Origin of the sequence: Polaribacter vadi, from assembly GCF_018861005.1 — a bacterium.
GTDB lineage: Bacteria > Bacteroidota > Bacteroidia > Flavobacteriales > Flavobacteriaceae > Polaribacter > Polaribacter vadi_A.
In genome coordinates, this window is sequence record NZ_JAHKQL010000022.1 from 39,307 (window position 1) to 96,977 (window position 57,671).

58 protein-coding genes (1 of these 58 running past the window's edge) are annotated in these 57,671 nt (G+C 28.0%); 17 read left to right on the forward strand and 41 right to left on the reverse strand.

Annotated features, from left to right (window positions below; translation table 11 throughout):
• Nucleotides 1–68: 68 nt before the first annotated feature.
• The 4 genes from secA to KO506_RS10945 form a co-directional block, all read right to left on the reverse strand.
• Nucleotides 69–3,407 carry a preprotein translocase subunit SecA gene (secA, locus tag KO506_RS10930; RefSeq protein ID WP_215994949.1) on the reverse strand — a complete coding sequence of 1,113 codons (3,339 nt, stop codon included), beginning with the start codon at nucleotides 3,405–3,407 and terminating at the stop codon, nucleotides 69–71.
• A gap of 143 nt (nucleotides 3,408–3,550) precedes the next feature.
• Nucleotides 3,551–3,772: a DUF2795 domain-containing protein gene (locus KO506_RS10935; protein ID WP_015479930.1), complete on the reverse strand. Its 222-nt coding sequence runs from the start codon at nucleotides 3,770–3,772 to the stop codon at nucleotides 3,551–3,553.
• A 172-nt stretch (nucleotides 3,773–3,944) separates the two neighbouring features.
• A complete protein-coding gene (locus KO506_RS10940) occupies nucleotides 3,945–4,517 on the reverse strand; it encodes a cob(I)yrinic acid a,c-diamide adenosyltransferase (RefSeq protein WP_215994950.1) in 573 nt (190 codons plus the stop codon).
• 60 nt (nucleotides 4,518–4,577) lie between these two features.
• Nucleotides 4,578–5,069 (reverse strand): hypothetical protein, encoded by a 492-nt coding sequence (locus tag KO506_RS10945; protein WP_215994951.1) that lies wholly within the window; start codon nucleotides 5,067–5,069, stop codon nucleotides 4,578–4,580.
• Nucleotides 5,070–5,152: 83 nt separating this feature from the next.
• Here KO506_RS10945 and KO506_RS10950 point away from each other — a divergent pair, with 83 nt between their 5' ends.
• Nucleotides 5,153–5,662, forward strand: coding sequence for a DinB family protein (locus KO506_RS10950; RefSeq protein ID WP_215994952.1), 510 nt, complete (start codon nucleotides 5,153–5,155; stop codon nucleotides 5,660–5,662).
• Nucleotides 5,663–5,685: 23 nt separating this feature from the next.
• The gene (locus KO506_RS10955) at nucleotides 5,686–5,910 is read left to right on the forward strand and encodes a hypothetical protein (protein ID WP_215994953.1); all 225 of its coding nucleotides are present in this window, start codon (nucleotides 5,686–5,688) and stop codon (nucleotides 5,908–5,910) included.
• Between the two features lie 65 nt (nucleotides 5,911–5,975).
• On the opposite strand, the gene KO506_RS10960 is transcribed toward KO506_RS10955, so the two are convergent.
• The 3 genes from KO506_RS10960 to KO506_RS10970 all read right to left on the reverse strand — a co-directional run bounded on the left by KO506_RS10960 (nucleotide 5,976) and on the right by KO506_RS10970 (nucleotide 9,524).
• Nucleotides 5,976–6,335 (reverse strand): hypothetical protein, encoded by a 360-nt coding sequence (locus KO506_RS10960; protein WP_215994954.1) that lies wholly within the window; start codon nucleotides 6,333–6,335, stop codon nucleotides 5,976–5,978.
• Between the two features lie 184 nt (nucleotides 6,336–6,519).
• Nucleotides 6,520–7,245, reverse strand: a complete 726-nt coding sequence (locus KO506_RS10965) for a DNA/RNA non-specific endonuclease (protein WP_215994955.1) — start codon at nucleotides 7,243–7,245, stop codon at nucleotides 6,520–6,522.
• Between the two features lie 71 nt (nucleotides 7,246–7,316).
• The gene (locus tag KO506_RS10970) at nucleotides 7,317–9,524 is read right to left on the reverse strand and encodes an endonuclease MutS2 (RefSeq protein ID WP_215994956.1); all 2,208 of its coding nucleotides are present in this window, start codon (nucleotides 9,522–9,524) and stop codon (nucleotides 7,317–7,319) included.
• Nucleotides 9,525–9,587: 63 nt separating this feature from the next.
• Between KO506_RS10970 and KO506_RS10975 the strand changes: the two genes are divergently transcribed.
• Nucleotides 9,588–10,253, forward strand: a complete 666-nt coding sequence (locus tag KO506_RS10975) for a uracil-DNA glycosylase (RefSeq protein WP_215994957.1) — start codon at nucleotides 9,588–9,590, stop codon at nucleotides 10,251–10,253.
• Here KO506_RS10975 and KO506_RS10980 read toward each other — a convergent pair.
• The 11 genes from KO506_RS10980 to KO506_RS11030 all read right to left on the reverse strand — a co-directional run bounded on the left by KO506_RS10980 (nucleotide 10,237) and on the right by KO506_RS11030 (nucleotide 18,160).
• The gene (locus tag KO506_RS10980) at nucleotides 10,237–11,250 is read right to left on the reverse strand and encodes a glycosyltransferase family protein (RefSeq protein WP_215994958.1); all 1,014 of its coding nucleotides are present in this window, start codon (nucleotides 11,248–11,250) and stop codon (nucleotides 10,237–10,239) included. The genes KO506_RS10975 and KO506_RS10980 overlap by 17 nt on opposite strands.
• A gap of 12 nt (nucleotides 11,251–11,262) precedes the next feature.
• Complete coding sequence (locus KO506_RS10985) at nucleotides 11,263–12,132, reverse strand: UDP-2,3-diacylglucosamine diphosphatase (RefSeq protein ID WP_215994959.1); 870 nt, start codon at nucleotides 12,130–12,132, stop codon at nucleotides 11,263–11,265.
• Between the two features lie 295 nt (nucleotides 12,133–12,427).
• A complete protein-coding gene (locus tag KO506_RS10990; protein ID WP_215994960.1) occupies nucleotides 12,428–12,568 on the reverse strand; it encodes a hypothetical protein in 141 nt (46 codons plus the stop codon).
• A gap of 18 nt (nucleotides 12,569–12,586) precedes the next feature.
• The gene (locus KO506_RS10995; RefSeq protein WP_215994961.1) at nucleotides 12,587–13,447 is read right to left on the reverse strand and encodes a substrate-binding domain-containing protein; all 861 of its coding nucleotides are present in this window, start codon (nucleotides 13,445–13,447) and stop codon (nucleotides 12,587–12,589) included.
• Nucleotides 13,448–14,317 carry a nucleoside phosphorylase gene (locus KO506_RS11000; protein ID WP_215994962.1) on the reverse strand — a complete coding sequence of 290 codons (870 nt, stop codon included), beginning with the start codon at nucleotides 14,315–14,317 and terminating at the stop codon, nucleotides 13,448–13,450.
• On the reverse strand, nucleotides 14,318–15,262 hold the full coding sequence (locus KO506_RS11005) for a DUF1835 domain-containing protein (protein ID WP_215994963.1): 945 nt from the start codon (nucleotides 15,260–15,262) through the stop codon (nucleotides 14,318–14,320).
• A 52-nt stretch (nucleotides 15,263–15,314) separates the two neighbouring features.
• The gene (locus tag KO506_RS11010) at nucleotides 15,315–15,638 is read right to left on the reverse strand and encodes a translation initiation factor (RefSeq protein ID WP_215994964.1); all 324 of its coding nucleotides are present in this window, start codon (nucleotides 15,636–15,638) and stop codon (nucleotides 15,315–15,317) included.
• Complete coding sequence (locus KO506_RS11015; protein ID WP_215994965.1) at nucleotides 15,638–16,585, reverse strand: isopenicillin N synthase family dioxygenase; 948 nt, start codon at nucleotides 16,583–16,585, stop codon at nucleotides 15,638–15,640. The genes KO506_RS11010 and KO506_RS11015 overlap by 1 nt, the downstream gene beginning before the upstream one ends.
• Nucleotides 16,586–16,713: 128 nt before the next feature.
• A complete protein-coding gene (locus tag KO506_RS11020) occupies nucleotides 16,714–17,436 on the reverse strand; it encodes a DUF6048 family protein (protein WP_215994966.1) in 723 nt (240 codons plus the stop codon).
• Nucleotides 17,417–17,866 (reverse strand): DUF6452 family protein, encoded by a 450-nt coding sequence (locus tag KO506_RS11025; protein WP_215994967.1) that lies wholly within the window; start codon nucleotides 17,864–17,866, stop codon nucleotides 17,417–17,419. The genes KO506_RS11020 and KO506_RS11025 overlap by 20 nt, the downstream gene beginning before the upstream one ends.
• Before the next feature lie 3 nt (nucleotides 17,867–17,869).
• The gene (locus KO506_RS11030) at nucleotides 17,870–18,160 is read right to left on the reverse strand and encodes a 4a-hydroxytetrahydrobiopterin dehydratase (RefSeq protein ID WP_215994968.1); all 291 of its coding nucleotides are present in this window, start codon (nucleotides 18,158–18,160) and stop codon (nucleotides 17,870–17,872) included.
• Between the two features lie 112 nt (nucleotides 18,161–18,272).
• Here KO506_RS11030 and KO506_RS11035 point away from each other — a divergent pair, with 112 nt between their 5' ends.
• Nucleotides 18,273–21,716, forward strand: a complete 3,444-nt coding sequence (locus tag KO506_RS11035; protein WP_215994969.1) for a BspA family leucine-rich repeat surface protein — start codon at nucleotides 18,273–18,275, stop codon at nucleotides 21,714–21,716.
• A gap of 51 nt (nucleotides 21,717–21,767) precedes the next feature.
• On the opposite strand, the gene rlmD is transcribed toward KO506_RS11035, so the two are convergent.
• The 3 genes from rlmD to KO506_RS11050 all read right to left on the reverse strand — a co-directional run bounded on the left by rlmD (nucleotide 21,768) and on the right by KO506_RS11050 (nucleotide 24,509).
• A complete protein-coding gene (rlmD, locus tag KO506_RS11040) occupies nucleotides 21,768–23,222 on the reverse strand; it encodes a 23S rRNA (uracil(1939)-C(5))-methyltransferase RlmD (protein ID WP_215994970.1) in 1,455 nt (484 codons plus the stop codon).
• 102 nt (nucleotides 23,223–23,324) lie between these two features.
• Nucleotides 23,325–24,020, reverse strand: coding sequence for an OmpA family protein (locus KO506_RS11045; RefSeq protein WP_215994971.1), 696 nt, complete (start codon nucleotides 24,018–24,020; stop codon nucleotides 23,325–23,327).
• 12 nt (nucleotides 24,021–24,032) lie between these two features.
• The gene (locus tag KO506_RS11050) at nucleotides 24,033–24,509 is read right to left on the reverse strand and encodes a lipocalin family protein (RefSeq protein ID WP_215994972.1); all 477 of its coding nucleotides are present in this window, start codon (nucleotides 24,507–24,509) and stop codon (nucleotides 24,033–24,035) included.
• Nucleotides 24,510–24,847: 338 nt separating this feature from the next.
• On the opposite strand from KO506_RS11050, the gene rocD reads away from it, so the two are divergent.
• Complete coding sequence (gene rocD / locus KO506_RS11055) at nucleotides 24,848–26,125, forward strand: ornithine--oxo-acid transaminase (RefSeq protein ID WP_215994973.1); 1,278 nt, start codon at nucleotides 24,848–24,850, stop codon at nucleotides 26,123–26,125.
• Between the two features lie 115 nt (nucleotides 26,126–26,240).
• A complete protein-coding gene (locus KO506_RS11060) occupies nucleotides 26,241–26,690 on the forward strand; it encodes a DUF5362 family protein (protein ID WP_215994974.1) in 450 nt (149 codons plus the stop codon).
• A 1-nt stretch (nucleotide 26,691) separates the two neighbouring features.
• Here KO506_RS11060 and KO506_RS11065 read toward each other — a convergent pair whose 3' ends face one another.
• The 5 genes from KO506_RS11065 to KO506_RS11085 all read right to left on the reverse strand — a co-directional run bounded on the left by KO506_RS11065 (nucleotide 26,692) and on the right by KO506_RS11085 (nucleotide 30,842).
• A complete protein-coding gene (locus tag KO506_RS11065) occupies nucleotides 26,692–27,114 on the reverse strand; it encodes a hypothetical protein (protein ID WP_215994975.1) in 423 nt (140 codons plus the stop codon).
• 18 nt (nucleotides 27,115–27,132) lie between these two features.
• Entirely contained in the window at nucleotides 27,133–29,742 is a 2,610-nt protein-coding gene (locus KO506_RS11070; protein ID WP_215994976.1) for an AsmA family protein, read from the reverse strand.
• 161 nt (nucleotides 29,743–29,903) lie between these two features.
• Nucleotides 29,904–30,218 (reverse strand): CCC motif membrane protein, encoded by a 315-nt coding sequence (locus KO506_RS11075; RefSeq protein WP_215994977.1) that lies wholly within the window; start codon nucleotides 30,216–30,218, stop codon nucleotides 29,904–29,906.
• 7 nt (nucleotides 30,219–30,225) lie between these two features.
• The gene (locus KO506_RS11080) at nucleotides 30,226–30,513 is read right to left on the reverse strand and encodes a DUF2752 domain-containing protein (protein WP_215994978.1); all 288 of its coding nucleotides are present in this window, start codon (nucleotides 30,511–30,513) and stop codon (nucleotides 30,226–30,228) included.
• Nucleotides 30,514–30,527: 14 nt separating this feature from the next.
• Nucleotides 30,528–30,842 (reverse strand): YbaB/EbfC family nucleoid-associated protein, encoded by a 315-nt coding sequence (locus KO506_RS11085; RefSeq protein WP_215994979.1) that lies wholly within the window; start codon nucleotides 30,840–30,842, stop codon nucleotides 30,528–30,530.
• A gap of 141 nt (nucleotides 30,843–30,983) precedes the next feature.
• Here KO506_RS11085 and KO506_RS11090 point away from each other — a divergent pair, with 141 nt between their 5' ends.
• The 3 genes from KO506_RS11090 to KO506_RS11100 all read left to right on the forward strand — a co-directional run bounded on the left by KO506_RS11090 (nucleotide 30,984) and on the right by KO506_RS11100 (nucleotide 35,573).
• The gene (locus KO506_RS11090; RefSeq protein WP_215995108.1) at nucleotides 30,984–33,083 is read left to right on the forward strand and encodes a S9 family peptidase; all 2,100 of its coding nucleotides are present in this window, start codon (nucleotides 30,984–30,986) and stop codon (nucleotides 33,081–33,083) included.
• A 163-nt stretch (nucleotides 33,084–33,246) separates the two neighbouring features.
• Nucleotides 33,247–34,242, forward strand: coding sequence for a PLP-dependent cysteine synthase family protein (locus KO506_RS11095; protein WP_215994980.1), 996 nt, complete (start codon nucleotides 33,247–33,249; stop codon nucleotides 34,240–34,242).
• An 83-nt stretch (nucleotides 34,243–34,325) separates the two neighbouring features.
• On the forward strand, nucleotides 34,326–35,573 hold the full coding sequence (locus tag KO506_RS11100) for an aminotransferase class I/II-fold pyridoxal phosphate-dependent enzyme (protein WP_215994981.1): 1,248 nt from the start codon (nucleotides 34,326–34,328) through the stop codon (nucleotides 35,571–35,573).
• 3 nt (nucleotides 35,574–35,576) lie between these two features.
• On the opposite strand, the gene KO506_RS11105 is transcribed toward KO506_RS11100, so the two are convergent.
• The 9 genes from KO506_RS11105 to KO506_RS11145 form a co-directional block, all read right to left on the reverse strand.
• Nucleotides 35,577–37,253 (reverse strand): ATP-binding protein, encoded by a 1,677-nt coding sequence (locus tag KO506_RS11105; RefSeq protein ID WP_215994982.1) that lies wholly within the window; start codon nucleotides 37,251–37,253, stop codon nucleotides 35,577–35,579.
• A gap of 7 nt (nucleotides 37,254–37,260) precedes the next feature.
• Complete coding sequence (locus tag KO506_RS11110) at nucleotides 37,261–38,901, reverse strand: ATP-binding protein (protein ID WP_215994983.1); 1,641 nt, start codon at nucleotides 38,899–38,901, stop codon at nucleotides 37,261–37,263.
• Nucleotides 38,902–38,975: 74 nt separating this feature from the next.
• The gene (locus KO506_RS11115) at nucleotides 38,976–40,667 is read right to left on the reverse strand and encodes an ATP-binding protein (protein WP_252726847.1); all 1,692 of its coding nucleotides are present in this window, start codon (nucleotides 40,665–40,667) and stop codon (nucleotides 38,976–38,978) included.
• A 1-nt stretch (nucleotide 40,668) separates the two neighbouring features.
• Nucleotides 40,669–42,354 (reverse strand): response regulator, encoded by a 1,686-nt coding sequence (locus tag KO506_RS11120; RefSeq protein WP_215994984.1) that lies wholly within the window; start codon nucleotides 42,352–42,354, stop codon nucleotides 40,669–40,671.
• A 151-nt stretch (nucleotides 42,355–42,505) separates the two neighbouring features.
• Nucleotides 42,506–43,435, reverse strand: coding sequence for a peptidylprolyl isomerase (locus KO506_RS11125; protein ID WP_215994985.1), 930 nt, complete (start codon nucleotides 43,433–43,435; stop codon nucleotides 42,506–42,508).
• A gap of 57 nt (nucleotides 43,436–43,492) precedes the next feature.
• A complete protein-coding gene (locus KO506_RS11130) occupies nucleotides 43,493–45,076 on the reverse strand; it encodes a hypothetical protein (protein WP_215994986.1) in 1,584 nt (527 codons plus the stop codon).
• Between the two features lie 4 nt (nucleotides 45,077–45,080).
• On the reverse strand, nucleotides 45,081–46,673 hold the full coding sequence (locus KO506_RS11135) for a peptide chain release factor 3 (RefSeq protein ID WP_215994987.1): 1,593 nt from the start codon (nucleotides 46,671–46,673) through the stop codon (nucleotides 45,081–45,083).
• 109 nt (nucleotides 46,674–46,782) lie between these two features.
• Nucleotides 46,783–47,346, reverse strand: coding sequence for a YceI family protein (locus KO506_RS11140; protein WP_215994988.1), 564 nt, complete (start codon nucleotides 47,344–47,346; stop codon nucleotides 46,783–46,785).
• An 89-nt stretch (nucleotides 47,347–47,435) separates the two neighbouring features.
• Nucleotides 47,436–48,128: a peptidylprolyl isomerase gene (locus KO506_RS11145; protein ID WP_215994989.1), complete on the reverse strand. Its 693-nt coding sequence runs from the start codon at nucleotides 48,126–48,128 to the stop codon at nucleotides 47,436–47,438.
• A 118-nt stretch (nucleotides 48,129–48,246) separates the two neighbouring features.
• Here KO506_RS11145 and idi point away from each other — a divergent pair, with 118 nt between their 5' ends.
• Nucleotides 48,247–48,765, forward strand: coding sequence for an isopentenyl-diphosphate Delta-isomerase (gene idi, locus KO506_RS11150; RefSeq protein ID WP_215994990.1), 519 nt, complete (start codon nucleotides 48,247–48,249; stop codon nucleotides 48,763–48,765).
• Nucleotides 48,758–49,171: a 6-pyruvoyl trahydropterin synthase family protein gene (locus KO506_RS11155; protein ID WP_215994991.1), complete on the forward strand. Its 414-nt coding sequence runs from the start codon at nucleotides 48,758–48,760 to the stop codon at nucleotides 49,169–49,171. The genes idi and KO506_RS11155 overlap by 8 nt, the downstream gene beginning before the upstream one ends.
• 7 nt (nucleotides 49,172–49,178) lie before the next feature.
• Here KO506_RS11155 and KO506_RS11160 read toward each other — a convergent pair whose 3' ends face one another.
• Complete coding sequence (locus KO506_RS11160; protein ID WP_215994992.1) at nucleotides 49,179–50,144, reverse strand: hypothetical protein; 966 nt, start codon at nucleotides 50,142–50,144, stop codon at nucleotides 49,179–49,181.
• Between the two features lie 155 nt (nucleotides 50,145–50,299).
• Nucleotides 50,300–51,214 carry a hypothetical protein gene (locus tag KO506_RS11165; RefSeq protein ID WP_215994993.1) on the reverse strand — a complete coding sequence of 305 codons (915 nt, stop codon included), beginning with the start codon at nucleotides 51,212–51,214 and terminating at the stop codon, nucleotides 50,300–50,302.
• A gap of 285 nt (nucleotides 51,215–51,499) precedes the next feature.
• Here KO506_RS11165 and kdsB point away from each other — a divergent pair, with 285 nt between their 5' ends.
• The 5 genes from kdsB (at nucleotide 51,500) to KO506_RS11190 (ending at nucleotide 54,156) form a co-directional block, all read left to right on the forward strand.
• A complete protein-coding gene (gene kdsB / locus KO506_RS11170) occupies nucleotides 51,500–52,237 on the forward strand; it encodes a 3-deoxy-manno-octulosonate cytidylyltransferase (protein ID WP_215994994.1) in 738 nt (245 codons plus the stop codon).
• The gene (locus KO506_RS11175; protein ID WP_215994995.1) at nucleotides 52,230–52,922 is read left to right on the forward strand and encodes an HAD family hydrolase; all 693 of its coding nucleotides are present in this window, start codon (nucleotides 52,230–52,232) and stop codon (nucleotides 52,920–52,922) included. Before kdsB ends, KO506_RS11175 begins: the two co-directional genes overlap by 8 nt.
• Nucleotides 52,919–53,545: a chloramphenicol acetyltransferase gene (locus KO506_RS11180; protein WP_215994996.1), complete on the forward strand. Its 627-nt coding sequence runs from the start codon at nucleotides 52,919–52,921 to the stop codon at nucleotides 53,543–53,545. Before KO506_RS11175 ends, KO506_RS11180 begins: the two co-directional genes overlap by 4 nt.
• A gap of 25 nt (nucleotides 53,546–53,570) precedes the next feature.
• Complete coding sequence (locus KO506_RS11185; protein WP_215994997.1) at nucleotides 53,571–53,831, forward strand: hypothetical protein; 261 nt, start codon at nucleotides 53,571–53,573, stop codon at nucleotides 53,829–53,831.
• Between the two features lie 130 nt (nucleotides 53,832–53,961).
• Nucleotides 53,962–54,156, forward strand: a complete 195-nt coding sequence (locus KO506_RS11190) for a hypothetical protein (RefSeq protein ID WP_215994998.1) — start codon at nucleotides 53,962–53,964, stop codon at nucleotides 54,154–54,156.
• 34 nt (nucleotides 54,157–54,190) lie between these two features.
• Here the strand turns inward: KO506_RS11190 and KO506_RS11195 are convergent, their stop codons facing one another.
• The 4 genes from KO506_RS11195 to KO506_RS11210 form a co-directional block, all read right to left on the reverse strand.
• Nucleotides 54,191–54,652, reverse strand: coding sequence for a sensor of ECF-type sigma factor (locus tag KO506_RS11195; RefSeq protein ID WP_215994999.1), 462 nt, complete (start codon nucleotides 54,650–54,652; stop codon nucleotides 54,191–54,193).
• A gap of 11 nt (nucleotides 54,653–54,663) precedes the next feature.
• A complete protein-coding gene (locus KO506_RS11200; RefSeq protein WP_215995000.1) occupies nucleotides 54,664–55,203 on the reverse strand; it encodes a hypothetical protein in 540 nt (179 codons plus the stop codon).
• A 31-nt stretch (nucleotides 55,204–55,234) separates the two neighbouring features.
• A complete protein-coding gene (locus tag KO506_RS11205) occupies nucleotides 55,235–55,783 on the reverse strand; it encodes an RNA polymerase sigma factor (RefSeq protein ID WP_215995001.1) in 549 nt (182 codons plus the stop codon).
• A 63-nt stretch (nucleotides 55,784–55,846) separates the two neighbouring features.
• On the reverse strand, nucleotides 55,847–57,295 hold the full coding sequence (locus tag KO506_RS11210; RefSeq protein ID WP_215995002.1) for a TonB-dependent receptor: 1,449 nt from the start codon (nucleotides 57,293–57,295) through the stop codon (nucleotides 55,847–55,849).
• Between the two features lie 76 nt (nucleotides 57,296–57,371).
• Here KO506_RS11210 and KO506_RS11215 point away from each other — a divergent pair, with 76 nt between their 5' ends.
• Nucleotides 57,372–57,671 carry the start of an MBL fold metallo-hydrolase gene (locus KO506_RS11215; protein ID WP_215995003.1) on the forward strand. It continues 483 nt past the right edge of the window, so only the first 300 of its 783 coding nucleotides appear in the window; its start codon is at nucleotides 57,372–57,374; the stop codon falls past the right edge of the window.

Here is a 57,671-nt window from a genome sequence, read left to right on the forward strand (position 1 = left end):
AATTTCTAAACGGATTTTTTTTGTTTTGATCAATCCTACAAGGTTTAAAAAACTTGTAGGATAAAATTTTATTTGTTTACTAAAACAAACTCACCTTTTTCAATTAAAGGGATAGCTTGTTTGTATTTTACCTCTTTTTCTTCACCACTCATAACATTTTTAATAGTAACTCTTTCGTTTCTACCAATTTTAGGTTGTTCTCTAACTACAGTTTCAACAGGTTCTTGTTGTTGCTGTCTAGAATTTTGAATAGCTTGTTCAGTTGTGTTTTGCACATCAGCTTTGCTGGTATTTAACTGCTCTCTTTTTTCTTGACGAGCTTCAGAAATCTGATTTGATTGTTGAGGTAATTCTCCTTTAAATAAGAATGATAAAACTTCTTTATTTATTTCATCTACAGTTCTTTTAAACAATTCAAAAGCCTCGAACTTATAAATTAATAAAGGATCTTTTTGTTCATAAGAAGCATTTTGCACGGATTGTTTTAACTCATCCATTTTGCGTAAATGCTCTTTCCAGTTTTCATCAATAATAGCTAATGTAATGTTTTTCTCAAAATCTGTAATTAAAGATTTACCATCACTTTCATAAGCTTCTTTTAAGTTGGTAACAACCTGTAAAGATTTAATTCCGTCTGTAAAAGGAACTACAATTCGCTCATATCTATCACCTTCATTTTCAAAAACATCTTTAATAACAGGAAAAGCTAAAACAGCATTTCTTTCAATTTTTGCTTTGTAATGTTCTGTAACAATGTCGTATAATTTGTCTGTTAATTCTTTTTCAGACAATTTATTAAACTCATCTTCAGAAAAAGGAGAAGTCATAGAAGAGAATTTGATCAATTCAAACTCAAAATTCTGAAAATCTTTAGCGCCTTTATTTGCAAGTATAATAGATTCGCAAGTATCATAAATCATATTTGCAATATCTACTTGTAAGCGTTTACCATCTAAAGCATTTCTTCTTCTTTTGTAAACAAACTCACGCTGAGAGTTCATAATATCATCATATTCTAACAAACGTTTTCTGATACCAAAGTTGTTTTCTTCAACTTTTTTCTGAGCTCTTTCAATAGATTTTGTAATCATAGAATGTTGAATAACTTCACCTTCTTGTAAGCCCATTCTATCCATCATTTTGGCAATTCTCTCAGAACCAAAAAGACGCATTAAGTTATCATCTAAAGCTACATAAAACTGAGTAGAACCAACATCACCTTGTCTTCCTGCACGTCCTCTTAACTGTCTGTCTACTCTTCGTGAATCGTGTCTTTCTGTACCCACAATTGCTAAACCTCCAGCTTCTTTTACTTCTTTAGATAGTTTAATATCTGTTCCACGACCAGCCATATTTGTTGCAATAGTTACAACACCAGGTTTACCAGCTTCTGCAACAACATCAGCCTCACGTTTGTGTAATTTTGCATTTAATATATTATGAGGAATTTTACGCATTTGTAACATTCTACCTAATAATTCTGATATTTCTACGGATGTTGTACCAACTAAAACAGGTCTTTTTTGTTCTACTAATTTTACAACATCTTCTATAACTGCATTGTATTTTTCACGCGCAGTTTTGTAAACTAAATCTTCTTTATCATCTCTTTGAATAGGTCTGTTTGTAGGTATTTCTACAACATCTAATTTGTAGATTTCCCATAACTCACCTGCTTCTGTAATCGCAGTTCCTGTCATACCAGAAAGTTTACGATACATTCTAAAGTAATTCTGTAAAGTTACAGTTGCAAAAGTTTGTGTAGCATCTTCAATTTTACAATTTTCTTTTGCTTCAATTGCTTGGTGTAATCCGTCAGAATAACGACGACCGTCCATAATACGACCTGTTTGTTCATCAACAATCATTACTTTATTGTCCATAACAACATACTCAACATCTTTTTCAAAAACAGTGTATGCTTTTAAAAGTTGATTCATTGTATGAATACGCTCACTTTTTATGCTAAAGTCTTTATACAGTTCTTCTTTTTGCGAAGCTTTTTCTTCTTTAGTTATTTCAGAATTATCAATTTGACCAATTTCTACACCAATATCTGGTAATACAAAGAAAGTATCGTTGTTTGTTTTTTCTGATAAATGACCAATACCTTTATCAGTTAAATCAATTTGATTATTTTTTTCTTCTACAACAAACCATAAATCTTCATCTACTTCTGGCATCAACTTGTTGTTGTCTGCCATATATGTGTTTTCAGTTTTTTGTAAAATTTGTTTGATACCTTCTTGAGATAAAAACTTAATTAAGGCTTTATTTTTAGGTAAACCTCTGTAAACTCTTAATAATAAGAAACCACCTTCTTTTTCGTTTCCTTCTGCTAATAATTTTTTAGCTTCTGCTAAAACACCAACTAAATGCTTTTTTTGTAAAGCAACAATATCTGCAACTAAAGGTTTTAAGTCGTTAAATTCGTGTCTGTCTCCTTGTGGTACAGGTCCAGAAATAATTAAAGGAGTTCTTGCATCATCAATTAAAACAGAATCTACTTCATCAATAATAGCGTAATTTGGTGCTCTTTGTACTAAATCGTCTTTAGAGCTAGCCATATTATCACGTAAATAATCGAAACCAAATTCGTTATTTGTACCATAAGTAATGTCTGCATTGTAGGCTTTTCTACGTGCATCTGAGTTTGGCTGATGAAAATCGATACAATCTGTAGACAAACCATGAAATTCGAAAATAGGAGCCATCCAAGCTCTATCACGTTTTGCTAAATAATCATTTACTGTAACAACGTGAACTCCATTACCTGTTAAGGCATTTAAGTAAACTGGTAAAGTAGAAACTAATGTTTTACCTTCTCCAGTCATCATTTCTGCAATTTTACCTTGATGTAAAACAGAACCACCAATTAATTGTACATCATAATGAATCATATCCCAAGTAACAGGTTTACCTGCTGCATCCCAAGAATTTGCCCAGTAAGCTTTATCGTCTTCTAAAGTAATATGTTCGTTTGCTGAAGATAATTCTCTATCAAAAGGTGTTGCTGTAACTTCTACTTCTTCATTTTCTACAAAACGTTTTGCAGTTTCTTTAATTACTGCAAAAGCTTCTGGCATAATCTCAACTAAAGTAGCTTCAGAAATAGTATAAGCTTCATCTTTTAAACTATCAATTTCTGTATAAATGTCTTCTTGTCTATCAATATTTGCATCTTTAGCTTCTTGCTCTAATGCAGAAATTTTATCATCCAATTCTTTTGTAGCAGTCTTTAACTTATCTTTGAATTCTTGTGTTTTTGCACGTAATTCATCGTGTGAAAGTTTAGAAAGTGCTGCTTCAAATTTCTTTACATTTTCTACAATTGGTTGTAAAATTTTTAAATCTTTTTGCTGTTTATCACCTACAAAAAGTTTAATTACTGAATCTAAAATACCCATTTATTTATATGTTTTTTAGTTATTTAGCATAACTATGTTTGTTTTGTTAAATTTTAATTTTATCAATCAGAAAAGTATTTTCTTTTTTATAAGAAAACAAAAAAAAAGCCTCTTTAGAGACTTTTTATATTGTTTTGCATTATTTAGTATTCATCCTCATTCCAAAGATAATCATCTTCTGTGGGATAATCTGGCCAAATTTCTATGATAGAGTCATAAGCATCACCTTCATCTTCAATGTCCTGTAAGTTTTCTACAACTTCTAAAGGAGCTCCTGTTCTAATTGCGTAATCTATTAACTCATCTTTGGTTGCTGGCCAAGGTGCGTCTGCTAAATAAGATGCTAATTCTAATGTCCAATACATTTCTTACTGTTTAATTTTGTGCAAAAATAATTTTTTTGCGGAATTATGCAAGTCTTTTTTAAGAAATATACAATGAAGTTATTGTTAATTTTTATTTAACACTGTAAATCAGTACTTTGTATTTTTTATAAAAGTTAAAAATCCTTCAATAATCGATAAAAAAAGAACTTAGTTATTGTTTGGTAGGAATCCATTTAATTTCCTCTACTGCTAAGTCTAAAGACAATTTTCGTGCCAACACAAAAAGGTAGTCAGAAAGTCGGTTTAAGTATTTTAAGATGTCATTATTAATGTTTTCTTGGTCGTTTAACTCTACAGAAAGGCGTTCTGCACGTCTGCAAACACATCTTGCAACGTGACAGAATGACACAGCTTGATGGCCACCAGGTAAAATAAAATGCGTCATTTGAGGAAGTACAGCATCCATCTTATCAATTTCATTTTCTAAAAACTGAATGGAATTTTCATTAACTTTAGGTATATTTAAGCGCTCTTTACCAGATTTTAAAGTTTCTTTTTCTGGTGGAGTAGCCAACATTGCACCTAAAGTAAATAACTCATTCTGTATTTTTAGCAAAGAATTTTTAATTTCTTCACTAATTTCTTGGTCTTTTATTAAGCCAATATAAGAGTTTAGTTCATCAACAGTACCATAACTTTCTATGCGTAAATTGTATTTTTTTACTCTAGAACCGCCAAAAAGAGCAGTGGTTCCTGCATCACCAGTTTTTGTATATATTTTCATTAAAAATGAGTTTCGAAATTGAAAAGTGTAAAGTTACAAAGTTTAAGCTTTAAAAAAATATTAAACTCTAATTCTAAAATCTTCTTTAGCTTGTTCTTTTCTGATGAATATTAACCCCCAATAAAATAGATTAATACTTACAGTTAAATCATTTTTTTTGATGATGTTTTGCCACTCTTGTTCTGTTTTTTTTGTTTGATAAATGCCATCAACAAGAATAATGTGTTTCGAGGTTAAATTTGTAAAGTCTATATTTTTAAATAGTCTTAAATTATTGATATATAGTATTTTATAATTTCTAGATTTTTCTGTAAAACTAGAGATATCAAAAGAGATTTTATTAATTTTAAAATAAATCAGAATATTAGAAAGTATTTTTCTTTGTTTTTTTGATAGGCTTTTTAGTTCTGAATATTTATCAAAATTAATAGTTTTATTTTTTTTTTGATACAAGCCTTTGGTAACAAAATCAAATACAAAAGGAGAATGCACTCCATGCTGATTTGTTGATTTTAATAAAAATTTGAGATAAGAATTTGATATAGAAAACATTTATAAATTGAATCTTTTTTAAGAGTATATATTTTATATAAAATGATTAAATTCGTGAAACAAACATACATAATTCTATTTTAATGATTCCAGAAAATGAATACGCTCCTTACTACAAACAATACGTTAAAATGATTGAGAGTAATGGGAAATCTCTGTTAGATAATTTATATGATTCTCAAAAGGATTTTGAAAATACATTAAGATATATAAATATAGAAAAAGGAGATTTTGCTTATGCAGAAGGTAAATGGACCTTGAAAGAATTGATACAACATGTTATAGATACTGAACGTGTTTTTTGTTATAGAGCCTTGTGTTTTGCAAGAAATGATAAAACAGAATTGCCAGGTTTTGATCAAGATTTATTTGCGGATCATTCTAAAGCGAATCAAAGAGAATATTATGATATTTTAGATGAGATGGATGCTTTAAGAATTAGTACTATTCACCTTTTTGAGAGTTTTTCTGATAGAGATTTACTGAAAATAGGTATTGGTTCTGGTAACAATATGTCTGTTAGAGCATTAGGTTTTATTTTTTCTGGACATCAAACACATCATTTAAATATAGTTAAAGAAAGATATTTGTAAGTTTGCAGAAATAATTTGATATAATGACTTTACCAAAATTTTTATTGGCAGATAATAGTGAGTTTCCTGAAGATATTTTTGTTTTACATACAGAATTTCCGCGTTTTATGATAAATCTTAAAGATGATGAAGTAGAATGGTTCGAAGATTTAACAGGAGAAAATGAAGAAGATATTGCTACTGAGTTAGCAGACTTAATGGATAAAGCTGGTGAGTTTTACGATGCTGAAATGAAGTTATACGAATAAAAAAATGCCTAAATTAGTATTTAAACTAATATTAGGCACCAACTAACCAACCAGTTGTTTTATTTTTAAGCTTTTAATTTTACAGGTATTCTGTAAATCTCACCTTTTTTTGTTCCTTTTACAGAGATTTTTTTATAGTTTAATTTATTTTTTACAAAAGAACTAAACTCAGTAACTTCAGAATCTACAGAAACAATAATAACTTCATTTTCGTTGTTTATCATAAAAGAGATTTCTGCAGATGTTGTGTCTTCAAGTTCTACTTGAATTTCATTACCTAACATAGAAACAATCTCTGTTCTTAATATGTTAGAAATTTTTGCTTTTTCTTTTGCTGTTTCAGTTTTTTTCTCAGTTGCTGTTGCAGAAAAAGTAGTTGCTAAAGTAATTGCAATAATGGCGATAATAGATTTTAAATTTTTCATTTTAAGTGTGTTAAGTTAAACGATATATTGAAAAGACGCTCAATCTTTAAAAACGTTTCACCAAAAAAATGACTTTAATAATTTCTTAACATATTTTAAATGTTCTTAACAGATTTTAACTAAAATATTATGGATTCTATTAAATTGATAAATGAATTGAAGTATGTTGTTTTAAATAGATGGTCTATTTATATTTCCAAATTTTCTTGATTTTGTTTTTATCTCTTGTTATTTTGGTACCTAATAAACTTTCCCATAAAAATAAACCTGATATCTTTTCAATTTTACTTGTAGGAACTTGAAAGGTTTCTAAATCTTCATCTGTGGCTTCATTAGGTATAATAAAAGACCAAATATGTAAAGTACCTCTATGGTTTTCTGTAAGTATAGATTTAAAGTAGGAGTGTGGTATAGGTAAAGTTACACCTTCTGCCTTTTTAGAATCTATTACTTTAACTTCTGTATCAAACAAAAACAAAGGACCAGAAATTACATAAGTTTCTAAAATGTTTTTTTGACTATCTAAAACTCTAACAGCATTTTCTAAACGTTTCCAGATACCTTTATTAAAAGAAGGTACTTGAGGTGTCATATTAGATAATAGAAAAGTTTCACTATTTTGAATCTGAGTTTCAAATTGATTAGCACTTGCTACTAAATGACCTCTGTTAAAACCAGAATTTAAATAATCTGCTAAATCTGCTCTAAACATTTCAGGAATTCTGTAATCAGGTCTAAAATTATCTATTCTTTCAATATCAGTTCTATCTTTGTCTATAATTTCTAGAGCCCATTTTGCTTGCCTAAAATAATAGGAGTAACCTAAAACATAATGACGATTAAAGAGAATTTGATCTGCAGCAGGTAATCCATATCTAGTTTCGCGTTTTAAATTAGATTGTGTAATCATAGCTAAAGTTTTAATAATTAGTTAGATGACCAATATAATTTTAAAAATCGAAATTTAAAATAGGAAAAACCTTATTTCTTTGCTTTTTCTACCAATTCTAGTTTTTCAAGTGAAGTTTTGGTGGTAAAAATTCCGTAATTGATAGTTACACTTTTCTTATCAATCCTATCAATAGTACCTACAGAATTGGAATCTATAATTCTAACTCTATCATTTATTTTATAAATGTATTCAGATTTTTCTTTAGCAATTTTAGCAGCTTCAATCTTTTTTTCTTTTCTAACTTCAACAACTTTTTCTAAAACTTCTTTTTCTACCTTTTTTATAGTTTCTTGTATTTGTTTTGCAACAACTTTTGCTTTTTGCTTTTGTGCTTTTGTTTTAGGTTTAATAGGGTTTTTCTTTACATGCCTTACTTTTTCGTCTGCTACCCATTTGTTAAAATTAGCATTAAGCTCCTTTTTATTATTGGTTTGAAAGTATTTGTTAAGCAATTCATTAGTTTTTCTACCCAATGAAAGCATTTTCTGATTTTGATCATAAAGTTCTTGAAAACCAGATAATTTATCTTGAATTCGTTGTTCTTTTTCTTGTAAGCTATCTAAATGCTCTTGACCTTTAGATTTTTGTTTCTCTAGATTATCAGAATTTTTTTGTAGTCTATTTCTTTCTTTTTGTAGTTTAGAGATGGTTTTGTCTAAACGCACTTTTTCAGTTTCTACTCTTTTTTTAGCTTTGTTAATTAAGCTATAAGGTATTCCGTTTTTCTGAGCTACTTCAAAAGTAAAAGAACTACCTGCTTGACCAATAAATAAACGATATAAAGGTTCTAAAGTACGTTCATCAAACTGCATATTTGCATTGGTAACATTCTCTAATTCGTTGGCTAAGACTTTTAAATTTGAATAGTGAGTTGTTATAATTCCGAATGCTTTTTTATGATAAAATTCTTCTAAGAAAATTTCTGCTAAAGCTCCACCCAATTCTGGGTCTGAACCTGTACCAAATTCATCAATTAAAAACAAAGTGTTCTCATTACACTTACGTAAAAAATAACGCATGTTTTTAAGTCGATAACTATAGGTACTTAATTGGTTTTCAATGGATTGGTTGTCTCCAATATCAGTTAAAACAGTGTCAAAAATATAGGTTTCACTGCGTTCATCCACAGGAATTAAAATTCCACTTTGCACCATAATTTGCAACAAGCCAATAGTTTTTAAGGTGATACTTTTTCCACCAGCATTAGGACCCGAAATTACTATTATTTGTTGATTTTCATCTAATTTTATAGTTTGTGCAACAGTGTTTATTTTTTGTTCTTTATTTTTTTTCCATAATACAGGATGATAAGCATTCTTAAAAAATATCTTTTTATTGTTAGATATTTTTGGAAGAATTGCATCCATTTCTAGTGCATATTTTGCTTTTGCACCAATTGCATCTGTATGAATTAAAAACTGAATATATTCATTTAACAATGTAACACAAGGACGAATTGTAGTGGCTAAAGCACGCAATATTTTTACAACTTCTTGCTTTTCTTCGTAAACTAAATTCTGATATTCTCTACTATAAGAAAGTGTTGCTTGTGGTGCAATATAAACGATATTACCAGATTTAGAAGACCCTAATAAACTACCTGCAACTTTTCTTCTGTGCATTGCAGAAACAGCTAAAACCCTTTGGTTATCTACAACTGTTTCTTTAATATCATCTAAATGACCAGCTGCAATTGCTTTAGATAATGCTGATGTAAAACTAGCTCCGATTTTACCACGAACATTATTAATATCTCTTCTAATTTGTTTTAAAGAAGGTGATGCATTGTTTTTAACTTCACCAGAAATATCTATAATTTTCTTTATTTCATCATCTACAAAAGTGGTGAATTCTATTTCTTGAGAAAGCTCGTAAAAGGTTGGAAACTGAATTTGAAATTTCTTAAAAAACTTAATCAATTCATTTACGGTAAGTGAAGTTGTAGCTATTTTTAAAAAAGCATCAGTTTCTATAAAGCTATTTTCTATGGCTAAACGCTTTACATTTTCTATAATATTATCAAATCCGTGATTAGGAACTCTGTTTTCACTTTCAAAAGAAGATAAATACTCATCTACTAAATGCAGTTCTTTAAACAGTTCTTTACGATGCTGAATTGGTTTAGTTTCAAAGATCTTTTCTTTACCTAAACTAGAAATGCAAAATTCTGAAATGTGTTGTAAAACCGTAGAAAATTCTAAATCTTGAAGTGTTTTCTCTGAAATGTTCGTTCTCAATATTGTATTTTTGAATTCTTTTTTGAGTGATTATTATCACTAATAACAACAAAAATAGGAACTATGGAAGTAAAAATAGCTGATTCTTGGAAAAATATCTTACAACCAGAATTTGATAAACCTTATTTTAAAGAATTGACCGATTTTGTGAAATCTGAATATGAAAATTATACTTGTTATCCGAAGGCAAAAGATATTTTTACAGCTTTTGATTTTTGTTCTCTAAACGATTTAAAAGTTGTTATTATTGGTCAAGATCCTTATCATGGCCCAAATCAGGCAAATGGTTTGTGTTTTTCTGTTAAAGAGGATGTTAAACATCCCCCTTCTTTAGTAAATATTTTTAAAGAAATTTCTTCGGATTTGAATCAAGAATATCCACAAAGTGGAAATTTAGAAAAATGGGCAAAGCAAGGTGTTTTGTTGCTAAATGCAACACTTACAGTTAGGGCGCATGAAGCTGGTAGTCATCAAAAAAAAGGATGGGAAACTTTTACAGATGTAGTTATCAAACAAATATCCGAAGAAAAAGAAAATATTATTTTTTTACTTTGGGGTGGTTTTGCTAAGAAAAAAATGAAATTAATTAACAAAAAGAAACATCAAATATTAACATCTGGTCATCCATCACCATTAAGTGCAAATAGAGGTTATTGGTTTAATAACCAGCATTTTTCTAAAACAAACGAAATTTTAAACAGTATAAATAAGTCTAAAATACAATGGTAGATATAAGTGTTTCGTTATAATAAGGCAATAAGATAGCTTCTAAAATATCTTCTGTTGTATCTTCGTAATTTACGTCTATTAGATTCTCTGCCTGAATCCACTTTGCAATTTTTGTAATTCTTTTTTTGCTTAACTTCTTTAAAACTGGCACACCCATTTCTTTTAAAGCAAGTGCATTGCATTTTTGCTCATATTGGTTTTTCATTGGTATTACCATCAATTTTTTTCTTAAAAATAAAGCTTCTGATGGTGTTTCGAATCCTGCACCACAAAGTACACCACTAGAAGAAGCCATACTTTTTATAAAATCGAATTCGTTAACAGGATAAATGGTTATGTTTTTTCTGAATATTAAACTCGTAGTTTCTTTAGAAAAAATGTGCCATTTTACAATTGGTATTTGAGATAATACTTTTACAATTTTATCATGATTATAAGATGGCAGATATACTGTAAAATGCCCTTTGTTTGTAATTTTTTTATTACGAATTTTTTTTCTTATTATGGGTGTAAATGTAGTATTACTATATGTTTTAAAATGAAAACCAAATTTTGAATTAGCAGGTGCATAATATTTTAAAATAAGTTTTTCTATAAAATGTTTACTGTATTTTGGTGCTGCTTTATCTGATACTGCATTTTGATGACTTAAAGAAACAATGTTTACATTATTAACTTTTGCAGCCCAAGCAGAAACTGGCTCAAAATCGTTTAAAACTAAATCGTATTGTTTAATTGGTAATTCTTTAATTTCTTTAAAAAAACGAGACAATTTCATTTTTTTATAACTAGCCCAAAAATCGATACCTCCTTTATTACCAAAAGTATAATTTAAACCATGTATTTTATATTTTATTGGGTAGCCTAATTCTAAATTATTCTCATTACCACTAATTAGAATATCTAAATCGCCTTTTTCTTGTAAAATAGGAATAATTTCTTTGGCTCTGGTTATATGTCCATTTCCTGTACCTTGTATTGCATATAGTATTTTCATAATAAAAATAATTTATGTTTTTCTAATATCAAATTCTCTTAACAACTCATTAAAAAGTATGTTGTGTTCTTTTTCTTTGTTTTTCTTTTTTTCTTTTTTGGTTTCGTTTACCTCAAAACCTTTTGCAACATCGTCTTTAGCATATTCGTATAAAGACCATTCTTTTTTATTGTATTCTAGAGCTGTTAAATTTTCTATCCAATCACCAGAATTTAAATAAATAGTTTTTCCTTTTTGATTTTTAATTTTTTTGATTTCTGGTTGATGTATGTGCCCACAAACCACATAATCGTAGTTGTTGTCAATAGCAATATCAGAAGCAGTTTTCTCAAAATCATTTATAAATTTTACAGCGCTTTTTACACTGTTTTTTATTTTTTTAGAGAGCGATAATTTTCCATAACCAAAAAGCTGACTAACCCAATTCATAAAAGTGTTTAAAACAATTAGCAAATCGTAACCTTTGCCACCTAATTTAGCCAACCATTTAGAGTGTTTCATTGTTACATCAAAAACATCTCCATGAAAAATCCAAGCTTTTTTACCATCTAGATTTAAGATTATTTTATTTAAAATCTTAAAATTTCCTAGTTGAAAACCTTTGAATTTTCTTAGCATTTCATCATGATTACCTGTAATGTAATATACTTTGGTGTCTTTAGATAAAAGTGATGTTAGATGTTTTATAACATTCATATGCGATTTAGGAAAAAATCGTTTTTTAAATTGCCATATATCTATGATGTCTCCATTTAGAATTAACGTTTCTGGCTGAATGGTTTTTAAGTAATTTAATACTTCTTTTGCTCTGCAACCATAGGTTCCTAAATGAATATCAGAAATTACAACTAGTTCTACTTTACGCTTTTTAGTTTTTTTCATTTTAAATAGTTAATTACAGAAGCTAGATCAACTATTTTTAGATTAGATAATAAGTTTGTAACTTGATATTTACTATACATAAAAATCTATTTTGCTCTTGTTTTAACAAAAATAGAAGTACAATGTGTTTTTAGGGTAAATTTAAAATGAATAAAAAGTAAGTTTAACCTTATTAAAAAGTTTGTAGAATGTTAATAAAACATTAATTATTAAGGTTTTAGTAAGTGGTTAAGGAGGTAAATCCACTTTTAAAAGTGGATTTTATTGAATTTAAAAATTAAGAAACAAGTAAAATTTAACTTAAATCTACTTGTTGTAATGTTGTTGGATTTGTTGTGTTAAGCTCTGCTAATCCGCAAGAACTAGAAGTACTTCTACAAGATGAAAAACAAATAATTCCTAAAATACAAATTACAATAAATACTGCTTTTTTCATTTATATACTTTTTATGATTTAAATGTACATATTTTTTATGAATTTTCCTGAATTTTTCTTCTTTTCAATAACGTTAAACTTTACCATTTTATTTTGAATGCGTGTAATTAAATTTTTTGTTATTGGTTTGCCTGCATTCCATTCAGTTATTTTTAACCACTGCTTAATGTCATTTAATTGCTGTTCGTATCTGTATGCTAGAGTTTTATCTATGTCTTTAACCTTCTTGAAATCTTTAGTTTGGTTATTTATGATGTCTAAAACTTTTTTTACTTCGTTAAAGTTATTTTCTAAAACTTCGTTTCTAACAGCAACTACAAAACAAGGCCAAGGAGTAGGGCAATCGTCTATTCTTCTAAATGTGCCATTATCTACTAAAGGTTTTGTGGTAAAATGTTCCCACATAAAATAATCTGCTTCTCCATTTGTAAGTGCATCAATACCACCTTGTAAATTTTTAATTACTTTAAATTTTAATTTAGTAACATCCCAACCTTGGTTGTATGCATTTACAATTGCCATTAAATGTGATCCAGAACCAAACCTGCTAATTGCAATTGTGGCATGTTCTAAATCTTCTATTTTTTTAAATGATGATTTTGCGCCTACATGAATACCCCAAATTAAAGGAGTTTTTACAAATGTCTGTACAATTTTGGAAGGATTACCATCTGCAATATCTTTAATAATGCCTTCTGTTAATACTATAGCAATATCTACAGAGCCATCTCTTAATGCTTTGCACATTTGCCCTGTACCACCAGGATAATCTTGCCAACGTAAATTAATATTATGTTTATTGTATTCTTTATTTTTTAGAGTAATGTACCAAGGATAATTAAAATGCTCTGGTACACCACCAACTTTTAAGTTAGTCATTTAATCTACTAATTTTTCTAATGTATATTTTATTAAATCAGCAACAATTTCTTTTGGATTTGTACTAAACGTACCATTTGCTCTATTTGCAATAATTGCATTCATAGAAACTGCATTATGACCTAATAATTTCGATAATCCATAAATGGCAGAAGTTTCCATTTCTAGATTGGTTATTCTATTACCATTAAAAGAAAAGCTATCAATTTTGTTATTTAAATCTGCGTCTTGTAAAGCTAATCTTAACACTCTACCTTGTGGTGCATAAAAACCACCTGCAGTTGCTGTAATACCTTTATAAACTTTTTTTGATGCTATTTTTGATGCCAATTCACCAGCGTTAGCAATTAATAAAGGATACGATTTTTTAGAGCTCCAATTGGTATGTTTTACAAAAGCGTCTTCAATTTCTGGATGCGAAATTTTATCAATTTGGTAAGCATGTAGCATTCCATTTAAATCTAAAGCATAAGAGCTTAGTAAAAAAGAATCTACAGGAATGTCTTTTTGTAAAGAGCCAGAAGTACCAATTCTAATAATATTTAAGGCAGTATGTTCTTTTTTAATTTCTCTAGTTTCTAAATCAATATTTACTAAAGCATCTAATTCGTTTAGAACAATATCTATATTATCAGGACCAATTCCTGTAGAAATTACAGAAATTTTCTTGTTTTTATAGTAACCTGTTGTTGTTTTAAATTCTCTTTTTTGTGTGGTAAACTCTATAGAATCGAAATGTTGTGTTACTTTATCAACTCTATCTTGGTCACCAACAAAAATTATATTTTTTGCAATATGTTCTTTTCTTAAATTTAAATGATAAATACTCCCATCAGGATTTAAGATAAGTTCAGAAGGTTTAATAGGCATTTAAGATGTAATTTGTAACAGCTTGTTAGATTGATTATGGTATAAGAAGCTGTATTTTTTTGAACCCCCAAGATAAGAAATATCATTTCTTAATTGGCCATAATAATTAATTTCATTTTCTAATACTTCTTTTCCTTTTTTGGTTAATCGAACAGGATTAAAAGAATGAAATAGTTTTCTTAATTCATTAATTTTATTTTCGTATTGTAAATCACCAAAACCATAAACTTCACCACCATTTAAAAGTTGACTTATTAATTCTTTTTTAGATGTTGGTTTTTGATTTAATGCAGTTTCTAGAATTGTGTTTTCAACTTTGTTTAATCCATTTTCTATTGAAGGAAAACGTAATAAATGCGCTTCTATAGCAGAAGCTAAATATTGAAAAGGAGACATTGGGTTAAATTTATATACAGTTTCTAAACGAAGAGGGGAGTCTGAACAGTATAATTGCCATATGTAATCAGCATATTCAACATCATCTTGGGTTAATTCAATTCTGTTTTTAAAATGGTTATGAATTTGTTTTTCATTTAATTCTGGTAAACCAAACATTTTTTTAGAATTACCAACTTTACCACTGCAAACTAAAGAAATATTGTATCCTTTTCTGTATCGTTTTAACCAACTGATTACAGCAATCATATTTATTTGACAAAATAAATCGTGCTCAAACCACAAAACAATTTCTTTTTGTTTTTTTTCGTTACAAAGGTTTCTATATTCTTTAATAGTATAATCAATAAACTTTTGTTTACTAACTTTATATGAAGATTTAAAAAAATCGTATCTATTTTTCCAGAAAGTTTCACTACCAACATCTGTAGTAGTTTTACCTTCGCACAACATCTCTCTCCAAGTAATAAATTCTCCTTTATATTTTAATTTTTTAAGATAGTTAGTTGTACTATCACCATTTGTAATGTGTAATATTGAGCCCCCCATAATTGAAAAAAAACGTTTTTATATAGTTTAGTTAGTTGTGTTGATTAAAAAATTATCCGCCAACGCGTTTTACTTTAAATCCTTTTTCTTTTAGCATTTCCATTATTTTGTTTCTATAATCACCCTGTATAATGATTCTGTCATCCTTAAAACTACCTCCCACAGAAAGTTTTGTTTTAATTTCTTTTGCTAATATTTTAAAATCTGATGTTGCACCAGTATAACCTTCTAAAATTGTAATAGGTTTTCCTTTTCGTTTTTCGTATTTACAAATAATAGGGTCGTCTTGTAACCAAATATTCGATTTTTTTACTTCTGGTTCTTGAGTTTCTTTATGCTCTGGAAACAAATTTTTTAATTGATCTTTTAAATCCATTATTTTTTTAATCCTAATTCTCTTAAACGTTCATCTAAAAACTCACCAGCTGTAATATTATCAAACTGTTTTGGGTTTTTATCGTCTATACAATTTTCTAAAACGTCTAATTTCATATCAGAAATTGGATGCATAAAAAATGGAATTGAATAACGAGAACTACCCCACATTTCTTTTGGCGGATTTGTAACTCTATGAATTGTAGATTTTAATTTGTTGTTACTATGTCTAGATAACATATCACCAACATTTATCATTAATTCATCTGGTTCAGCCATAGCATCAATCCATTCTCCTTTATGGTTTTGTACTTGTAATCCTTTTCCTTGAGCACCCATTAATAAGGTAATCAAGTTTATATCTCCATGAGCTGCTGCTCTTTCTGCACCTTTTGGTTCAGTTTTTATTGGTGGGTAATGAATAGGTCTTAAAATACTATTACCATTCTTTATATAATTATCAAAATAAACTTCATCTAAACCTAAATGCAAAGCCAAAGAGCGTAAAACATATTTTGCTGTTTTTTCTAGCATTTGATATGTTTTTTTACCAACTTCATTAAATTTAGGTAATTCTTCTACAGCAACATTTTCTGGATATTCTGTTGCATATTTAGAATCTTTATCCACATATTGCCCAAAATGCCAAAATTCTTTTAAATCTCCTTCTTTTTTACCTTTTGCAGATTCTTTACCAAAAGAAACATATCCTCTTTGACCACCTATTCCTGGAATCTCATATTTTTCTTTTATGTCTGTAGGTAAATCAAAAAAGTTTTTAATTTCTTCGTATAAATTATCAACTAAATTATCATCTAAAAAATGACCTTTTAAGGCTACAAAACCTATGTTTTCATAGGCATGTCCAATTTCATTGATGAATTTTTGCTTTCTGTTTTTATCTTCGGATAAAAAATCCGCAAGATTTACGCTTGGTATTTTATTCATTCTTAATAAGCTTTATTAAAAGCGGGGTTTAAAGTTACAAAAAAAAGGTTTCGTTAATTCGTAAAAATATGAGAGCTATTTTTAATATTCAATTTTTTTATGTTAAAAAAATGTTGATTTCCAAATAATTATCTTTTTGAAAAAGGAATTAGATAAGTTAAAGTATAATTAAATCCAAAACCTGTACCACTTTCAAAGATTCTATTGAAACCTGGTGCATATAGAGTTTTAAAGTTGTCAGGTTCTTTAGCACTGACTAATATTTTGTAAGAAAAGCTAGCACTTACGTAAAAGTTTTTAAAAGTTTCTACTTTAAAACCTAACATAAATTCGGTCCAATGTGCATTTAAACTTGTAGTTGTACCAGTTGGAACTATACTTGAAGGAAAATAAGGAGAACCATTATCTTCGCCATTTACTACATTAGGTGTGTAACTATTTAAGGTTTGATCAAAAACACTAAACCCATACCTAAAACCTAGAAAAATTTCGTTATTCATATCTAACCAATTTTCATAAGCATTAAAATTGAATCCTAATCTAGCATAGCTTCCTTTTGCAGTTGAGTTTGTAAATTCTTCTGCATTTGTTTCTTCTTCATAGCCTAATTCTGCAGCTACAAAAAAACGTTTAGATATTCTGTAATCACCAACAATTTCAAATCCACTTTCATAATAACCATCTATTGCTGCTTTTATGGGTTTACTTATGTCTAAACCTAAACGAATTCCGTAAGGAGATTTATATATAATTGTGTCTTTAGTTTCAGAAGGTTTATCTTTTTTTTGTTCTTGTGCAAATACATTAACAACAATAAAAAGCAAGAAAATATTAATGAAATACTTGTACATGAGCTGCAGTTTGATTGTCTATTGTTGTTTCTACTTGAGTAAAATCTGTAATCCAAGAATTGTCTGTAGTAAAACTAACATCATTAAAAATTATTTTATAACCACAAGAACGAGATACATATTCATTTGCTGGTGTATAATCTATGGTAAATTGTTCAACTATATCTCCTTTAGATAAATTATAAATGGTTTGATTTGTGTTGCTATTTAAAGGTATAACTAAAGAATCTGTAGATACGTTCTCAAAAATACTATCTTTTGTACCAGACCAAACATAGAGTTCATCTGCTGTTTTTGTGTTGCTTATATCTGTGGCATCATAAAATCGTATAATTAATTTTGGAGTAACAGGATTTTGAGTGCAAAAATCATCTTTTTCGCAAGCGGATATAATTGTTATTAACAAAAGAAAACCAAATATTTTTCTCATAAATTATTCTTCTACTTCTACAATTCTATTTATGGCTTTTGCCAATTTAAAATCTAATTCTGTAATACCACCAGCATCATGAGTTGTTAATGAAATGTCTAAAGTATTATAAACATTAGTCCATTCTGGATGATGGTTTAAAGCTTCGCATTCAAATGCAATTCTATTCATTGCAGACATACAATCTTTAAAGTTATCAAATTCAAAATCTGTATGTAAAGCATTATCATAAAAATCCCAATCAGTTAGGTTTTCTATTCTTTTTTCAATTTCTGTTGTTGTTAATTTTTTCATGTTGGAGGTTTTAATGTCTTGCTGCTAAATTATAATCATTTTTGAAAATAACATTGTTTTTGATTTAATTTTTTATGACATTTTTTTTTTTTAGATATTTGAAAAAAAAAACATGAAACTGAAACTTTTTCTAATATCATTATTTTTTACGTCTATCTTATATTCACAAGATATAATACTATCTTTTGACTCTAAAGATGAATTATCAAACACTCAAATCTTAGATAGTTTGTCTATTCAAAATTTAAGTAATGGGAATTTTTTAACTTTAAAAGATAATTTATCATTAAATATATCTACGGCTGTTCTATCTGTGAATGAAAATGACTTTTTTAATGTTATAAATAATCAAGTAACAGTTTATCCAAATCCGATCTTATCAGAAGCTACAATAAGTTTTTATAGTAGTAAAATAGAAGATTATAAAATTAATATTTATGATGCCTTAGGAAAACAAATAATATCGTTTTCAGAAAAATCATATCAAGGAGAAAATGAAATTCAATTTTTACCAAGTAAGAGAGGTTTATTTTTTATTCAATTAATTAAAGGTTCTAAAACTTCCAATTATAAATTATTTGTTGAGAATGTTACTTCTAAGGCACCTCAATTAAATAGAGTGATAAAAAATAGTAGTAAAAAAACTCAAAAAAGAACGCAAGATTTATTTTTTACTGTTGGAGATCCTTTAAAATATACAGCATATTTTAAAGGATCCAAACATGTTATTACTGACTCTCCTTCAGAGACTAAAACTTATACTTTTAATCTTAACTCTGCCTTTTATTTTGATGATAATGGTGTAACTATCAAAACATATGATGATGTTGTTGTAGGAACACAAGCTGATTTCAATGGAGCAAATTATAAATTAGTAGATAGAGTAATTTTGTACGAAATGATTGCTAATGAAGAAGATGTAGCTAAGGTTGTTACTACTGGTATTACAGACATGTCAAACCTTTTACAGTACAAAAATTTGTTCAATCAAGATATAAGCTCTTGGGATGTTAGTGCTGTTACAGATATGAGAAGCATGTTTGATGGTGCAAGCTCCTTTAATAAAGATATAGGTTTTTGGGATGTGAGTAATGTTAGAGATATGAGCAGAATGTTTTTTTTTGCATCTACATTTAACCAAGAAATTAATTCATGGAACATAGAAAATGTAACTGATGTAAGTGGAATGTTAGGTGGAGCTAGTTCCTTTAATCAAGAAATTGATTCATGGAATGTAAGCAATATCATTGATATGAGTTATATGTTTAATGACGCAAGTTCTTTTAACCAAAAAATTAATTTATGGGATGTAGAAAATGTTATTAATATGCAGGGAATGTTTTATGGAGCCTCTTCATTCAATCAAGATATAAGTTCATGGAATGTAAGTAACGTAACTGATATGAGCTATATGTTTAGAGAAGCCTCAACATTTAATCAAGATATTAGTACTTGGGATATAAGAAAAGTGGCAACTTTACAAAGTATGTTTAGAGGAGCCTCTTCATTTAATCAAGATATAAGTTCATGGAACGTAAGTAATGTCACAAATACGAGTTTTATGTTTTTTGAAGCAATTATTTTCAATAAGGAATTAAACTCGTGGGATGTTAGTAAAATTACAACAATGCGAAGCATGTTTTATAAAGCGGCTTCTTTTAATCAAGATATTAGTTCTTGGAATGTAACTAACGTAACTGAAATGAGATATATGTTTTTTGGAGCCAATTCTTTCAATCAAGATATAGCCAATTGGAAAGTTGATAATGTTACAAATATGAGAAATATGTTCTCAAATGCAACTTCTTTTAATCAAAATATTAGTTTATGGAATGTAAGTAAAGTATTTGATATGGAACAAATGTTTTACGGAGCAAGTTCTTTTAATCAAGATATCAGTTTATGGACAATATGCAATGTTTTAGATTATAATGAATTTTCTAACCTTACTTCTGCAGAATGGAAGTTAGAAAATAAACCAGATTTTGCAAATATAAATACTTGTTTGGTTGATGATGCTTTTTATATAGATGAAAATGGTGTAACAATAAAGGCTAACGAAGGAATAGAAATTGGTACTAAAAGCGTAGTTAATGGCTCTATTTATTCATTAGTTAACAGAGAAATGCTAGAAAAGATGTTTGTTGATGGTAAAGATATTACAAAAGTGGTTACCACAGGAATAACAGACTTATCAGGACTTTTCTTAAATGAAAATTCATTTAATGAAGATATTAGTTCATGGGATGTAAGTTCTGTGACAAACATGAAAAGTTTATTTGCTAATGCACCTTCATTTAATCAAGATATTACTTTTTGGAATGTAAGTAATGTTACAGATATGAGCTATTTGTTTTACAATGCTTTTTCTTTCAATCAAAATATAAGTTCATGGGATGTTAGTAAGGTAAATAATATGGCCTACATGTTTAATAATGCAAAACTCTTTAATGGAAATATCTCTTCATGGAATGTAAGTAATGCAGAATATATGCATTACATGTTTAATGGAGCAGAATTATTTAACCAAGATATAAGTTTATGGAACGTAAGTTCTTTAATATATATGAGAGAAATGTTCTTAGGAGCTACAGCTTTTAATCAAAATATAGGAAGTTGGAATGTAAGTAAGGTTGAGGATATGAATAGTTTGTTTAAAGATGCTTCGTCTTTTAATCAAGATATAGGTTCTTGGAATACAAGTAGTGTTAATGATATTAGAGAAATATTTTCAGGTGCATCATCCTTTAATCAAGATTTAAATTCATGGGATGTAAGTAATATTACTGATATGACTAAGGTTTTTCATAATGCAACTTCTTTTAACGGAAATATTAGTTCTTGGGATGTAAGTAATGTAACTAACACGTGGTCAATGTTTGAAAATGCATCTTCATTTAATCAAGACATTGGTTCTTGGGATGTTAGTAATATTACTATAATAAGAGAAATGTTTTCAGGAGCTTCATCATTCAATCAAAACCTAAATCTATGGGATGTCAGTAACGTTTCTTATATGTTTAAATTATTTCTTGGGGCTTCTTCTTTTAATGGCGAGATCGGTTCTTGGGATATAAGTAATGTTACTGATTTAAGTTCAATGTTTTTTAGTGCTTCTTCATTTAATCAAGATATTAGTTTATGGGACGTGAGTAATGTCACAGATATGTCTGCTATGTTTATACAAGCTACTTCTTTTAATCAAGATATCAGTTCATGGGATGTAAGTAATGTAATTTATATGAATAGTATGTTACAAGCTGCTCAAGCTTTCAATCAAGACCTTAGTTCTTGGGATGTAAGCAATACATTAGTTATGAATAATATGTTTGCAGGGGCATACTCTTTTAATCAAGATATTGGTAATTGGAATGTTAGTAACGTTACAAATATGAGAAATATGTTTAGAGAAGCCTCATCTTTTAACCAAGATATTAGTACATGGAATGTATGCAATGTTACAAATTATTCTGATTTTTCTTTAGAAGCTTCATCAGACTGGATAATTAGCTATAAACCCAATTTTGGAGACCCAGATAAATGTTCTGGAAACTAAAAAAAAGCATAAAACCATTCTAACATTATTGAATGGTTTTATTGTTTTAAATTAACATTTTTCAAACAAAACCACAGTCTCAATATGACTTGTATGTGGAAATTGATCTACTAAACTAATTTTTTTAATGTTATAACCAGCTTCTCTTAAAAGCTCTGTATCTCTTGCTTGGGTTGCAGGGTTACAAGAAACATACACCATTCTATCTGCGTTTAGATTTATGATTTTTTGCAAGGTTTTTGGCACAATTCCTGCTCTGGCTGGATCCAAAATTATTGTTTTTATTTTGTTTTTATATTCTGGGTGATGTGTTAAAAACTTACCCACATCTGCAGCATAAAATTTAAGGCCTTCAATGTTATTTCTCTTTGCATTTTCTTTAGCATCTTCAATAGCAGATGCTACAATATCTACACCAACAATTTTTGCATTATCACTTTTTGATGCTACAATTTGCCCAATAGTTCCTGTACCACAAAATAAATCCATAACAACAGTATTATCTACTTTAGATTTATCTTCTAAAACATAATCCACTACTTTAGAATATAGTTTTTCTGCGGATTTAGGATTGGTTTGAAAAAAACTTTTCATGCTAATTTCAAAGTTTAAACCTAAAAGCTCTTCTACAATTTTGTCTTTTCCATAAATTAATTCTATGCTTCCAGAAGTAGCAATTGTTCTATCTCCAACTTCATCGTTTATTGTGTGTAATAAACCAGCAACTCTATCACCAAAAAGATCCACTAAAAAACTAGCGAATTTATTTAGATTAAATTTTGGTAAATCATAAGAGGTAGTTACTAAATTGAATAATAACTCATTAGTTTTAAACGATTTTCTAACTACAAAATACCTAAAAAAGCCTTCCTTTTTTGGTCCATGCCAAGGAGCTAAACCAGTATCGAAACAATATTTTCTTATGGTTTTTAAATGGTCTTCAAATTCTTTATCAAATAAACCAGAATCTTTTTCTAGATTATCTCCCATCCACCAAACACCACGCCTTTTAAAACCTAGTGTAAATTCGTCTTTATCTCTTTTGGCAACTCTATCATAACCTATTGCAGAAAAACCATATTCCATTTTATTTCTATAATGAAACACGTTTGGTGATGTTAGAAATTCATCAAATAAATCTTCGATATTTTCTACTTTTCCAATTCTTTTAAAAAGAGATAAGGTACTTTCTTTTTTATATTGATGTTGTAACTCAATAGGTAATTGAATGTAAGGAGCTCCAGGAATATCTTGAAAAGGAACTTCAATTTCATCTTCTGAAGGTACTAAAACATCAATTAATTTGGCTTCAGCATATTTTTTACTCGATTTTTTTATCTGTGCTTTTACCAATTGCCCAGGCAAAGTATTAGGAACAAATACAACAAAACTACCTTCATCAGAATGGATTCTTGCAATTCCTTTTCCGCCAAAAGCGTAATCCTCAATCTTTAATTCTAAAATTTGATTTCTTTTTACAAATTTATTTCGTTCTCTACGTGGCATCTTCAATTATTTATAAGATTGCAAAATTAGACAAAATATAATTTCTTTAAACAAAAAAAGACTACTCAAATGAGTAGTCTTTAATATTAAAAATTAAAACTGTTATTGTTTTGCTTCTTGTTGCGCTTCTTTAATCATTTCTTCATTGGCTACAATAGCAAATTCTACACGTCTGTTTTTACTTCTACCTTCTGCAGTTTCGTTAGTAGCAATTGGGTCGTTTATACCCAAACCTTTAGTTTCAAAGCGAGCACTGTCTACACCTTTTGCCCCTAAATAATCTTTTACAGAATTGGCTCTTTTTTCTGATAACATTTGGTTATATTCAGCTCTACCTGTACTATCTGTATAACCATAAATTACAATGTTTGTATTTTCGTAATTATTTAAAACTGGTACTAATTTATCTAAATTAGCTTTGGCAGTTGCTGTTAAAGTAGATTTGTTGGTATCAAAACGAATAGCATTTTCACCTAAAGTTAACATAATCCCTTCACCAACTCTTTCTACTTCAGCACCAGGAATTGCTTCTTGGATTTCTCTTGCTTGTTTATCCATTTTATTTCCAATAACGCCACCAGCAACTCCACCAATAACACCACCTAAAACAGCACCCAATTCTGAGTTCTTTTTGTTACCAACGTTATTACCAATTACTGCACCTAAAATTGCTCCTGCAGCAGCTCCAATTCCAGCTCCTTTTTGAGTGTTATTTGCATTTTTTGTTGCTTCGCAAGATGTTAAAGTACTTGCAGCTATTACTAGAACAGCTAGATTATATATGATTGTTTTTTTCATTGTGTTTTTAATTTAATTTTTTTGAAAAGTATAAGTTATATTTTTAATGCTACCAGCAACATTAATTTTATCAACTAAATCGAAACTAGTTTCTGTAACATTATTAATAGTTAAAACAAAACCATTACTAACTTCTTTGGCTTTATAATCGTTTGTGAATTTTAGTACAAATTGCCCTTCTTTGTTTAAATACCAGGTAATTGGAGAACTATAATCAATACAAGCACTGCTTGAATTGTTTAGTTTCATATCTCCTTTATTGTTATTCGAAATAAAGTTCCAGTTACTGTTTACAAAACATTTTGAATCTGCTAAATAAAAAGATTCAACATTTATATAATCAGATCCTGGGTAATTTACAGAAGTAATTGTCCAGTTTCCTTTTAAGATTCTTTCGGTTTTATTATCAACTTTGGTATTAACAACAGAAGTTGATTTACAACTAATCATTGTAGCTAAGAATAATAAAAATATTAAGTTTTTTTTCATAATTGTGTTTAATTAGTGAATTACAAATTTTATTTTTTTTGCAGGATGTAAATTTAAGACACATTATATATTTAACGTCACATAAATTGATAATAATTTTGTAAATTTTTATTTATAGCAAAAATTAAATAAAGTTGAAAAAAATAGTATTTTTGTAAAACTTCGGGGATGATTTCTTTCCCACGCTGAATTTTCAGTACTCACTGAAAGGATAAAGGTAGAACAGGAATGGTTATTTACTCGTTTAACGAGTTTAATTATTTATTAATTTATTTAAAAACTTAAAAACTGTTTTTAAATATAGTTTTAGTGCAAACTAAAACATAAACTATTTTAAAATGACTGTTTTAGACAAATTAACTTCGCAACAAGCGATAGAATTAGAAAACAAGTATGGTGCACACAACTATCATCCACTTCCTGTAGTGTTAAGTAGGGGAGAAGGAGTATATGTTTGGGATGCAGAAGGTAAAAAGTATTACGATTTTTTATCAGCTTATTCAGCTGTAAACCAGGGGCATTGTCATCCTAAAATTGTTGATGCTATGATTAATCAAGCAAAAACATTAACCTTAACTTCTCGTGCTTTTTACAATGATATGTTAGGTAAATACGAGAAATTTGCCACAGATTTATTTGGTTTCGACAAATTATTACCAATGAATACTGGTGCAGAAGCTGTAGAAACTGCTTTAAAGTTAGCTAGAAAATGGGCATACGAAGTAAAAGGAATTGATGAAAATAAAGCAGAAATTATTGTTTGCGAAAATAATTTTCATGGAAGAACCACCACAATTATATCATTTTCTAATGATCCTGTTGCCAAGAAAAATTTTGGGCCTTACACAAAAGGATTTATCAAAATTGAATACGATAATTTACAAGAGTTACAAGAAGCCTTAGAAAACAACCCAAATGTTGCAGCTTTTTTGGTTGAACCAATTCAAGGAGAAGCTGGTGTTTTTGTACCTTCTGAAGGTTATTTAAAAGCAGCAAAAAAATTATGTGAAGATCATAATGTTATGTTTATTGCTGATGAAGTACAAACAGGAATTGCCAGAACTGGTCGTTTATTGGCTACTTGTGGAAATTGTTCTTGCGAAAGTAAAAACTGTTCAGGTTCACCAGAAGTAAAACCAGATGTTTTAATTTTAGGTAAAGCCTTAAGTGGTGGAGCTTACCCTGTTTCTGCTGTTTTAGCAAATGACAATATAATGAATGTAATTAGACCTGGTAATCATGGTTCTACATTTGGTGGTAACCCAATTGCTGCTGCTGTTGCTATTGCTGCTTTAAATGTTGTTGCTGATGAAAAATTAGCCGAAAATGCTCATAAATTAGGTGAAATATTTAGAGCTGAATTAACAGAATTTTGTAAAAACAATCATTTAGTTGAATCTGTTAGAGGTAAAGGTTTATTAAACGCAATTTTAATAAACGATTCTGAAGATAGTTCTACAGCTTGGGATATTTGTATAAAATTAAGAGATAATGGTTTGTTAGCAAAACCAACTCATGGTAATATTATTCGTTTTGCACCACCTTTGGTGATGAATGAAGTTCAACTAAGAGATTGTCTTGAAATCATTAAAAAAACAATTACTGAGTTTAATTAAGAATTTTCTATTTTAAAAGGAAATACACCAATAAATTATAGCTACAAAATCACAAGTAAATATTTGAGATTTTGTGGCTTCTTTTTTCTATTTTTGATGCAAAGAATAAAATATTATGCACAGCCCACTAACACAATTAGAGCAAATCGTTTTAACATCAGAATCTAAAAAGTTTTTAAGAGAAATTTCTAAATGGACATTATTCTTTTCTATAATAGGGTTTATAGGAATAGCTTTTTTAGTAATTGGAGCTATTTTATTAGGTACAATTTATGCACCAATGTTAGATATGATTGGGCAACAACAAGGTGTTGCTTCTATAAGTTTAGGGGTAATGATTACCTATTTAGTAATGGCTTTACTGTATATTATGCCAGTATTGTATTTGTTTAAATTTTCTAGAAAAATGAAATTAGCGCTAGCAAATAAAAATGATGAAATTTTAGCTGATGCTTTTCAGAATTTAAAATCGCACTATAAATTTATTGGAGTATTAACAATTATAATGATCTCTTTATATGTGCTTATAATTGGGTTTTCTTTAGTGGCTGGTTCTTTAGTTTAAACTAGTAGTTAGCTCTGTTTTTACTTTTGTAGACTTTTATCCATTTAAAAAAACACCATATATATAGGCTTTCATATTCTTCTGATATTTCATTTTTTTTGAAATAACCATTGTAAGTAAAATTTACAAATGGAGATAATTGCTCTAATTTTAACCAATAGATAAAGTTGTTGTTATTCCAGAAATTACGCTCGTAATTTACTTTAACATCATTAAAACCTTTGTCTTTTAAAATGCTAATAATTTCTGTTTGATTTTTTAGATAATCATTTAAATCAAAAATATGAATTTGTATAGAATCTTTAGCTTTAATAAAATTAGTGTCTTTTATTATCTGTAATCCTAAAGTGTTTTTGCCATAAAAGAAATAAGAACATAAATAAATTACAAACAATACTAAAACGATTTGTAATTTATTTTTCATAAGTTAAAAATACAATTTTTACTGCTTATTGTTTTTTGTAGTATCCGTTTTCTTTTTACCAAAAAGATTGCCTAGAACTCCTTTAATTTTATCAGAAGTATTTTCTTTTGTTTCTGTAGAGTCTTTATCGTTTTTGTTAATATTTAACAAGTTATTCAATTTGTTTTTACCTTGATTTAGTAAACTTTGTTTTTGCTTTTCTACCAAATCATTTATTAAATTAGAAGTTGCATCTTTAATATTTGTAGTAAAATTAGGGCTTGTAAAATTACCTGTTAAATTCGCTTTTACAGGCACACTTTTTACTTCTGCAGCGTCTTTGGGTGATAATTTTGCAAGTAAACTAGTAACTTCAGATCCTAAATATTTAACAGGAACATCAAACATAATATTGTAATTTATAGATTGATCAAAACTATGATTTCCAGAAATTTCTATGCCTATATCTTTATATTTTAATGGAATTGGTTTTACGTTTACGGTTCCGTTTTCGAAGGATAAAAAAGCATTTATTCCGTCTAAATTTAATTTATCAGCATCTAAAAAAGAAACTTTATTACTCAGTAAACTTAATACTTTAGAGTTGCTTGCATTTAGTTTAGGGTCTAATAATTTACCAAACAAATCACCAGTAATGGTTTTTAAATTCGGAGTCATATCTTCATTTAAATTACCTGCAACTTTAATTGTAGAATTAAAATTACCTTGAATTGTATTTGCAATTGGCGCAATAGATTTTAGCATTTCTAAATTAGAGAAAGACTGAGCTACACTTAATTGATCTAGTTTTAAATCAACATCAAAAGTAGATGTATTTCCTTTTGTAGAAACTTTACCATCAAAACCAATTTTACCACCAAAAACATCCGTTTTTAAATTCTGAAGATTTACAGCTTCGTCTTTTACATAAATAGTACCAGAAACGTTTTTTAAAGTAATATCATCATAAACCACATTGTTAGCATTTGCTACAAATTTGCAATCTAAAAATGCTGGGATTTTAAGTTGTGCATTTTCATTGTTTGTAGTTTCTGTAGAAGTTGCACCAGTTAAAAAATCAGCAACTTTAAAGTTGTTAGAATTTAAACTGAAATTCCCTTTTAAAACTTCTTTATTAAAAAGAAATCCGTAGAAATTATCTAAATTTCCTTTTACAGAAATGTCAGAATTTCCAGTTTTTGCATCAAACTCATTTAATTTTATAGTGTTAGTGTTAAAACTAACTTCGGTTTTATTTATTAGAAATGCATTTGCAACATCTTCGCCATCATATTTAAAGTTATTTACACTAATTGTTCCTGTATTTTTAATGTTTTTATACAAACCTTTTTCTACAGAATTCATATCGAAACTTGTAGAAACATCAGCATTTAAGATTCCAGCCAATTCTAAATCTGCAGGTGCAGGATATACTTTACCTATGTTTTCTAAATTTATTTTTCCTTTTGCGCTTAAATTTATTTTTGGATTTGTAGTTAAGTTGGCAATATTTCCATTTGTTGCAAAAACATCTTCATCAATTTTAAAAGTAAGTTGATCGATGTTTACGTAAGTGTCTTTTGTAAAACCACTTTTGTTGATGACGTTAACATCAATATTTATATTTTTAACAGCTTTTGGTAAATCATCATATTTAAACATTGCATTTTTTGATGAAAAAGAAATATCAAAAGCAGGAATTTTATCTTCTGACAAAATACCTTTTACAGTACCATTTAAATCGAAATTACCTTCAGTTTTAATTGCATTTAAATTACCTGAATATTGTTTAGGTAAAAGTGCTAATAAGTTTTTAAATTCTGATGTTGGCGTTTTAAAGTTGATGTCATATAGCTGATTTTCATCAATCAATTGAATAAAACCATCAAAATTTAATGGCAATTGATTTATGTAACCTGTATTTTCTTTAAAGGTGTATTTGCTATTTTTTAAATCGATTCCTAAAACAGCATCTAAAGAAATGGCAACATCATGTAAATAATTCGTTTTTGCCATATCAAAGGAAAGAATTGCTTCTGTATTGGTATCTAAATCTAAAACATCTTCAGCAAAATTTCCATTTCCTTGATGATTGATGTTTTTTAATTGTAGCTTTAAATCAGAGCTTCTATCAATATAATTAAATTCCATATTTTCTAATTCATATTCTTGAATATCAAATGAAAAAGAATCGTTACTAGTTTTTGTAGATGTATCTTCCGTTTTTATAGCAATATCATAATTACCTATATTTTGCTCATTAAAAATAATGTTTACTTGTCCGTTTTTTGTTGCAATACTATTTAGTTCTATAATTTCATCTGCTTTTTTAAAGAGTTCAGTAATTTTCATACTAAAATCTAAACTTTCTGCTTTAAACAAAGTGTCACCTTTAAATTCGGCTTTATTAGCAACTACAATATCATTTACATTAATGCTTGCTAACGGAAAATTTCTGAACAAACTTAAATCGGTTTCTTTAAAAGTTACAGTTGCATTTATATTATTGTTAATGGTATTAGAAACCATTTCTACAATTTTATCTTTAAATAAAAAAGGAACAGAAAAAAGTCCTATAATTAGCACTAATAAGGTAATTAAACTCCATTTTAATATTTTTTTTCCTAAAGGCTTTTTCTTATTCTCCATTATAAATTGTAGTTATTTAAATCAATTACAAAGTTAGTTGAATTACAAAATGATTTTTGTTTATATGATGTTAAATGTAACTCAAATAATAGTAAAAAAAATATCCAAATACTTTTAAAGTAAAGTATTTGGATATTATATAATGTGGTAAAATTTTAATTTTATTGATATTCTTCCATTCGTTTATTAAACTCTTCCATAAAAACATCCCAATCTGTAGTTGCAATACTATAAATGCTATACACAAAATAAAGTCCGTTAATACCTAAAGCAACTAAAGCAAAAGTTTTTGCAGTTGTCATTGCTTTAACTTCTGCTGCATCATATTCTTCAGGATACTCAGTAGCTTCTTTTAATTTTTTGTTAGCAATTAAAAAAGAAGGTAATGCTAATAAGATTCCTAAGCCTGCAAAACAGCAACAGATAAGGCTTACAGATGATAATACATAGATTAAGGTTGTGTTTAATTTTTTCATGTTTTATTTAAAAATTGAGTTTTATTAGATAATTAATTATCATAATTGATAAATTAAGGTACGCTAATCTACTAATTATTTTTTTTGAATGTTTAAACTTGAGTTTAAAATTTAATAAAATGAATAAAAATAAGCCAATAAGCGTGTAAACTGCAGGATACATCTTAAAAGCATCAATAAAATTACCATTTATTAATAATAAAAAAGATCTCTGAAAACCACAGCCCAAGCATTCTAAACCAAAAAAGGTTTTACTTAAACAAGGTAACATATAATCTTCTAAATTTAGGTGCATTTTTTTAACTAAGTTTATCTCATTCCTGGTATGTTTGGCATTCCGCTTTTAGCAGCAGCAGCCATTTCAGTTTCGTTAATTTTAGAAGCCTTTTCAATAGCTTTATTTAAAGTGATAATTAAAAAATCTTCTAATTCTTCAGCATCAGAAAGTAAAGAATCATCAATGGCAATAGATTTAATATTTCTATTTGCTGTTAAAGTTACTTTAATTTTACCATCTGCAGAAGTTTCATCAATTAAAACAGAATCTAACCTAACTTTGGTTTTTTCTACTTCTTCTTGCGCTTTTTTTAGTTTATCCATCATTCCTGATAAGTCTCCAAACATAATTTTTCTTTTTTTTAGTTATTTTAAAAACAAATTTACAAATTCATATAGAAATGTAATTACTCAAAAACCAGAAAATAATAGTTTTAACTTTAATATTAAGTCTTACTTTTGCTTTCGCTTTTAAAATATGATAAAATGATGAAAAGTTCAGATGCAAAACAACCCATTGCAGAAAAACAACCCGTAAAATTAGAGAAACATAATGATGTAAGAATAGACAATTATTTTTGGATGCGTTTGTCTGATGAACAAAAATTATCGGAAGTTAAAGATGAACAAACTCAAAAAGTTATTAAGTATTTAGAAGCAGAAAACACCTATTATGATAAAATAACCGATTTTTCTAAAACTTTTCAAGAAGAATTATTTGAGGAGATGAAAGGCAGAATTAAAGAAGATGATTCTTCTGTGCCTTATAAAAAGAACGGTTATTATTATATAACACGTTTTGAAATTGGGAGTCAGTACCCAATTTACTCAAGAAAAAAAGGAGATTTAAATGCAGGGGAGCAAGTTATTTTTAATGTAAATGAATTTGCAAAAGGTTTCGATTATTATCAATTAGGTGGTTTAAATATTTCTTCGGATAATAAATTGGCTGTTTTTGCAACAGATACAGTAAGTAGAAGGCAATATTTTTTAAGAATTAAAAACCTAGAAACAGGTGAGATTTATAAAGATATAATAGATAATACAACAGGCGGTTCTGTTTGGGCAAATGATAATAAAACATTTTTTTACACTAAAAAGAATCCTGTAACTTTAAGAAGTGAGAAAATTTTTAGACACGTTTTAGGTACATCAACATCAGAGGATGTAGAGGTTTATCATGAAAAAGACAAAACTTTTGGTACTTATGTTACCAAATCTAAATCAGAAAAATACATTATTATAGGTTCTTACAGTACACTTTCTACAGAAGCACAATATTTAGATGCAGACAATCCTACAGGAGAATTTACAATGCTACAAGAAAGAGAAAAAGATTTAGAATATAATGTAGCGCATTACAAAGACCATTTTTATTTATTAACTAATAAAGACAATGCTACCAATTTTAAATTGATGAAAACTTCGGTTGCTAAAACATCAAAAGAAAATTGGGTAGATGTAATTCCTCATAGAGAAGATACTTTATTAGAAGATTTTTCAATTTTTAAAGACTATTTGGTTCTTGAAGAACGTACCAATGGTTTAAATAAAATAAGAATAAAACGTTGGGACGAAACCGAAGATTATTATTTGCCTTTTGATGAAGAAACCTATTCTGCAAATGTGTATGGTAATCCAGAATTTGATACAGATGTAATTCGTTATTCATACAATTCGTTTACAACTCCTAGCTCTGTAATCGATTTTAATATGGATGATAAATCTAAAAATATTAAAAAAGAGCAAGAAGTTTTAGGAGGTAAGTTTAAAAAAGAAAACTACAAAAGTGAAAGAATTTGGGCAACAGCCAGAGATGGAAAAAAAGTAGCTATTTCATTAGTTTATCATAAAGATACCAAGCTAAACGAAAATACACCACTTTTACAATATGCTTATGGTTCTTATGGCTATACAATTCCTGATAGTTTTTCTACAACACGTTTAAGTTTATTAGATAGAGGTTTTGTGTATGCATTAGCACACATTAGAGGTAGTGAATATTTAGGGCGAAATTGGTACGATGATGGTAAAATGCTAAATAAGAAAAATACCTTTAACGATTTTATAGATTGTTCAAAATTTTTAATTGATAATAATTATACATCAGCCAATCATTTATATGCAATGGGTGGCTCTGCAGGAGGATTATTAATGGGGGCAATTGTAAACATGAACCCTGAATTATATAATGGAATTATTGCAGCTGTACCTTTTGTTGATGTAATTTCTACAATGTTAGATGATAGTATACCTTTAACAACAGGTGAGTATGATGAATGGGGAAACCCAAATGAAAAGGAATATTACGATTATATAAAATCGTATTCTCCTTATGACCAAGTAGAAGCTAAAGATTACCCAAATATGCTAATTACCACAGGTTTTCATGATTCTCAAGTGCAATATTGGGAGCCAGCAAAATGGATTGCAAAATTAAGAGAGTTAAAAACCGATAATAATTTATTGATGTTACATACTAATATGGAAGCAGGTCATGGAGGTGCATCTGGTAGGTTCGAAGCTTTAAAAGAAACCGCAAAAGACTACACTTTCTTTTTAGCTTTAGAAAATAAATTAGAAATCTAAGTAATTAAGGGTTAAAATCAATTTTATAATTCAATAAGGTTGCGTATTTTTGTGGCTTATTAAAAATTAAACATCAACTAACGAAAAGTAACAATCTAATAATTACTAAAAGATATGTTTTTCGTTTAAATTCTAAGGATGTTTTACTTTTTTAAATGTTAAAATGATTAGAAATCAAGGAATTAGCAATACTATTTTAGATTTAGTTGGAGAAACACCTATGGTAAAACTTCAAAGAATAACTAAAAAATTAAAAGGTAGTTACTATGCTAAATTAGAGGCATTTAATCCTGGATTATCCCAAAAAGACAGAATTGCGCTTCACATCGTAGAAAATGCAGAAAAAAAGGGAATACTAAAAAAAGGAGCAACTATTGTTGAGACGACTTCTGGTAATACTGGTTATAGTTTAGCAATGATTGGTTTGGTAAAAGGTTATAAATGTATTTTAGCAGTATCAGATAAATCATCTCAAGATAAAATAGATTTACTTAAAACAATGGGAGCAGAGGTACATGTTTGCCCAGCAAATGTTCCTGCAGCAGACCCAAGATCTTATTATGAAGTTGCCAAAAGTATTCATAAAAAAACACCAAACTCTGTATATATTAATCAGTATTTTAATGAATTAAATATTGATGCGCATTACAGAACTACAGGTCCAGAAATTTGGAAACAAACAGAAGGTAAAATAACACACTTAGTAGTAGCAAGTGGAACAGGAGGTACAATTTCTGGAACAGGTAAATATTTAAAAGAGCAAAACCCTAATATAAAGGTGTTAGGTGTAGATGCAATTGGTTCTGTTTTAAAGAAATACCATGAAACAGGTCAGTTAGATTTAAATGAAGTGTCTCCTTATAAAATTGAAGGTTTAGGTAAAAATTTAATTCCGACTGCAACGAATTTTGATGTTATCGATATTTACGAAAAAGTAAGTGACAAAGAAGCCGCTTTTACAGCAAGAGAAATTGTAAAAAAAGAAGGTATTTTTTGTGGCTATACTTGTGGAGCAGTTTTACAAGCTGCTAGACAATATGAAAAACAAGATTATTTTAATAAAGATAGTGTTGTAGTATTAATATTCCCAGATCATGGTTCTAGATATATGAACAAAATTTACAATGATTCTTGGATGAAAGAACAAGGATTTATATAAAAACATAGATTTTCTTAACAATTTGATAAACTGCGAAAAAAGCGGTTAATTTGCACTACGTAAGAAAATCAAAAATACAGAAAATGACGAAAGATTTATTTGATAGAATTGTACAAGATAAAGGACCTTTAGGAAAATGGGCAGACCAAGCAGAAGGATATTATGTTTTTCCTAAATTAGAAGGGCCAATCTCTAATAGAATGTCTTTTAATGGTAAAAAAGTTGTTACATGGAGTATTAATGATTACTTAGGTTTAGCAAATCATCCAGAAGTTTTAAAAGTTGATGGAGAAGCAGCTTTAGAACATGGAATGGCTTACCCAATGGGAGCAAGAATGATGTCTGGGCACACACCTTTACATGAACAATTAGAACGTGAATGTGCTGAGTTTGTAGATAAAGAAAAAGCATATTTATTAAATTTTGGTTATCAAGGTATAATGTCTGCAATAGACGCTTTGGTTACAAAAAATGATGTTATTGTTTATGACATGGATACACATGCATGTATCATAGATGGTGTTCGTTTGCATGCTGGTAAACGTTTTGTATACAGGCACAATGACATGGAAAGTTTTGAGAAAAACATTAAACGTGCAGCAAGAGTTGCAGAAAAATCTGGAGGAGGAATTTTAGTGATTTCTGAAGGAGTTTTTGGTATGCGTGGAGAGCAAGGACGTTTAAAAGAAATTATAGCATTTAAAAAAGAATATAATTTTAGACTTTTAGTAGATGATGCTCATGGTTTTGGAACTCTTGGAGAAGGAGGTAGAGGAACTGGTTTTGAACAAGGAGTACAAGATGATATAGATGTTTATTTTGCGACGTTTGCAAAATCTATGGCTGGTATTGGTGCATTTTTAGCAGGTGATAAAGATGTAATACAGTTTTTACAATATAATTTACGTTCTCAAATGTTTGCTAAATCTTTACCAATGGCAATGGTTAAAGGTGCATTAAAACGTTTGGATATGATTAGAACAATGCCAGAATTAAAGGATAAATTGTGGGAAAACACAAATGCCTTACAAACTGGTTTACGAAATGCAGGTTTCGATTTAGGAACAACTCAAACTTGTATTACTCCAGTTTTTTTAAAGGGAGATATACCAGAAGCCATGGCAATGGTTAATGATTTAAGAGAAAATCATGGAATCTTTTGTTCTATAGTTGTGTATCCTGTAATTCCTAAAGGGTTAATTATTTTAAGATTAATACCAACAGCAACACATACTCAAGAAGATATAGACGAAACTATTATTGCATTTTCTGCAATTAGAGAAAACTTAGAAAACGGAACTTATAAAAAGATAGCTGCTTCAATGATGTAGTAGCTATTTTTTTATAGCTTCTTGAATTTGATCTAACAAATCTTGTGGATCAAAAGGTTTAAAGATAAAACCATTCATACCACATTCATCAATTTTGTCCTTCACTTCCATAAATACGGAAGCTGAAAGGGCTAAAATTGGTATTATTTTATTAAATTTTCTGATTTCTATAGTTGAGGTATAACCATCCATAACAGGCATCTGTATATCCATTAAAACAACATCGTAACTATTATTTCTTAATTTTTGAACAGCAATTAAACCATCATTAGCTACTTCTACATTTAAATTAGCTTTTTCAAGAATCTGCTTACCAACCATAACATTAATCAGGTTGTCTTCTACAAGTAAAACTTTTTTACCTTTAAAGTTGTAAGTTTTCTTTTCAGTGGTTTTTTTAAGTTCTTTTTGCGATGCAATATCTAAATCTACTTCAAAATAGAAACGACTTCCTTTACCAATAACACTATCTATTTTTACTTCTGAATCCATAGTATTAACTATGCTTTTTACAATTGGTAACCCAAGTCCTGTACCTCCATATAAACGATTTGTATTTGTAGAAGCTTGTGTAAATGCTTCCCAAATAGTTTCTTGTTTATCTTTTGGTATTCCAATTCCTGTATCAATAATTTCTGTAAGTAGTGTAATTTTACCTTTTAGATTTTTGTCTAATTTTTTAATTCTTAAAGAAACACTCCCTTTATCTGTAAATTTTATAGCATTAGTAACTAAGTTGTTAATGACCTGATTAAAACGAACAATATCTAACCAAACTACAGGTATATTTTCATCAACTTCTAAGTTCATGGTAATTCCCTTTTTTAAACAAGAAGCTTCATGAATTTTTTTAATTTGTTTTGTTGCTGTAACTAAATTAGTAGGAATATTGTCTAACTCAATAGTTGTAGACTGCATCTTACTAAAATCTAATACATTATTTAATAAGTTTAATAATATTTTACCAGAATAATTAAGTGCTTCTATGTTTTGTACTTGATCTTTTCTGGGATCGTTATCACCTAAAATATGAGACAGACCAATAACAGCATTTAAAGGTGTTCTAATTTCATGACTCATTGTACTTAAAAATTCAGATTTTGCATTTGATGCTTCAATAGCTTCGATTTTTTTATTATCTATTCTTTTAAAATATTTAGTATTTAGAATTAAAAAATAAATTAATTGAAAAATAACTAAACTAATAGCGCTAGCAACAGAAATTGGATAAATAAATTCCTTGGCAATTGTTGGGTCTAATTTTCTAATTGCAAAAAGATTAAAATCAGTGATAAAAAGCAATGTCCAAAGTATAAGAGGTATTAATGTAAATATTAAAACCAATATGCGCTCTCTTCTAAATGAAAAAATGATAAATGGTAAGCCAATATTAAACATGTAAATAAACTCTATACTACCATATTTACCTACATGAGATGCAATAATTCCTATACCAAAATTACTAGCTATTAAGTAAATGATTCTAGCATATTTAAATAACCCTTTTTTAGAATAATAAGCTACTACTAAATAAAGTATTATATTAAAAATATTATAATTTCTTAACCATGAAAAGTCGAAAGCGTTTGCAATAAAAACAGTAAGCAAGGAAAGACCAGCATGTATTAATGCTAATGTAAATAATAGATTTATTCTTCTTTGAGAATATGTTTTTTGCATATTAAAATTAACTATTTATATTGTCTTCTATTTGATTTAAAAGATCTTGAGGTTCAAAAGGTTTAAAAATAAAACCGTTCATTCCGCTTTCATTTATTTTGTCTTTAACTTCCATAAATACAGAGGCAGATAGGGCTAAAATAGGTATATCACTATTAAATTTTCTAATTTCTATAGATGCTGTATAACCATCCATAATTGGCATTTGAATGTCCATTAGAATAGTATCATAATTGTTTTCTTTTACTTTATTAACTGCAGTTAAACCATCATTAGCAACATCTACTTTTAGTTTCGCTTTTTCTAATATTTGTTTGGCAACCATAACATTAATTAAATTATCTTCAACTAATAAAATTCTTTTACCATCAAAATTATGTTCTTTTTTTTCTGTAGTTTTTAAAAATTCTTTTTCTGATGCAATTTTTAAATCCAAATTAAAATAAAAGCGGCTTCCTTTACCTATTAAACTATCAATTTTAACATCAGAATTCATTGATTGTATAATGCTTTTTACAATAGGCAAACCTAAACCAGTACCTCCATATAAACGATTTGTAGAGCTTGATGCTTGGGTAAAAGCTTCCCAAATTGTATCTTGTTTATCTTTTGGTATTCCTATACCTGTGTCTATAACTTCTGTTAATAATGTTAAATTATCTTCGGTCTCTTGCTGTTTTTTTATCCTTAAAGTAATACTACCTTTATCTGTAAATTTTATAGCATTAGTTACTAAGTTGTTTATTACTTGGTTAAAACGAACAATATCTAACCAAACATTGGGTATGTTATCATCAACCTCTAAATTCATAGTAATTCCTTTTTTTAGACAAGAGGTTTCATGTATTTTTTTTATTTGTTTTGTTGCAGAAGAAAGATTAGTAGGAATGTTATCTAGTTGAATTTTTGTGGATTGCATTTTACTGAAATCTAAAACATTATTTAGAAGGTTTAGTAAAATTTTACCAGAATAATTAAGTGCTTCTATGTTTTGTACTTGATCTTTTCTAGGGTTATTATCACCTAAAATATGAGAAAGACCAATTACCGCATTTAGAGGTGTTCTAATTTCATGACTCATTGTACTTAAAAAGTTAGACTTGGCATTAGAAGCTTCAATAGCATCTTCTCTATAATTATGAATAGAAGAAAAGTTTTTAAAATTTAAATGAGAGTAATAGAATAATTGAAAAGTAACCAAAAATAAGGTCATTATTATTGATACTGGATAAATAAATTTTGTTGCTTTTTCTATATCAATTTTAGAGTTTACAATTATATTAAAATCTGTAATGTAAAGAGAAGCCCAAAGAATTATAGCTAATAATGAGAAAAGAAATATGAAAATTTTTTCTCTGTTAAAAGAAAAGATCATAAAAGGTAAACACATAGAATACATAAACATAAATTCCATACCACCTTCTTGACCAACGTAAGAAGAAGAGGTAACAATACCAATATTAATAATAATAAGGTAAATTATTCTAGATTCTATTAAGTTTCCTTTTTTAGAGAAGTAAGCACATAATAAATAAAAGGAAATGCAAATTAAATGTAGAGATACTAAATTGTCTAATTTAAGACTTATTGCAATAAAAATATACACTAAGCTAATTACAGAAGTAATTAAGGATAATGTAAATATCATTTGAGTACGCCTTAGGGAGAAATCGGCCATTGTTTATTTTCTAAAGTCTAAATATACAAAAAACTTAAGATAAATTAATGAATTGTGGTAACTTCTTGAATTTGATTAAGTAAATCATCTGGATCAAAAGGTTTATAGATAAAACCATTCATTCCACACTCTTTAATTTTATCTTTTGCTTTCATAAAAACAGATGCAGAAAGTGCTAAAATTGGTGTTTTACTATTAAATTTTCTAATTTCTTTAGAGGCAGTGTAACCATCCATAATTGGCATTTGAATATCCATCAGAATGATGTCAAAATGTGTTTCTTTAGCTAAATTTACTGCTGTTAATCCATCTCTTGCAATTTCAACTTGTAAATTTACTTTTTCTAATATTTGTTTACCAACTAACACATTAAAATCATTGTCTTCAACTAGCAAAGCTTTTTTTCCTTTAAAATTATAAGCTTTTTTCTTATTCGTTTTTTCTAATTCTTTATCTGATGCTTTTTTTAGAGTAATTTCAAAATAAAATCGACTCCCTTTATTTAAATTACTATCAATTTTTACTTTAGCTCCCATAGCTTTTACTATACTCTTTACAATGGGTAAACCCAGTCCTGTACCACCATATAATCGATTTGTTTGGCTAGAAGCTTGCGTAAATGCTTCCCAAATTGTTTCTTGTTTATCTTTAGGTATTCCTATACCTGTATCTATTATTTCTGTTAATAAATCTATCGTTTTTTTTGTTTGATTAATGTTTTTAATTTTAAGAGTTATGCTTCCTTTTTCTGTAAATTTAATGGCATTAGCTACTAAATTATTTATTACTTGATTAAAACGTACTATATCTAACCAGACAATGGGTATTTCTTTATCAATTTCTAAATTCATAGTTAAGCCTTTTTTAAAGCAAGAGGCTTCATGAACTTTTTTTATTTGTTTTATAGCTTCATATAGGTTAACAGGGATATTGTCTAATTCGATGTTTGTAGATTCCATTTTGCTAAAATCTAATACATTGTTAAGTAAATTGAGTAGAATTTTACCAGAATAATTAAGTGCTTCTATATTTTGAACCTGATCTTTTCTGGGATTATTATCACCTAATATATGAGATAAGCCAATTACTGCGTTTAATGGAGTTCTAATTTCATGACTCATTGTGCTTAAAAATTGAGATTTAGCATTAGAAGCATCAATAGCTTTTTGTTTTTTAGAATGCGCTTGTTTGTTTATTCTTGCATTTCCATAAGAATAAAATATTAGCTGAAAAACAACTAAAAGTAGGCCTATTGTTATTGAAAAATAATACACAATATTTCTAACTTTTACAGCATTTTTTAACTCTACATCAACAAAAAGATTAAAATCTGTTAGGAAAAGAAGTAACCAAAATAAAATTGGAACTAAAGAAAATATAAAGATTTTAATTTTGTCTCTGTTGTGAGAAAATATAATAAAAGGAACACCAACAGCAAACATTAAAAAGAACTCTACACTTGCTCCTTTACCTAAATAAGACGAAACATAAGAAATTGATATGTTAAAAAGTAAAATAAAAAGAATTCGTGCAAATCCTGGAAATCCTTTTTTAGAAAGAAGAGCTGCTGTAACAAATAATAAAGAGACTGTAAATAGAAAATAACTTAAATCATAAATATTAAAGAAAAATATCATAACTGCCCATAGAAAAGATAAAGCAGCACAAACTAAAGAAAGAGTAAAAATTATTTTTATTCTTTTAGTTGAAAATTTTAATTTAACTGTTTCAGACATCTTAATTACTTAAAAATTCTTCTAATTGGTTTAATAACTCTTCAGGAGTAAATGGTTTAAATATAAAACCATTCATCCCAGAATCTTCTATTTTATCTTTTATTTCACTAAAAACATTGGCAGAAAGAGCTATAATTGGTGTGCTTTTATTAAATTCTCTTATTTCTTTTGTTGCTGTATATCCATCCATTACAGGCATTTGAATATCCATTAAAATAATATCAAATTCTTCTTGTTTTAATTTATTTACAGCTACCAATCCATTATTTGCAACTTCTACTTTTAATTTAGAACGCTCCAATATTTGCTTGCCAACCATAATATTAATTAAGTTATCATCAACTAATAAAACTTTTTTATTTTCAAAAAAGCGAATATTATTTTTGGTAATGTCATTAGTTTTAATTTTTTCTGAAACTTTTAATTTCAAATCAAAAATAAATCTACTTCCTTTTTTTTCTGAACTAATGATTTCTACTTTAGAGCCCATAACTTCAACTATGCTTTTTACAATAGGTAGCCCTAAACCTGTACCCCCATATATTCGATTTGTTGTATTTGATGCTTGAGCAAAAGCTTCCCAAATTGTTTCTTGCTTGTTTTTCGGAATTCCAATACCAGTGTCTTTAACTTCTATATTAAGGGTAATATTATTTTTATTTTGATAAACCTTTTTTATGATTAATGTTACACTACCTTCATCAGTAAACTTTATGGCATTAGATATTAAATTATTTATTACCTGATTAAAACGAACAATATCTAAACAAACATCTGGTATATTATCATCAATTTCTAAATTCAATAAAATACCTTTTTTAGTGCAAACAGGTTTATGAATTTTTATAATCTGTTTAAGGTCATTATAAAGATTAGTATGTATTGTATCTAGCTCTATAGTTGTAGATTGCATTTTACTAAAGTCCAAAACATTGTTAAGTAAATTAAGTAAGGTTTTACCAGAGAAATTTAAAGCTTCAATATTTTGAATTTGATTTTTTTTAGGATTATTATTTCCAAGAATATGCGAAAGACCAATAATTGCATTTAAAGGAGTTCTAATTTCATGACTCATGGTGCTTAGAAATTTAGATTTTGATTGAGATGCTTCTAAAGCTTCTTGTTTTTTATTATCTATTCTGCTATAATATCTTGCTCCTAAAATAGAAAAGTAAATTAACTGTAAAATAATCATTAGAAAAGTACCAATTACAGAAATAGGGTATATAAAACTGTTAACAATATCAATATCTAATTGAGTATTTGAAATTAGTTTAAAATCTGTAATAGCAAGAAGTATCCATAATACTCCAGATAAAGAAGAAAATAAATATACATATATTTTTTCTGTTCTAAAAGAAAACATAGAAAAGGGCATTGCTATAGCATATAGAAACATATACTCTATACTAGCTGCTCTACCCATATAAGAAGCAGTAATTGTTATTCCTAAATTAAGTAGTATTAGGATTAGTATTCTTGCAAAAAATAATTTACCATTTCTAGAAAGATAAGCACAATAAACATATAAAAAAATAGTAAAAAAACTATAATAAGCTAAATTGTTGAGGTCAAAAAAAAGCGCAATAAGCGTAGTAAATAATGTCATGCAAGCTGTGCCAATGCTTACATAGAATGAAAGTAGTTTAAGTCTATTAGAAGTTTTTTTAATATTACCTTCTGACATAATTTTTATAAAATTATAAAAAATACCCCAGTAAATATTAGAATCTGGGGGGAGATTTTTATATTAGGTATGTAATTTAATAAAAATAATGATATAAAAAAAATAAGCTTTCGATTATCGAAAGCTTATTTTTTTTATTTGTAATGAATTGTTATTTAACATCCATTAATTCAACATCAAAAATTAGGGTTGCATCTGGTGGAATAACTCCTCCAGCTCCTGCAGATCCATATGCTAAATTAGAAGGAATTACAAAACGAGCTTTGTCCCCAACTTGTAATAATTGAATACCTTCATCCCAACCAGAAATTACTTGTCCAACACCTACATTAAAATCTATAGGTTGTTTTCTCTTATAAGAAGAATCGAAAACAGTACCATCTAACAATTGTCCTTTATAGTGTACAGAAACACCAGCTCCTTTCGTTGCTTTTTTTCCTTCACCTTTTTGTAAAATTTGATAACGTAAACCACTTGCAGTTTCATCATAACCTGCAGCAACTTTATCTAACATTTCTTTTTGAGCAGCTTTTGCATCAGCTTCGCGTTTTTCTCTAGCACCTTCAAAAGTTCTGAATGCTTCTACAGCGTTAAAATTTTCTGCTTCATCACCTACTTTTATAATTTCTACAGACATTTCATCACCTTGTGCAACAGCATCTACAACTTCTTGTCCTTCAATTACAGAACCAAAAACAGTGTGTTTACCATCTAACCATGGAGTAGGAACGTGGGTAATGTAAAATTGGCTACCATTTGTAGCTGGCCCAGAGTTAGCCATCGCTAATTTTCCAGGAGCATCGTGTTTTAAATCTGGATGAAATTCATCATCAAATTTATAACCTGGGTTTCCTGTTCCTGTTCCTTGTGGGCAACCACCTTGAATCATAAAATCTGGAATTACTCTGTGGAATTTTAATCCATCATAATAAGGAGTTCCTTGAGCTTTTGAAGAATTTTCTAAATTACCTTCTGCTAAAGCAATAAAGTTACCAACAGTTCCAGGCGTTTTTTCGTGTTCTAATTGTACTAAAATATCACCTTTAGGTGTTTTAAATTTTGCGTAAATTCCGTTGTTCATTATTTAAAATTTTAATCGTTTTTATTGATGTTTTGCCGAAATTAAATCAGCATAAAATTATTTTTTAGCATTTAAAATTGATAAACTATAAGTTAAACCAATGTTTAAATTTGTTGAGTTTACATTTCCGTATGCAGATATATATTGCCCTCCAGAAACTTGAAAAGATAAATCACTATTGTAATGATAATTAATACCTGTAGTTGGTCTTATTAAAACCCCTTCTCCTGTATCAACTCCTGCACCACCTGCAACTCCAACTGAAGTTTCTGCAAATACAGAAAATTTATTATTTAAAAATTTATTGCTGCGAATTCCCAATCCAAAAATTCCATGTGCATAACCACCAGACTCACCTTCATAAGCAAATGAAGCTTCACCAGAAATATAGAATCTTTTGTTAATATCGTACATTACTTTTAGGGCAATTAGTTGTAAATTTAATGGTTCTCCAGAAGTTTTAGCGACTTTAAAATAAGATTGATTTTGCACACCTATGTGAACACCTTTTGTTTTTATTATTGATGCTTTTTTATTGGTAAAAGGATCAGTAGTTCCCCCACTTAAACCATAATATTTTAAACTAAAACCAGCTGTATAAGCTTCGAAAGTTCCTCCAACAGCTCTATGATACCCTCCATGAGCACTTATTCCAAAATTTTTGGTTAGTTTAATATCAAAACCAGTACTTGGATAAACTGTTAATCCATTTTCTGGGTAAATTCTACCACCTGCAGCACCAACTCCCATTTTGGCAAAAAAGTTAATGTATTTAGTTTCAATAAAGTTCTTACCAATACCAAAAAATACATCCATAAAACCAGCTTCTAAACCACTATACATAGCGTCTACATGTGCATAAATAAAAGTGTCTTGTGTTAAATATCTTTGATATTCGAAACCTAAAAGGCTTAATGTTTGTGTTAAAGGTGTTGCATTGTTAAAAACTGCAATACCATCATTTCTTGAAGAACCTATTGGAAAAAAATAATCAAAAGTAACTTGTTGTACATTTTTCACAGCTGGTTTTTTCCAAAATTCATCTTTATTATCATTATTAACAATAAAAGATTTTTGAGCATTTGCATAAGAACTGGTTCTTAAAGTAGTTGGTATTTCTACAAAAAACGAAACATTATCTCCACCTTGTATGCCTGTAAAAAAATCTACTTTACCATATTGAGCTCCAAAAGAAAAGCCTTTTGCATTGTATTTTAAACCTGCATTTGTGTATAATAATCCACCACCATTTACCAGACTTCTAAATCCTCCTCCTCCTCCAAAATGAACATTGGCATCAAAAGATAAGTTTTTGTAAATAGGAAAATTTACACCCAAATTTACACCTAATGTAAATAAACCTCCTTGATCTCCATAAGCTGCTCCATGAAAACCAGCTCCTGTATACAGCCAATCGTTTAATGGTATATTGTAGTTTAATCCCCAAAAGCCCATATTAGGATCTAAAGTATATGTACTACCATCACCATAATTATAAACAAAATTGGGTTGATCTATTAAAATATAATTTAAACGAATTGAATTATGAAGCTCTTTTCCTTTAATATCATTCAAATTATATTCTTGAGCTATGTTATTTAAACTTAAAAAAACAATACATATAAAAAAGAATTTCTTCATGCCTTTAATTTTTAAATTCACTTGTAAAATGTAATTTAACTGATGGGTATTTACTTTGCGTCATTTGAATTGTAAAAGCAGAATCTGCCAAAAACACTAGCTGCCCTTGTTTGTCTTTTGCTAAATAACGTTGTTTTACTCTTTTAAATTCTTTGAATTCTTCACTTTTTATGTCTTCTGGTTCTACCCAACAAGCTTTATGAACACTTAAGTTTTCGTAATTACATTTTGCACCATATTCGTGCTCTAATCTATATTGAATAACTTCAAATTGTAAAGCACCAACAGTACCAATTACTCTTCGTCCATTCATTTCTAGGATAAATAACTGTGCAACACCTTCATCCATTAATTGATCTAAACCTTTGTAAAGCTGTTTAGATTTCATTGGGTCTGCATTGTTTACATATCTAAAATGTTCTGGAGAAAAACTTGGAATTCCTCTAAAATTTAAATCTTCACCTTCAGTAAGAGTGTCACCTATTTTAAAATTTCCAGTATCGTGAATACCAACAATATCACCAGGAAAAGATTCGTCTACAATTTCTTTTTTCTCTGCAAAAAATGCATTCGGGCTAGAGAATTTTACTTTTTTACCATTTCTAACGTGTAAATAAGGTGAGTTTCTTTTAAAAGTACCAGAAACCACTTTTATAAAAGCCAATCTATCTCTGTGTTTAGGATCCATATTTGCATGGATTTTAAACACAAAACCTGTCATTTTTTTCTCTTTAGAATCTACTAAACGTTCTTCTGCTTTTTTAGGCTGTGGAGAAGGTGCAATTTCTATAAATGCATCTAATAATTCTTTAACTCCAAAATTATTTAAAGCCGAACCAAAAAATACAGGTTGTAATTCTCCTTTTAAATATTCTTCTTGATTAAAAGGTGGGTAAACTTCATCAATCAATTCAATTTCTTCTCGTAAAGTTTCTGCAGCAATTTCTCCGACAACTTTGTCTAATTCAGGGTTAGATAAATCATCAAACTCAACACCTTCTGAAATGGTTTGTTTTTTATCACCAGAAAAAAGATTTAATTTCTTTTCCCAAATGTTATAAATCCCTTTAAAATCGTAACCCATTCCAATAGGGAAACTCATAGGTGTAACTCGTAAACCTAATTTTTGCTCAACTTCATCTAACAAATCGAAAGCATCTTTACCTTCTCTATCTAATTTATTGATAAAAACCAGCATTGGTATGCTACGCATTCTACAAACTTCAACTAATTTTTCTGTTTGTGGTTCAACACCTTTTGCAACATCAATAACTACAATAACACTATCTACAGCAGTTAAAGTTCTAAAGGTATCTTCAGCAAAATCTTTGTGACCAGGAGTGTCTAAAATATTTATTTTCTTATTTTGATAAATAAATGCCAAAACAGAAGTAGCAACAGAGATTCCTCTTTGTCTCTCAATTTCCATAAAATCGGAAGTGGCTCCTTTTTTTATTTTATTATTTTTTACTGCACCTGCTTCTTGTATGGCACCACCAAATAATAATAATTTTTCTGTTAATGTAGTCTTACCAGCATCTGGATGCGAAATGATACCAAATGTTCTTCTACGTGCTATTTCTTCTAAAAAACTCATCTACAAAATTTGAGGTGCAAAGATAGGTTTTAAAAAAAAAGTGAGCAAAATAGAAGGTTGCCTATTTTACTCATTTTTAATTGATAAATGTACTGTATAAAAACTCTTTTTATCTAGTCAATTCGGTTTTACAATGAAATGTGATTATCTCTCCAATCATTGCTTTGTTATATTTAATCCCAAAATCTTCTCTATTTATTTTTCCTTCAATCTTTAATCCAGCTCTAGCATCACTTCCAAAAGGGTCTTTTATAGTTCCATTATGAGTTATGTTTAACGTAATTTCTTTCGTAACACCTCGTAAAGTTAAATTTCCTTTTACTATATATTCTTTAACAGATGTTTTTTGAACAGAAGTACTTTTAAAAGTCATTTTAGGATGCATTTTAGTGTTGAAAAAATCTGCTTGTTGTAAATGATTATCTCTTTTTTCATCATTGGTATCTACACTTTTTAAGTTGATTGTAAAAAGAATATTTACATCTGAAAAATCATCATTTTTAGAAGAAGAGATTTCTCCTTCAAATTCACTAAATTTCCCCTCTACTTCTGATATTACCATATGACCTATTTCAAAACGAATAGATGTATGTGTTTTGTCTATATTCCACTTATTTTGAGCACCTATTGATAAAATTGAGAATAACGTTAATGCTAAAAATGTTTTTTTCATGATATTATAATTTATTAGATGTAAAATTAGATAATTGATGTTCTTTTTTAAGTTTGTAAATGTTAAGATAATTATAATTGGCTAAAATCTTATTCTAAAATTTCGATAGTCATTTGAATATCGTTTATAGGCCACTCATCAACACCTACTTTTACTTTAGATATTTTATCCATGGTATCAAAGCCAGAAATAACTTCACCAAAAACAGTATGTTCATTGTCTAAATGATGAGCGCCATTTCTTTTATGTACCATGTAAAACTCAAATGGGCTAGAAAGTTTATTAGGATTGTTTTCCCATTGTCTAGCTGCAGCTAAAGCACCGTATTTATGTTTTCTGTTTTTTCTAAATTCGGGTTTCATTAAATAATTACCATATTTTCTACGCTGTTTTTGTGTGTACATATTATCTGAATTACCACCTTGAATTACAAAGTTTTTTGCAACTCGATAAATAACAGTTGTATTAAAATATTTAATTTTTGTTAGGAAAATAAAATTGGCCCTATGCACAGGTACATCTTCATAAAGTTTAAGTTTTATATTACCAAATTTTGTTTTAATGATAACTCTTGTTTCAGGGTTTTGTTTACCATATTCTAATAAAAAAGCTTCTGTGTTGGTGCTGTTTAAACTATCCCAAGGTTTAATAATTTTTTCTTCTTCTTTTTGCTGAATTGTTTTATCAATTTTGTGTTTTTTAACTTTTGATTCTTTTTTTGAATTACATTGATAAAAAGAAATTAGGATAATCAGAAAAAATATTCGAAATAAAAATTTCACTTTAAAATTGGTTTTAATTTATCAAATATAAATCATCGAAATAAAAGAATAGAAAATTCTAATGGTTTTATTAAAATTTTAGCTTCTTATACTATTTTGATATATTATCTTTGTAAATATGGAAGAATTGGTAGTTTTAGTTGATGAGAATGATAAACAATTAGGTTTAATGCCTAAAATGGAAGCTCATGAAAAGGCGATTTTACATAGGGCTTTTTCTGTATTTATTTTTAATGATAAAGGTGAGTTAATGTTACAACAGAGAGCAGCACATAAATATCATTCGCCATTATTATGGACAAATACTTGTTGTTCTCATCAAAGAGATGGAGAAAGTAATGTAGAAGCTGGTAGAAGAAGATTGCAAGAAGAAATGGGGTTTACAGCCGATTTAAAAGAGATTTTTTCTTTTGTTTATAAAGCACCTTTTGATAATGGTTTAACAGAACACGAACTAGATCATGTAATGATTGGTAGTTATAACGACAAGCCAGAAATTAATAAAGATGAAGTGGAGGATTATAAATGGATGCAATTAGATGATGTTAAGGCTGACATTGAAAAGAATCCTGATGTTTATACAGAATGGTTTAAAATAATTTTTAAAGAATCTTATCAAAAATTAACAAATGCCTAAAGTTACTGTTCATAGAAAAGCTCATTTTAATGCAGCACATAGATTATATTGTAAAGATTGGTCTGACGAAAAAAACTTTGAGATTTTTAGCAAATGCAGTAACCCAAACTTTCATGGGCATAATTACGAATTAATTGTTTCTTTAACAGGTGAAATAGATCCAATAACTGGTTATGTTTATGATTTAGGTGTTTTAAAAGATTTAATAAAATCTGAAATTGAGGAAGCTTTTGATCATAAAAATTTAAATATCGAAGTTGTTGAGTTTAAGAATTTAAATCCAACAGCAGAAAATATTTGCGTTGTAACTTATAATAAATTAAGAAAACACCTTCCTGAAAATTTAGATTTAAAAATAACTCTTTATGAAACTCCAAGAAACTTTGTGAGTTTTTCTGGAGATTAATTTAAGGTTAATTAGAGGCTAAAATATTTACATTTTTATCAAATTTATCAAGACTTCCATTTATACTATTATAATATTTAATAGATTTAGCTAGCTTATTGTAGTTGTAATAAGTAAAGTTTGTAAAATTAATTTTACTTAATAGACCTTTATTATTTTTTTGCATACTATCTATAAAAATTCTTTCACCTTGTTTAATTGAGTTGAATTTTAACCAACCACCCATAAACATGGTTTCTGATGAATAGATAATAGAAATTTTAGGCATATTTTTTACATCACTTAAATATTCTAACCTTTTACTTGCAGAATTAAATCCGTTTTTTGGGTCTGTAACATAAACATGCACAAGCAATCTATCTACATATCTAGAAATTTTTTCAATTTCGTGTTTGTAATATTTACCAACATAAGCTTCTACAGTAACTTTATGACTATTTTCTTTAGCTAGTTCTTTCATCTTAGCTAAAGATTTTAAAAAGAAGTTAAAAGTGGTTTTTCTGTTGCAAGCTTCTCCGTTTTTTTTGAGATAGTTTTCGCAATAATAACCGCCATTTTTATTGGCATCTTTTTTCCAATATTCATATTCTAAGTTGTAAGTGTCAAATCGTTCTATTGGGTTAATCCTAGACATGTTGTATGCATGAATAGCATCAACAAAAAACTCAGCACTTTCTCCAGAGCCACCAACACCTTCTAAACCATAATTAATTTTTGCTTTAAAAATAAATCTGGCTAAAATGCTGTTTTTTCTTTCATCAGCAAGTGGGTATACTTTGTTGATTTTGTGCAAATCATAAAGAATAATTTTGTCGAAACCATTTTGAACAGTGAACTCTAATAAGTCGTTTTCTTTTTGCTCATTTCCAAGAATATGGAAAAACTGATCTACATATAAGATTCTGTGAGATCCGTAACTATTGAATATAACAAATAACGTAATTACTAGAAATTTAGGGAATTTCCATTTCATACTTAAAGGGGATTTAAGGGATTTTATAAAGTACAATAGTACAACTTTTTTTTAAAAGACAAAGATTGTTACTATAATTCTTATAAAAAAGTAGGTTTTAAAAAGTAGTTTTAAAAAAATGATATAGAAATAGTTGAAGAGAATATATTGATAAATTAATTTCTAGAATAAGAATAATAACTGATAGATTTCTCTAAAAATGAATAGGTATGATAGCTAAAACCATCTAAATTTATGTTTTTAGATTGGTCTGTATTATTTACATCCATTAAATTAAAAAAGTCCTTTTCACTACTTTCTAAACTATTAGATTTAAACCAAAATCCCATATGATTCATACGTGTAGAATATAAAATTGAGGTTTTAACTTTACTATTAATTTTAGACAAATGAGCTAAGCTTTTTTTAGCTGAAGCAAAAGAATTTCTTGGATTTTTACCTGAGGTTTGTATAATTAATCGATCGCAATATTTTACAATATTACTCAGTTCCTTTTGAGAATAATAGTTTAAATAAGCTTCAATTTTAATGTTATGTATGTTGTTTTTAGAGAGGTTTTTTAGTTCTTTTAAATTATCAATAAAAAAATTATATGAGCCAGTTCTGTTACATGGTATGGAGTTGTCGTTCAAATAATTTACACAATAATAACCATTTTCGCCAGAAGCATTTTTAGACCAATATTCATACTCAAGATTATAAATATCAAACTTTTCTTCAGCTTTATTTCTTGAATTGTTATAGGGGTCTATTGTGTTCGTAAAAAATGAAGCACATTCACCAGAAGCACCAATGCTATTTATACTAAACTCAGTTTTTGCTTTGACTATAAATTCTGCTAGAATATTATTTTTTCTTGGGTCAGAAAGTGTCCATTTTTTATCAACTTTATTTAATTGATATAAAATAAGTGTTTTAAAATTATTCTTTTTTGCAAATAATAATAATCTGTTTTCTTTGCCTGGACTACCAATAATATTTACAAAATCATCAACATATAAAGTTCTTTGTTTGCTAAAAATACTAGTGCTAATTAGTAAGCAAAAAATGAAAACAGTTATTTTTTTCAATTTAGAATTTAGTTATAAAAATGTTATAAATTAGAATATAAAATTAAGTAAACTTTGTAAAGTATCAATCATACTTTTTATTTTTTTATAAAAAACGGATGCCTAATATTGTAATTAACAGAATTTAAGTTGTTAAAATAATAGGAAATTTATCCATAAATAATCTTATTAATAAAAAAAATGATATTTTAAAGTTTATTATTTCTGGTTATTTCAGATTAATTCTTTTAGTCTTAAATTTGTACGGATAAATACAAGGTTAATAAAACTTGTAAACATAATTTTATGAAAGTAATTGCAATGATTCCTGCACGTTACAGTGCATCTCGTTTTCCAGGTAAATTAATGAAAGATTTAGCAGGTAAACCAGTAATTTTAAGAACGTATGAAGCAGCATTAAATACTAATTTATTTGATGAGGTTTATGTTGTTACAGATTCTGATGTTATTTTTAAAACGATAGAAAATGCAGAAGGAAAAGTAATAATGAGTAAAAAAGAACACGAATGTGGTTCTGATAGAATTGCAGAAGCTGTTGCAGATATTGATGTAGATATTGTGATAAATGTACAAGGAGATGAACCGTTTATTGATGCTGTTTCTTTAACAAAATTAATTCAAGTTTTTAAAGATGATGTAAACAAAAAGGTAGATTTAGCATCGTTAAAAGTTGAAATTAAAGATAAATTAGAGGTTGAAAACCCTAATAATGTTAAGGTGATTACTGACGTTAATAATATGGCAATTTACTTTTCTAGAAGTGTAATTCCTTATCATAGAGATACTACTATTAATGTGAAATATTACAAACATAAAGGGGTTTATGCGTTTAGAAAACAAGCTTTAATTGATTTTTATAATACACCAATTACACCTTTAGAAGCTGCAGAAAAAATTGAAGCAATTCGTTATCAAGAAATTGGTAAAAAAATAAAAATGGTAGAAACTTCTATTGAATCTGTTGGAATTGATACACCTGAAGATTTAGAAAAAGCAATTAAAATTTTGGATAACAATGAGTAAAAATATTAAAGTAATTGCCTTTGATGCAGATGACACTTTATGGGTTAATGAAACTTATTTTAGAGATGCAGAACATCAATTTGCAAAACTATTATCGAAATATGAAACCGAAAATAAAATAGATCAAGAACTCTTTAAAAAAGAAATAGATAACCTTTATTTATATGGTTATGGAATTAAAGGTTTTGTACTCTCTATGGTAGAATCTGCTTTAGAATTGTCTAATTATCAAGTTTCTCAAAAAACAATTGAAAGCATTTTAAACATTGGTAAAGAAATGCTAGAAAAACCAATTGAATTATTAGATGGGGTAGAAGAGGTGCTAAAAAGTTTACAAGGTAAATACAAATTAATTGTTGCTACTAAAGGAGATTTATTAGACCAAGAACGTAAGTTAGAAAAATCGAATTTACTTAAATATTTTCATCATATAGAAGTAATGAGCGATAAGAAAGAAAAAGATTATCAAAAATTAATTAAACACTTAGACATTAAACCTTCAGAATTATTAATGATAGGTAATTCTTTAAAATCGGATGTTTTACCACTAATTAGCATTGGTGCATCTGCAGTTCATATTCCATTTCATACAACTTGGGTTCATGAAGAAGTAAATGATAATGAAAAATCTGATGTTACTTATAAAACCTTATCAAGCATTAAAGAAATAGTGAACTTTTTATGAAGTATTTAGATATTGAAAATTGGAATAGGAAATTACATTTTAATCATTTTAAAAGTTTACAAAATCCATTTTATGGCGTAACTGTTAATGTTGATGTAACCCATGCTTATCAAAAATCAAAAGAAGATAAAATCTCTTTTTTTGTATATTATTTGCATGCTTGTTTAAAAGCACTAAATACTATAGATAATTTTAAATATAGAATTAAAGATGATAAAGTTGTAATTATAGATGTAATTCATGCTTCTGCAACAATTGCTAGAAAAGATCATACTTTTGGGTTTTCTTTTATTCATTTTGCTGATGAAATTACTGTTTTCAATCAGAATTTTTTAAAAGAAAAAGAACGGATTTTAAATTCAGAAGATTTGTTTCCTCTAATAAATTCTGATGAATGTATTTATTGTTCTGCACTACCATGGTTTTCTTTTACTAGCCAAATAGAGCCAAATGCAGGTTTAAAAGATGATAGTATACCTAGGTTAGCTTTTGGGAAAACTTTTAAAGTTGGCAATACACTAAAAATGCCAGTTGCTATTACAGTAAACCATGCTTTGGTAGATGGTTATCATCTTGGTTTATTTTTTAAAGAATATCAAAGCCAATTAGATAAAAACAACTAAATTTGCACTTTTAAAACAATAAGTAATGGCAAGTATAAAAAACTTAAAAAAAGATATTAATTACGTATTAGGTGACGTTATAGAATACACTTTAGATGTGTCTATTTTAAAAAACGAATCTAAAAAAGGTGATGAAATTATTGATGAAGCAATTGAGACTTTTGATAATTTAATTGCAAAAGTAAATGCTAAAGGTGTAGAAAACAAAAAAGCACATTATAAAGCAATTAATCAAGAATTAGAAACAGAAGCTAAAAACTTAGTTGAAAAAGTAAATAGCTTATAGTTTTTAACAAATTCTAAACAAAAAATTAAGACCAACATCTAAAAAAGATGTTGGTTTTTTTTGTAAATTTGGTTAGTATACTAAAATGTTTTAGTTTACGTTATTAAAACATATAAATCTTTAGAAAAATATGGCAAGAGCAATGTTTGAGTACACGAAAACTGTACTAAAAAAAGTAAGTTTTAATTCAGATTTGTTTTGTAAAGAGTTAGAAAAAGCACTTGGTAGATTGTTACCTTATGAAGTAGATGAGTTAACAATATGGTTAAAGCAATTTACAGCAAACAAACCAGAATTATACTCCTGTTTAAACTTAATAAATTAAAAAAAAATGGAAGCTTAGAAGCTTCCATTTTTTTTTAATCTTTTTTGTCATGATCTCTATGCTTGTATTTTCTCATTAATTTTCTGCCAAATTCCATTTCTGCAATTTGTAGTTTTAATATTTTTGAATAAGAAATAATACCTTCAATTTGTTTCGTGAATTTTTCTTGAGATAAGTAAAGTTTTTTGTCTGTAAGTAATTTTAAAGAAACAAGTTTTTTAGCTTCATCTTCGTTTAAACTGGCTAAATCTTCAAATTCTTTTTCCGCTTTTTTAACATTAGCTTTATAATTGTTTCTTATTGCATATTGGTCAGTTATATACGTATTATAAATTGGCCAAAACTTTTCTGCTTCAGAAGTCGTTAAATTCATCTGCTCTGTTAAATAAGCAACTTTTAATGCTTTAATCTTTTTTCTACCTTCTTTACTCATTTGAGCGTTTATGGATAGAGAGAAGCTTAAGGCAATACAGATAAAGGTTATTAATTTTTTCATTATCTAATTTTTTAATTTAATTCGTTTAATAAAGAAGTGTTATCTATAGAATTAATATAGTCTTCTATAGTTTCATCTTCAATTAGTGCAAAAGAAAACTCATTAATTTCTAATATATCTTCTGGTAAAATTTCTACAATATCATCAGTATCTATTGTGCTTGCGTCTAACCAATATTCAAAATCATCATCAGATAAAGTATCTATTGTGTTAGAATTACTAGTGTTAAATACAAAAGAATTTAAACCAATAAATAGAGCAATAGAAGCAGCAGCTGCAAAAGGCAATATTTTTAAAACTCTTTCTTTAAAAGAAATTACTTTAGTTTCTTTTTCTTCGGATGTAACTTTGGATAAAATATCATCCTCTAAATTATTAAAATAAGTATCAGGTACTTTAAAAGAAGTTTCCTTTATAAAACTTTCTTCAGAAATTTTTATAGTAATATCATCTTCTAAATTATTTAAATAATTAGAAGGTGTAGAAAAACCAGCTTTATTGCCAATTTGTTTTCTTAAAAAAGCTACACTATGTTTAATTTCGTTTTCCATTGTTATTTAGACCTTTAAAGTTTAAAAAGGTTTAATTGGTTTCTGTTTTTATATATTTTTCTATTTTTTTAACGGCATGAAAATATGAGGCTTTTAGGGCTCCAACAGAAGTTTCTAAAATTTCAGAAATTTCATCATATTTTAACTCATCAAAATATTTCATGTTAAAAACCAATTGTTGTTTTTGTGGTAAGGTTGCAATTGCTTTTTGTAGAATTATCTGAATTTCATCACCAGAAAAATATAAGTCACTTTCTAAAGTGCTTGCTAATTGTTGATGATAGTCAGAAATATCTACGTTTCTTTCCTTAACCCTCTTATTAATAAATGTAATAGATTCGTTTGTGGCAATTCTATACATCCAAGAATATAGTTTACTTTGCTTGTTAAATTTTTCGATATTTTTAAAAATCTTTACAAAAGTGTTTTGTAAAACATCATCTGCATCATCATGTACAATTACAATTTTACGTATATGCCAATACAAGCGTTCTTTGTATTGTGTAATTAATACTCTAAAAGCTTTATCTCTTGTTTTAGTGTCTTGGAGTTGTTGTACTAGTGTAATTTCGTCTATCAAAAAACAACATTTTTCATTAGACTAAAATAGGTTAAAAAGGTTTAATTAAAAAGGTAATAAATGTTAACTTTTACTTCTAGATCTAGAATAGCCAAATAATCTTTTTTGTTTTATAATTTCAGAGACCCCTTCTGGTAACATTTCTTCCCAACCTTTTTCTCCATCCATAATTTTTCTTAAAACAGTTCTAGAAAAGATGTCTAAAACTTCTTTATTAAAGTCTTTAATGTCTAAGATTTTCCCATTATTTTTAAAGAACTTGTATAATTCTTTCATTCTAGGGTGTACTTTTAAGTTTTCGCTATTCATATATTCTCCAGTTTCTGGGTCATGATATGGATACATGTACACTTTTAAATCTCTATGGAATAATTTACCAAAAGCTTCTAAGATTCCACCACTTAAATCTCTATAGTATTTTTCGTCAAAAATTTGTACCAGATTAAAAACACCCATGGCAAGCGCCATTCTTTCTTTGGTAAACTCACTAAAATATTCAACTAATTTAAAATATTGTTGAAAGCTAGTAATCATTACATTTTGTCCTAAAGAACAAAGTAATTCTGCTCTATCTAAAAAGTCTCTTTCATTAATTTTACCTTCTGCAGATAAGTTACTTAATGTAATTTCGAATATAACTTGAACCTTGCTTTCATTTACTTTGTTTTCTTTTAAAAACATTTTTTTAGACTGTTCAAACATATCCATATTAACTTTAGTTACAGGTCTAAAACTACCTCTTAAAGCTAAAATGTTCTTTTTATAAAGTACCTGTGCAGGTAATAAGTTGTTTCCATCAGGTCCAAACATAACAGCATTTGTCATTCCGTTTTTAAGCAATTGTAAGCTCATTAAACGATTGTCTACGTACATAAAACGAGGGCCAGAGAAATTAATCATGTCAATTTCTAGTTGATGATTTCCTAAATTATGATAAAAAGATTTTACCAACTCTTTTGGATTATCATTTAAGTAAAAAGCACCATAAATAAGGTTTACACCCAAAATACCTAAAGTTTCTTGTTGCAAACGCGCATCTGTTTCTTTAAAGCGTAAGTGTAAAACAATTTCGTTATAATCTTCTAAAGGATCTAATTGAAAACGGATTCCTACCCAACCATGACCTTTAAATTTTCTAGCAAAATCTATAGTAGTTACAGTATTAGCATAACTAAAAAATAATTTATCAGGATGTTTTTGTCTACTTAAACGATCTTCCATTAAATCGATTTCGTGACCTAACATTTTTTTTAATCTAGGCTGAGTAACATAACGTCTGTCTTCTTCAATACCATAAATAGCATCAGAAAAATCTTTATCATAAGCACTCATAGCCTTTGCTATAGTACCAGATGCAGCTCCAGATCTAAAGAAATTACGAGCAGTTTCTTGGCCTGCACCAATTTCTGCAAAGGTTCCATAAATATCAGAGTTTAAGTTTATTCTTAGTGCTTTACTTTTAGTAGTTGGTACACTACTAATCTCTTTATCTCCTCTCAAAGAAATTGCCATATTAGATTTTTTAAGTACTTAACAAATGTAGTAAATAAGAATGCTATCAGTCAATTTTTATGTTATTTTTGTTATAATGAATTTTAGTAAAAAAGTATTAGATATAACCTTTCTAGGTACAGGAACTTCGCAAGGCATACCAATGATTGCAAGTAATGACCCTGTATGCCTATCAACAGACCTTAAAGACAAACGATTACGTTCTTCTCTATTAATTTCTTGGAATAATTTAACTTACGTTATTGATTGTGGACCAGATTTTAGACAACAAATGTTGCGAGAAAATGTTCAATTAATTAATGGAGTTTTTTTTACACACGAACATGCAGATCATGTAGGTGGTTTAGATGATTTAAGGCCTTATTGTTATAAAATA

Excerpts from the sequence above, each read along its gene's own strand:
- secA (WP_215994949.1), bottom strand. The coding sequence starts at position 3,407 with ATGGGTATTTTAGATTCAGTAATTAAACTTTTTGTAGGTGATAAACAG.
- KO506_RS10935 (WP_015479930.1), bottom strand. The coding sequence starts at position 3,772 with ATGTATTGGACATTAGAATTAGCATCTTATTTAGCAGACGCACCTTGG.
- KO506_RS10940 (WP_215994950.1), bottom strand. The coding sequence starts at position 4,517 with ATGAAAATATATACAAAAACTGGTGATGCAGGAACCACTGCTCTTTTT.
- KO506_RS10945 (WP_215994951.1), bottom strand. The coding sequence starts at position 5,069 with ATGTTTTCTATATCAAATTCTTATCTCAAATTTTTATTAAAATCAACA.
- KO506_RS10950 (WP_215994952.1), top strand. The coding sequence starts at position 5,153 with ATGATTCCAGAAAATGAATACGCTCCTTACTACAAACAATACGTTAAA.
- KO506_RS10955 (WP_215994953.1), top strand. The coding sequence starts at position 5,686 with ATGACTTTACCAAAATTTTTATTGGCAGATAATAGTGAGTTTCCTGAA.
- KO506_RS10960 (WP_215994954.1), bottom strand. The coding sequence starts at position 6,335 with ATGAAAAATTTAAAATCTATTATCGCCATTATTGCAATTACTTTAGCA.
- KO506_RS10965 (WP_215994955.1), bottom strand. The coding sequence starts at position 7,245 with ATGATTACACAATCTAATTTAAAACGCGAAACTAGATATGGATTACCT.
- KO506_RS10975 (WP_215994957.1), top strand. The coding sequence starts at position 9,588 with ATGGAAGTAAAAATAGCTGATTCTTGGAAAAATATCTTACAACCAGAA.
- KO506_RS10980 (WP_215994958.1), bottom strand. The coding sequence starts at position 11,250 with ATGAAAATACTATATGCAATACAAGGTACAGGAAATGGACATATAACC.
- KO506_RS10985 (WP_215994959.1), bottom strand. The coding sequence starts at position 12,132 with ATGAAAAAAACTAAAAAGCGTAAAGTAGAACTAGTTGTAATTTCTGAT.
- KO506_RS10990 (WP_215994960.1), bottom strand. The coding sequence starts at position 12,568 with ATGAAAAAAGCAGTATTTATTGTAATTTGTATTTTAGGAATTATTTGT.
- KO506_RS10995 (WP_215994961.1), bottom strand. The coding sequence starts at position 13,447 with ATGACTAACTTAAAAGTTGGTGGTGTACCAGAGCATTTTAATTATCCT.
- KO506_RS11000 (WP_215994962.1), bottom strand. The coding sequence starts at position 14,317 with ATGCCTATTAAACCTTCTGAACTTATCTTAAATCCTGATGGGAGTATT.
- KO506_RS11005 (WP_215994963.1), bottom strand. The coding sequence starts at position 15,262 with ATGGGGGGCTCAATATTACACATTACAAATGGTGATAGTACAACTAAC.
- KO506_RS11010 (WP_215994964.1), bottom strand. The coding sequence starts at position 15,638 with ATGGATTTAAAAGATCAATTAAAAAATTTGTTTCCAGAGCATAAAGAA.
- KO506_RS11015 (WP_215994965.1), bottom strand. The coding sequence starts at position 16,585 with ATGAATAAAATACCAAGCGTAAATCTTGCGGATTTTTTATCCGAAGAT.
- KO506_RS11020 (WP_215994966.1), bottom strand. The coding sequence starts at position 17,436 with ATGTACAAGTATTTCATTAATATTTTCTTGCTTTTTATTGTTGTTAAT.
- KO506_RS11025 (WP_215994967.1), bottom strand. The coding sequence starts at position 17,866 with ATGAGAAAAATATTTGGTTTTCTTTTGTTAATAACAATTATATCCGCT.
- KO506_RS11030 (WP_215994968.1), bottom strand. The coding sequence starts at position 18,160 with ATGAAAAAATTAACAACAACAGAAATTGAAAAAAGAATAGAAAACCTA.
- KO506_RS11035 (WP_215994969.1), top strand. The coding sequence starts at position 18,273 with ATGAAACTGAAACTTTTTCTAATATCATTATTTTTTACGTCTATCTTA.
- rlmD (WP_215994970.1), bottom strand. The coding sequence starts at position 23,222 with ATGCCACGTAGAGAACGAAATAAATTTGTAAAAAGAAATCAAATTTTA.
- KO506_RS11045 (WP_215994971.1), bottom strand. The coding sequence starts at position 24,020 with ATGAAAAAAACAATCATATATAATCTAGCTGTTCTAGTAATAGCTGCA.
- KO506_RS11050 (WP_215994972.1), bottom strand. The coding sequence starts at position 24,509 with ATGAAAAAAAACTTAATATTTTTATTATTCTTAGCTACAATGATTAGT.
- rocD (WP_215994973.1), top strand. The coding sequence starts at position 24,848 with ATGACTGTTTTAGACAAATTAACTTCGCAACAAGCGATAGAATTAGAA.
- KO506_RS11060 (WP_215994974.1), top strand. The coding sequence starts at position 26,241 with ATGCACAGCCCACTAACACAATTAGAGCAAATCGTTTTAACATCAGAA.
- KO506_RS11065 (WP_215994975.1), bottom strand. The coding sequence starts at position 27,114 with ATGAAAAATAAATTACAAATCGTTTTAGTATTGTTTGTAATTTATTTA.
- KO506_RS11070 (WP_215994976.1), bottom strand. The coding sequence starts at position 29,742 with ATGGAGAATAAGAAAAAGCCTTTAGGAAAAAAAATATTAAAATGGAGT.
- KO506_RS11075 (WP_215994977.1), bottom strand. The coding sequence starts at position 30,218 with ATGAAAAAATTAAACACAACCTTAATCTATGTATTATCATCTGTAAGC.
- KO506_RS11080 (WP_215994978.1), bottom strand. The coding sequence starts at position 30,513 with ATGCACCTAAATTTAGAAGATTATATGTTACCTTGTTTAAGTAAAACC.
- KO506_RS11085 (WP_215994979.1), bottom strand. The coding sequence starts at position 30,842 with ATGTTTGGAGACTTATCAGGAATGATGGATAAACTAAAAAAAGCGCAA.
- KO506_RS11090 (WP_215995108.1), top strand. The coding sequence starts at position 30,984 with ATGAAAAGTTCAGATGCAAAACAACCCATTGCAGAAAAACAACCCGTA.
- KO506_RS11095 (WP_215994980.1), top strand. The coding sequence starts at position 33,247 with ATGATTAGAAATCAAGGAATTAGCAATACTATTTTAGATTTAGTTGGA.
- KO506_RS11100 (WP_215994981.1), top strand. The coding sequence starts at position 34,326 with ATGACGAAAGATTTATTTGATAGAATTGTACAAGATAAAGGACCTTTA.
- KO506_RS11105 (WP_215994982.1), bottom strand. The coding sequence starts at position 37,253 with ATGCAAAAAACATATTCTCAAAGAAGAATAAATCTATTATTTACATTA.
- KO506_RS11110 (WP_215994983.1), bottom strand. The coding sequence starts at position 38,901 with ATGATATTTACATTATCCTTAATTACTTCTGTAATTAGCTTAGTGTAT.
- KO506_RS11115 (WP_252726847.1), bottom strand. The coding sequence starts at position 40,667 with ATGTCTGAAACAGTTAAATTAAAATTTTCAACTAAAAGAATAAAAATA.
- KO506_RS11120 (WP_215994984.1), bottom strand. The coding sequence starts at position 42,354 with ATGTCAGAAGGTAATATTAAAAAAACTTCTAATAGACTTAAACTACTT.
- KO506_RS11125 (WP_215994985.1), bottom strand. The coding sequence starts at position 43,435 with ATGAACAACGGAATTTACGCAAAATTTAAAACACCTAAAGGTGATATT.
- KO506_RS11130 (WP_215994986.1), bottom strand. The coding sequence starts at position 45,076 with ATGAAGAAATTCTTTTTTATATGTATTGTTTTTTTAAGTTTAAATAAC.
- KO506_RS11135 (WP_215994987.1), bottom strand. The coding sequence starts at position 46,673 with ATGAGTTTTTTAGAAGAAATAGCACGTAGAAGAACATTTGGTATCATT.
- KO506_RS11140 (WP_215994988.1), bottom strand. The coding sequence starts at position 47,346 with ATGAAAAAAACATTTTTAGCATTAACGTTATTCTCAATTTTATCAATA.
- idi (WP_215994990.1), top strand. The coding sequence starts at position 48,247 with ATGGAAGAATTGGTAGTTTTAGTTGATGAGAATGATAAACAATTAGGT.
- KO506_RS11155 (WP_215994991.1), top strand. The coding sequence starts at position 48,758 with ATGCCTAAAGTTACTGTTCATAGAAAAGCTCATTTTAATGCAGCACAT.
- KO506_RS11160 (WP_215994992.1), bottom strand. The coding sequence starts at position 50,144 with ATGAAATGGAAATTCCCTAAATTTCTAGTAATTACGTTATTTGTTATA.
- kdsB (WP_215994994.1), top strand. The coding sequence starts at position 51,500 with ATGAAAGTAATTGCAATGATTCCTGCACGTTACAGTGCATCTCGTTTT.
- KO506_RS11175 (WP_215994995.1), top strand. The coding sequence starts at position 52,230 with ATGAGTAAAAATATTAAAGTAATTGCCTTTGATGCAGATGACACTTTA.
- KO506_RS11180 (WP_215994996.1), top strand. The coding sequence starts at position 52,919 with ATGAAGTATTTAGATATTGAAAATTGGAATAGGAAATTACATTTTAAT.
- KO506_RS11185 (WP_215994997.1), top strand. The coding sequence starts at position 53,571 with ATGGCAAGTATAAAAAACTTAAAAAAAGATATTAATTACGTATTAGGT.
- KO506_RS11190 (WP_215994998.1), top strand. The coding sequence starts at position 53,962 with ATGGCAAGAGCAATGTTTGAGTACACGAAAACTGTACTAAAAAAAGTA.
- KO506_RS11195 (WP_215994999.1), bottom strand. The coding sequence starts at position 54,652 with ATGAAAAAATTAATAACCTTTATCTGTATTGCCTTAAGCTTCTCTCTA.
- KO506_RS11200 (WP_215995000.1), bottom strand. The coding sequence starts at position 55,203 with ATGGAAAACGAAATTAAACATAGTGTAGCTTTTTTAAGAAAACAAATT.
- KO506_RS11210 (WP_215995002.1), bottom strand. The coding sequence starts at position 57,295 with ATGGCAATTTCTTTGAGAGGAGATAAAGAGATTAGTAGTGTACCAACT.